At 73.2% G+C, this 43,467-nt stretch carries 30 protein-coding genes, 1 rRNA gene and 1 pseudogene; 16 read left to right on the top strand and 16 right to left on the bottom strand.

Annotated elements, in window-relative coordinates; genetic code table 11:
• The 4 genes and pseudogenes from AB0424_RS13475 to AB0424_RS13460 form a co-directional block, all read right to left on the bottom strand.
• A pseudogene (locus AB0424_RS13475) lies at nt 1-316 on the bottom strand (hypothetical protein); the annotation flags it as partial.
• A 389-nt stretch (nt 317-705) separates the two neighbouring features.
• Entirely contained in the window at nt 706-1,809 is a 1,104-nt protein-coding gene (gene prfB / locus AB0424_RS13470; protein WP_366304852.1) for a peptide chain release factor 2, read from the bottom strand.
• A gap of 36 nt (nt 1,810-1,845) precedes the next feature.
• A complete protein-coding gene (locus AB0424_RS13465) occupies nt 1,846-3,084 on the bottom strand; it encodes a serine/threonine-protein kinase (protein WP_366304850.1) in 1,239 nt (412 codons plus the stop codon).
• A 106-nt stretch (nt 3,085-3,190) separates the two neighbouring features.
• Nucleotides 3,191-4,942 (bottom strand): serine/threonine-protein kinase, encoded by a 1,752-nt coding sequence (locus tag AB0424_RS13460; RefSeq protein WP_366304848.1) that lies wholly within the window; start codon nt 4,940-4,942, stop codon nt 3,191-3,193.
• A gap of 482 nt (nt 4,943-5,424) precedes the next feature.
• On the opposite strand from AB0424_RS13460, the gene AB0424_RS13455 reads away from it, so the two are divergent.
• The 4 genes from AB0424_RS13455 (at nt 5,425) to AB0424_RS13440 (ending at nt 13,003) form a co-directional block, all read left to right on the top strand.
• Nucleotides 5,425-9,270: an FHA domain-containing protein gene (locus AB0424_RS13455; RefSeq protein WP_366304847.1), complete on the top strand. Its 3,846-nt coding sequence runs from the start codon at nt 5,425-5,427 to the stop codon at nt 9,268-9,270.
• A gap of 162 nt (nt 9,271-9,432) precedes the next feature.
• The gene (locus AB0424_RS13450) at nt 9,433-10,749 is read left to right on the top strand and encodes an ABC transporter substrate-binding protein (RefSeq protein ID WP_366304845.1); all 1,317 of its coding nucleotides are present in this window, start codon (nt 9,433-9,435) and stop codon (nt 10,747-10,749) included.
• A gap of 8 nt (nt 10,750-10,757) precedes the next feature.
• Entirely contained in the window at nt 10,758-12,086 is a 1,329-nt protein-coding gene (locus AB0424_RS13445; RefSeq protein WP_366304843.1) for a sugar ABC transporter permease, read from the top strand.
• Nucleotides 12,083-13,003: a carbohydrate ABC transporter permease gene (locus AB0424_RS13440; protein WP_366304841.1), complete on the top strand. Its 921-nt coding sequence runs from the start codon at nt 12,083-12,085 to the stop codon at nt 13,001-13,003. Before AB0424_RS13445 ends, AB0424_RS13440 begins: the two co-directional genes overlap by 4 nt.
• 8 nt (nt 13,004-13,011) lie before the next feature.
• Here the strand turns inward: AB0424_RS13440 and AB0424_RS13435 are convergent, their stop codons facing one another.
• Nucleotides 13,012-13,611: a TetR/AcrR family transcriptional regulator gene (locus AB0424_RS13435; RefSeq protein ID WP_366304839.1), complete on the bottom strand. Its 600-nt coding sequence runs from the start codon at nt 13,609-13,611 to the stop codon at nt 13,012-13,014.
• A gap of 195 nt (nt 13,612-13,806) precedes the next feature.
• Here AB0424_RS13435 and AB0424_RS13430 point away from each other — a divergent pair, with 195 nt between their 5' ends.
• Genes AB0424_RS13430 through AB0424_RS13420 form a run of 3 tightly spaced genes read left to right on the top strand, consistent with a single transcriptional unit; the run spans nt 13,807 to nt 16,869 of the window.
• Nucleotides 13,807-14,715, top strand: a complete 909-nt coding sequence (locus AB0424_RS13430; RefSeq protein ID WP_366304837.1) for an ABC transporter permease — start codon at nt 13,807-13,809, stop codon at nt 14,713-14,715.
• Nucleotides 14,708-15,523, top strand: coding sequence for an ABC transporter ATP-binding protein (locus tag AB0424_RS13425; RefSeq protein WP_366304836.1), 816 nt, complete (start codon nt 14,708-14,710; stop codon nt 15,521-15,523). Before AB0424_RS13430 ends, AB0424_RS13425 begins: the two co-directional genes overlap by 8 nt.
• Before the next feature lie 11 nt (nt 15,524-15,534).
• Nucleotides 15,535-16,869 (top strand): glycosyltransferase family 87 protein, encoded by a 1,335-nt coding sequence (locus AB0424_RS13420; protein WP_366304834.1) that lies wholly within the window; start codon nt 15,535-15,537, stop codon nt 16,867-16,869.
• A gap of 69 nt (nt 16,870-16,938) precedes the next feature.
• Here the strand turns inward: AB0424_RS13420 and AB0424_RS13415 are convergent, their stop codons facing one another.
• On the bottom strand, nt 16,939-21,906 hold the full coding sequence (locus tag AB0424_RS13415) for an NAD-glutamate dehydrogenase (protein ID WP_366304832.1): 4,968 nt from the start codon (nt 21,904-21,906) through the stop codon (nt 16,939-16,941).
• A gap of 430 nt (nt 21,907-22,336) precedes the next feature.
• Between AB0424_RS13415 and AB0424_RS13410 the strand changes: the two genes are divergently transcribed.
• Nucleotides 22,337-22,891: a DJ-1/PfpI family protein gene (locus AB0424_RS13410; protein WP_366304830.1), complete on the top strand. Its 555-nt coding sequence runs from the start codon at nt 22,337-22,339 to the stop codon at nt 22,889-22,891.
• Nucleotides 22,892-22,997: 106 nt separating this feature from the next.
• On the opposite strand, the gene AB0424_RS13405 is transcribed toward AB0424_RS13410, so the two are convergent.
• Together AB0424_RS13405 and AB0424_RS13400 are read right to left on the bottom strand one after the other, a co-directional pair.
• Nucleotides 22,998-23,654: an HAD hydrolase-like protein gene (locus AB0424_RS13405; protein ID WP_366304828.1), complete on the bottom strand. Its 657-nt coding sequence runs from the start codon at nt 23,652-23,654 to the stop codon at nt 22,998-23,000.
• Between the two features lie 60 nt (nt 23,655-23,714).
• Nucleotides 23,715-24,221: a hypothetical protein gene (locus AB0424_RS13400; RefSeq protein ID WP_366304826.1), complete on the bottom strand. Its 507-nt coding sequence runs from the start codon at nt 24,219-24,221 to the stop codon at nt 23,715-23,717.
• A 274-nt stretch (nt 24,222-24,495) separates the two neighbouring features.
• On the opposite strand from AB0424_RS13400, the gene AB0424_RS13395 reads away from it, so the two are divergent.
• Complete coding sequence (locus AB0424_RS13395; RefSeq protein ID WP_366304824.1) at nt 24,496-25,008, top strand: Rv3235 family protein; 513 nt, start codon at nt 24,496-24,498, stop codon at nt 25,006-25,008.
• 71 nt (nt 25,009-25,079) lie between these two features.
• On the opposite strand, the gene secA is transcribed toward AB0424_RS13395, so the two are convergent.
• Nucleotides 25,080-27,890, bottom strand: a complete 2,811-nt coding sequence (gene secA / locus AB0424_RS13390; RefSeq protein WP_366304822.1) for a preprotein translocase subunit SecA — start codon at nt 27,888-27,890, stop codon at nt 25,080-25,082.
• A 239-nt stretch (nt 27,891-28,129) separates the two neighbouring features.
• On the opposite strand from secA, the gene AB0424_RS13385 reads away from it, so the two are divergent.
• Both AB0424_RS13385 and AB0424_RS13380 read left to right on the top strand, forming a co-directional pair.
• Nucleotides 28,130-28,720 (top strand): GNAT family N-acetyltransferase, encoded by a 591-nt coding sequence (locus AB0424_RS13385; RefSeq protein ID WP_366304820.1) that lies wholly within the window; start codon nt 28,130-28,132, stop codon nt 28,718-28,720.
• Nucleotides 28,721-28,815: 95 nt separating this feature from the next.
• The gene (locus tag AB0424_RS13380) at nt 28,816-29,979 is read left to right on the top strand and encodes a crosslink repair DNA glycosylase YcaQ family protein (RefSeq protein WP_366304819.1); all 1,164 of its coding nucleotides are present in this window, start codon (nt 28,816-28,818) and stop codon (nt 29,977-29,979) included.
• A 42-nt stretch (nt 29,980-30,021) separates the two neighbouring features.
• Here AB0424_RS13380 and AB0424_RS13375 read toward each other — a convergent pair whose 3' ends face one another.
• The 6 genes from AB0424_RS13375 to mtrA all read right to left on the bottom strand — a co-directional run bounded on the left by AB0424_RS13375 (nt 30,022) and on the right by mtrA (nt 37,498).
• Entirely contained in the window at nt 30,022-30,774 is a 753-nt protein-coding gene (locus AB0424_RS13375; RefSeq protein WP_366304817.1) for a response regulator transcription factor, read from the bottom strand.
• A 202-nt stretch (nt 30,775-30,976) separates the two neighbouring features.
• Complete coding sequence (gene raiA / locus AB0424_RS13370; protein ID WP_366304815.1) at nt 30,977-31,657, bottom strand: ribosome-associated translation inhibitor RaiA; 681 nt, start codon at nt 31,655-31,657, stop codon at nt 30,977-30,979.
• 297 nt (nt 31,658-31,954) lie between these two features.
• The gene (locus tag AB0424_RS13365) at nt 31,955-32,758 is read right to left on the bottom strand and encodes a ComF family protein (protein WP_366304813.1); all 804 of its coding nucleotides are present in this window, start codon (nt 32,756-32,758) and stop codon (nt 31,955-31,957) included.
• A 187-nt stretch (nt 32,759-32,945) separates the two neighbouring features.
• Complete coding sequence (locus AB0424_RS13360) at nt 32,946-34,727, bottom strand: LpqB family beta-propeller domain-containing protein (protein WP_366305298.1); 1,782 nt, start codon at nt 34,725-34,727, stop codon at nt 32,946-32,948.
• Nucleotides 34,728-34,800: 73 nt separating this feature from the next.
• A complete protein-coding gene (mtrB, locus tag AB0424_RS13355; protein WP_366304811.1) occupies nt 34,801-36,819 on the bottom strand; it encodes an MtrAB system histidine kinase MtrB in 2,019 nt (672 codons plus the stop codon).
• Nucleotide 36,820: 1 nt separating this feature from the next.
• Complete coding sequence (mtrA, locus tag AB0424_RS13350; protein WP_010356958.1) at nt 36,821-37,498, bottom strand: two-component system response regulator MtrA; 678 nt, start codon at nt 37,496-37,498, stop codon at nt 36,821-36,823.
• 331 nt (nt 37,499-37,829) lie between these two features.
• Between mtrA and AB0424_RS13345 the strand changes: the two genes are divergently transcribed.
• From AB0424_RS13345 to AB0424_RS13325, 5 genes are read left to right on the top strand one after another with little or no spacing between them, the layout of a single operon-like run.
• Nucleotides 37,830-39,047 carry a hypothetical protein gene (locus AB0424_RS13345; RefSeq protein ID WP_366304809.1) on the top strand — a complete coding sequence of 406 codons (1,218 nt, stop codon included), beginning with the start codon at nt 37,830-37,832 and terminating at the stop codon, nt 39,045-39,047.
• Between the two features lie 4 nt (nt 39,048-39,051).
• Nucleotides 39,052-39,759, top strand: coding sequence for a DUF4129 domain-containing protein (locus AB0424_RS13340; RefSeq protein WP_366304807.1), 708 nt, complete (start codon nt 39,052-39,054; stop codon nt 39,757-39,759).
• On the top strand, nt 39,756-40,970 hold the full coding sequence (locus AB0424_RS13335) for a DUF4350 domain-containing protein (RefSeq protein WP_366304805.1): 1,215 nt from the start codon (nt 39,756-39,758) through the stop codon (nt 40,968-40,970). The genes AB0424_RS13340 and AB0424_RS13335 overlap by 4 nt, the downstream gene beginning before the upstream one ends.
• Nucleotides 40,967-41,950, top strand: a complete 984-nt coding sequence (locus tag AB0424_RS13330) for a MoxR family ATPase (RefSeq protein WP_366304803.1) — start codon at nt 40,967-40,969, stop codon at nt 41,948-41,950. The genes AB0424_RS13335 and AB0424_RS13330 overlap by 4 nt, the downstream gene beginning before the upstream one ends.
• Nucleotides 41,951-41,962: 12 nt before the next feature.
• Nucleotides 41,963-43,273, top strand: coding sequence for a DUF58 domain-containing protein (locus AB0424_RS13325; RefSeq protein WP_366304801.1), 1,311 nt, complete (start codon nt 41,963-41,965; stop codon nt 43,271-43,273).
• Between the two features lie 103 nt (nt 43,274-43,376).
• On the opposite strand, the gene rrf is transcribed toward AB0424_RS13325, so the two are convergent.
• Nucleotides 43,377-43,467 (bottom strand): 5S ribosomal RNA (rrf, locus tag AB0424_RS13320); the annotation flags it as partial.

The following is a 43,467-nucleotide window of genomic DNA, read 5'->3' as shown; positions in this document are numbered from 1 at the left end:
TGGTCGTGCCACCGTCCGTGGTCGTACCGCCGTCGGTGGTCGTGCCACCGTCGGTCGTGGTGCCACCGTCGGTGGTCGTGCCACCGTCCGTGGTCGCGCCACCGTCGGTCGTGGTGCCGCCGGAGATTCCACCCCCGATGATGCCGTTGGTGTCCTCTTCGCCGGTCTGGATGCCCAGGCCCACGTCCACCTGGGTCGTCTCGGAGCCGAGGCTGCCCACGGCCTGCGCGGCACCGGCCGCCGTCAGGGACGCACCGGCGATGATCACGGCGCCGGCCGCGACCCGCACCAGGCGGATCCGCGTCTTGTTCGTCATCTGGCTGCTACCCCCAGTAGCTCATCTCGTCATGGGGCAGCGCTCGGGGCCCGCGCAGCAGGGGCTCCGTCACGACTGGACCGGCCCCCGTTCGCACGCGTCCCAGAAAAGCGCATGCCAGTACGTCACCCTTCCGAGTTTCCGATGGGGCGTCAAGGTCGTTGCGCGTGCGATGCCCGAAAGATCACCAGGTGACCGACATGCGATGATGCAACTGTGACGTAAACCCTGAACTACGGGGTCTGCGACGGCAGTTCCCTTGTCGACAAAGCGCCCCGACGACCCCGCTTCCGCTTGCGTCAGCGAACGCGCGGGGCGCGCGCACGGGTGCGGAACGGCGCCGGGCCCCGCACCGAAGCGGTGCGGGGCCCGGACGCGCGGAGCGTGGGTTACTTGTCCTGCTGCTTGCGCCAGCGGATGCCGGCCTCCAGGAAGCCGTCGATCTCGCCGTCCAGGACGGCCTGCGGGTTGCCGACCTCGAACTCCGTACGGAGGTCCTTGACCATCTGGTACGGGTGGAGGACGTAGGAGCGCATCTGGTTGCCCCAGGAGCTGCCGCTGTCCTTGAGGGCGTCCATCCTGGCCCGCTCCTCCTGGCGCTGGCGCTCCAGCAGCTTCGCCTGGAGGACGTTCATGGCGCTCGCCTTGTTCTGGATCTGGGAGCGCTCGTTCTGGCAGGAGACGACGATGCCGGTCGGGAGGTGCGTGATGCGCACGGCCGAGTCGGTCGTGTTGACGCCCTGGCCGCCGGGGCCGGAGGCGCGGTAGACGTCCACGCGCAGCTCGGACTCGTCGATCTCGACGTGGTCCGAGGACTCGACGACGGGAAGGATCTCGACGCCCGCGAAGGAGGTCTGGCGACGGCCCTGGTTGTCGAAGGGCGAGATGCGGACCAGCCGGTGGGTGCCCTGCTCGACGGAGAGGGTGCCGTAGGCGTACGGCGCCTTGACCACGAAGGTGGTCGACTTGATGCCGGCCTCTTCCGCGTACGAGGTCTCGTAGATCTCCGTCGCGTAGCCGTGGCGCTCGGCCCAGCGCAGGTACATGCGCTGGAGGCGCTCGGCGAAGTCGGAGGCGTCGACGCCGCCGGCCTCGGCCCGGATGTTGACCAGGGCCTCGCGCTCGTCGTACTCGCCGGAGAGGAGGGTGCGGACCTCCATCTCGTCGAGGGCCTTGCGGACGGAGGTGAGCTCCGTCTCGGCCTCGGCGAGGGTGTCCGGGTCGTCCATCTCCTCCGCGAGCTCGAAGAGCACCGCGAGGTCGTCGATGCGCCCGCGCAGGGTCTCGGCCTTGCGGACCTCGGCCTGGAGGTGCGAAAGCTTGCTCGTGATCTTCTGCGCCGCCTCCGGGTCGTCCCACAGGGACGGGGCCGCGGCCTGCTCTTCGAGCACGGCGATGTCGGCCCTCAGCTTCTCGAGGTCCAGGACGGCCTCGATCGACCCCATGGTCGAGGAGAGGGACTTCAGCTCTTCGGATACATCGACGACTGCCACGCGTCCAGCGTAACGGCTCCGGGCCTGGAGCCGAACCTACGGCTGGGAGGACGGCCGGGAGTCCTGCGGCGCAGCCTCCCCGTCGCCGGTCGCGGCGAGGTAGCCGCCCGCCCCGAGCGCGCCCGCGACCACGACCGCCGCGACGGCCAGCGTGATGCGTCTCTTGCGGACCGCGCCCGCCTTGTGCCGGGCGGAGCCGGGGCGGCGGGCGCCCGCCGAGCGCGGGGCGCGGGCGGTGCCGAGGGGGCCGCCGGAGAGCTCGTCGGGGGCCGGGACCCGCATCGAGGTGTGGGTGTCGCGGTTGGAGTCGGCGGAGGCGCCGGGGACGAGCGGGACGGCGGCCCGGCGCGGCCCGGGTTCGCCGGAGCCGGCGGCGGTGGGGTAGGCGTCCTCCTCGTACTGCTCCGGCGCCGGCTCCGCGTCCGGCTCGTCGACGTCGAGCGGCGGGATGCCCTTGAGCAGCGGCAGGACGTCCTTGAGCCGGGTGGCGAGCTCGGAGGCGCGCAGCCGGGAGGCCGGGGCCTTCGCGAGGCACTGCACGATCAGCTGCCACAGCTCCTCGGGGATGCCGGGCAGCGGGACGACGGTCTCGGTGACGTGGCGGCGCAGCACGGCGCCCGGGTGGCCGCCGCCGAACGGGGTGAAGCCGGCGAGCAGCTCGTACAGGACGGTCGCGAGGGCGTAGATGTCGACGGCGGCGCGGGGCGGGAGGCCCTCGACGATCTCGGGGGCGAGGTAGTCGGGGGTGCCGATGATCCGGGTCGCCTTGGTGCGGCCGGGGGTGTCGATCAGCTTGGCGACGCCGAAGTCGGTGAGGAGGGCGGGGTGGGCGCCGCCGGGCCCGAGGGGGCCCTCCATGTCCAGGAGGATGTTCTCCGGCTTGACGTCCCGGTGGACGACGCCGGCGGCGTGCGCGGCGGCGAGGGCCTCGGCGACGTCGATGGTGATCGCGACGGCCGCCTCGGGGGCGAGGCGCCGCTCGCGGTCGAGGCGGGTGCGCAGGTCGGTGCCGCGCACCAGGTCCATGACGAGGGCGAGGTCGTTGCCGTCGACGACGAGGTCGCGGACCTTGACCACGCGGGGGTGGTCGAGGCCGAGGAGCGCGGTGCGCTCACGGACGAAGCGGCCGACGAGCTCCTGGTCGGAGGCCAGGTCCTCGCGCAGCAGTTTGACGGCGACGGGCCCTTCGGGCCCCTCGCCGAGCCACACCGTTCCGGCGCTGCCCCGCCCGAGGATCTGGTGGGCGGTGTAGCGGCTGCCGATGTTCCGTGCCAAGACTGCTCCCTCAGCGGCTGCGGTTACGCCAAAGCTACGCGTCCGCGGCCGCCGGTCGTCACTTCCGAGGGGAAATCACCCCTCGGAAGTCGATAAATCGGCAGTATTACTGTCCCGTACCGCCGGTAGTACCCCCGCCGGTCCCGCTGTCGCCCAGGCTGGAGACCCAGTCGGTGACCGAGGAGATGCCGTCGCCGATCGCCTCCCAGTACCCCTTGCCCTGCGCGACCCAGTCCTGGAGCGGGGTGAGCTCCCAGACGAGCCAGCCGGCCACGAAGAAGAGGACGATCATGATCAGACAGCCCTTGAGGCAGCCGAGGCCGGGGATCCGCACCGGGTTGGCGCTGCGCTGACGCGGCGGGCGCGGCTCGCGCTGCGCCGGGGCCTGGGGCGGCGGCTGCGGCGGCTGGTACTGCTGCTGGGGCGGTGCGTACTGCTGCGGCGGGGGCGCGTACTGCTGCTGCGGGGGCTGCTGCCGGTACGGCTGGGGCGCGGGCGGCTGCGGCGCGGGCCGCTGCGGCTGCTGCTGCCGGCCGTACGACTGCGGGGGCTGCTGGCCGTAGGCGCCGGGCTGCCGGTCCTGAGGGGGCTGCTGGCCGTAGGCGCCGGGCTGCCGGTCCTGCGGCTGCTGGGGCTGGCGCTGCGGGCGCCGCCGCAGCGGGTCCTGGCTCGGGTCCAGGTACTGCACCTGGGTCTGCTCGTTGCGGTCGCGGGCCGCGCGCAGCTGGCTCTGCCAGGGGTGCGGCTCCTCGGACGGCGCGCCCTGCGGCGGCTGCGGCGGCACGGGCGGCATGACGGCCGTCGGGTCGGCGGCGCCGCCGGTGGGCAGGACGCTGGTCGCCCCGGCGGGGTCGTACTGCGGGGCGCCGGCGCCGGTGGGCAGCACCTGGGTCGGGTCCGCGGCGCCCGGCGCGTGGGCGCCCGGGATCTCCGGGACCGGGGCGGGCGCCGGGTCCGGGGCGAGGAGGGCGCCGACGCCCTCCGCCGTCTCGATCTGGGCGGGCGTGGCGTGCACGCCGATGCCGGCCGCGACCGCGCGCAGGCCGCGGGCGAGGTTCACGGCGCTCGGGCGCCGCTCCGGGTCCTTGCTGAGACAGCGCTCTATCACCGTCCACAGGGGCCCGGGCACGGTCGAGGGGCGGCGCGGCTCCTCGCTGAGGTGCCGGTGGAGGACCTCGAGGGCGGTGCCGCCCGCGAACGGGGGCCGGCCGGTGACGAGCTCGTAGAGCAGGATGCCCGCGCCGTAGATGTCGACGGCGGAGGTCTGCGGACGGCCCTCGGCCGACTCGGGCGCCACGTACGCGGGCGTGCCGACGAACTCGTGGGTGCGGGTCAGGCCCGGGGAGTCCGCGAGGCGCGCGATGCCGAAGTCCGTGAGCATCGGGTGCATCTGGCCGCCCTGCTCGGCGAGCAGGACGTTGGCCGGCTTCAGGTCGCGGTGGACGACGCCGTCCGCGTGGCTGGCGGCGAGCGCGTCGGCGATCTGGGCCGTCAGGAGGGCCGCGGCGACCGGGGTGAGCGGGCCGCTCTCCCGGATGTACCGGTGCAGGTCCGGCCCCTCGACGAGGTCCATGACCAGGGCGAGGACGTCGCCCTCGACGACCAGGTCGCGGGTGCGCACGATGTTCGGGTGGGTGAGCCGGAGCAGGACGGACCGCTCGCGCAGGAAGCGCATCACGATGTCCGCGTCGTTGGCCAGCTCCTCCTTGAGGACCTTGATGGCCACGGTCTCGCCGGGCTGGCCCGCGACGGCCGCCTCGGCGCCCGCCGTCTCCCGCTGGCGGGCTCGCCAGACGGTGCCCGTGGCGCCGCGGCCGAGCGGCTCCTCGAGCAGGTACTTGCTGCCGATAGGCCGCACGTCACGCGCTCCCTGCTGATCGTGGTCCTGGGGTGGTCCTGGTGATGTCCCCGGGGTTCCTGTCCTCTGTTGTGACCCGTCCGGGTGTCCGACCCACTTTAGTGCCGCCGAACGGGTCACAGGCCGGTCGTCCACAGGCGGGTTCCGACGCGGTGTTCGAACCCCCGCCGGTGGCCCGGCGGGAACGGAACTTGTCCGGAAGAAGACGCTCCAGCGGGTGGGACGGTTGCCGCGCATGCCCCGAAGGGATGCCCAAGCGGGCGTTTTCGCGTCCACGGCCGACCATTCAAGATCACTTGTGGCCGACCCGCGGGCGTGTTGTCGGCGGCAGGTGCGAGGATGCCTCCAGCACGTCGCATCGGTGGGGTCGGGAGCCCCCGCGCCGTGCCGACCTGTACCGGACGACGTGTCCGTGCCGGGTGGGGGGATTCACCGGGCGGACCCCCTGCCGGCACCTCGCGCAGAAGGGACCGCTGACGGCGATGCAGATCCGGCTGACCGTCCTCGCGCCGTACGCCGGCCACGGCGCCGGGCGCGCCTGCGACGTGCTCGTCACGGCCCCCGCGGGCACGGCGCTGGCCGCCGTCGCCTCGAACCTGGCCGCCGCCGTCACCGGGCCCGACACCTCGGCCTCGGGCACGACCGTGCTCTACGCGGGCGCGGAGCGGCTCGACACCCGCCGCTGCGTCCTCGGCGAGCCGCCGCTCGTCGACGGCGCCGTCCTCGCCCTCCAGCTCCCCGGCCCGGACGACCGGGTGGGCGAGGCCGCGTCGGCCCGGCTGCACGTGGTCGCGGGCCCGGACGCCGGCGGGGTCCACCTCCTGCACGGCGGAGCGATCAGAATCGGCCGTTCCGTCGACGCGGACGTGCCGCTCGACGACCCGGACGTCTCCCGCGCGCACTGCACCGTGACGGTCGGGGACAACGGCCGGGTCACCGTCGCCGACCTCGGCTCGACCAACGGCACGACCCTCGACGGCGAGCCCGTCGGCGACCGCCCCGTCCGGCTCCGCCCCGGCGCCCTGCTGCGGCTCGGCGAGTCGGCGCTCCGCCTGACCGGACCCGGCGCTCCCGGCGGCGCGGACGCGGTGGCGACGGCCCCGGACGGCGAGGGCCACCTGCGGATCGCCTCCGGCGCGGACGGCCTCGGCGCCTCCGACGGGCCGGACCGCGGCGGGCGCGCCGGACACCCGGCCGGCGCGGCTCCCGGACTCCCCGCGGACGCCACCACCGGCGACGCGACGCACGGCGGGGCGCGCGGCGCCGCCCTGGGCGACGCGGCCGGCGGGACGTACGGCTCGGACGACCGGCACCCCGCTCCGTACGGCTCCGACGACCGCTCTCCCGGCCACGCGCGCGCGGGGGAGCCCGCCGACGGGCCCGGAGACGGCGGCGAGGCGCACAGCAGGACCCGGCATGCCCCCGGCGAGGAGGCGGCTCCGGCCGCCTCCGGCCGGGCGGGCGGCGGCAAGCGGGGGCTCGGCGCCTGGGCCCGGCGCCTGACGGGCGGCCGCGAGGAGCTGCAGTCCCCCGCCGGCACCGGCCCCGTCCCCGACACCCACGCCGGCGCCCGCGCGCACGTGGGCACGGCCGGCACCCTGCCCCGGGCCGACACCTGGCCCGACCCGGCCACCGTGCTGCTCACCGCCCTCGGCCCCGGCCCCCGGCTCTGGGAGCGGCCGGCCGGCCACCCCGAGGCGCTGGTGGTCCGGCTCGGCACGACCGACCGCGCCGAGCTGTCCGGCGTCCCGGTCACCGTCGGGCTGCGCGAGGCCGGTTCGCTCGGCCTGGCGGGCCCCGCCGCCCGGCTCGCGGGACTGGCCCGTTCGGTCGTGGCCCAGCTCGCCGCCCTGCACTCCCCCTCCGACCTGGAGATCGTGCTGATCAGCGCCGACCGGAACCGCTCCCTGGAGGAGCGGCGCCGTGCCTGGGGCTGGCTCGGCTGGCTCCCGCACGTCCGGCCGGCCCACGGCCAGGACTGCCGGCTGCTCCTCGCGTACGACCGCGAGCAGGCCCAGGCCCGTACGGCGGAGCTGACCCGGCGCCTGGACGACGGCCCGCTCGGCCCCGGCTGGCCCAGCGCCGACCGCGCGTCGGTCGCCGAGGCCGCGGCCCGTCACGACGGGCCGACGACGGTCGTGATCGTGGACGGCGACCCCGGTTCGGCGGCGCTGCGCGAGACGGTCGCGCGACTCGCGGGCGTCGGCCCGGCGGCCGGCATCCACCTCCTGTGTCTCGCCGAGGCGCCCTCGGCCACCCCGGAGTCGCCAGTGGCCGCCACCTACGAGGCCGCGTGCGCCGCCTCCCTCGCCTTCCGCGAGTGCGGGGCCGCCGCCCTGCTCAGCGGGGACGTGGCGACGGCTCTGCGGCTGCTGCGCACGGCCGGCGGGCGGGTCGCGGGCCACGGCACGGTCGGCGTGGTCGACGCGGTGTCCGTCGCCTGGGCCGAGCGGTTCGGGCGCGCCCTCGCCCCGCTGCGGACGGAGACGGCGGCCGCGCCGTACGGCCGGGCCGCCGCGCTGCCCCCCTCGGCCCGCCTCCTGGACGAACTCGGACTCGCCCGGGCCACCCCCGCCTCGCTGATGGCCCGCTGGGCCTCGGCCGGCGACGGGACGGCCGTGCTGGGCGCCGGGCCGCGCGGCCCGCTGGCGGTGGACCTCACCCAGGAGGGCCCTCACCTGCTGATCGAGGGCCCCGCGGGCAGCGGGCGCACCGAGCTGCTCCGCTCGATCGCCGCCTCCCTCGCGGCCGGCGGCCGACCCGACCGGCTCGGCCTGCTCCTGGTGGACGGCGCCGGCGGCGAGCGCGGCGAGGGTCTCGCGGCCTGTACGGAGCTGCCGCACGTCACCGAGCACCTGGTCGCCTCGGACCCGGTCCGCATGCGGGAGTTCGCGCAGGCCCTCGGCGCCGAGCTGAAGCGCCGGGCGGAGATCCTGGGCGACGGTTCGTTCGCCGACCGCCGAGGCGGCCGCGCCGCGGCCCCCGGCGACCGGCTGATCGGGCAGCGCTCCCCCAGCCCCGCCGAGTCGCTGCCCCGGTCCGCCCGCGCGACCGTCCGCGTCCCCGACACCGGCGACCTCACGGAGCGCCCGAGCGGCCGCACCCTCCGGACCGGCGACGGTTCGATCGGCTCCCTGCCCAGCGGCCGCAGCGGCCGTGCGCAGGACGCCGGCCGGGCCGAGCACCCCGGGGGCCGCGTCCCGTACCCCGGCGCGGACGACGTCACAGGCCGGAGCAGTGCCAGGACCCCGTACCCGGGGACGGGCGATCTCGTCGGCCGTCCCAGCGGCCGGACCCTCCGCACGGGCGACGGCGACCTCGCCGACCACCCGAGCGGCCGCGTCCCGCGCACCGGCGCCGACGACGTCACCGGCCGGAGCAGTGCCAGGACCCCGTACCCGGGGACGGGCGAGCCCGCGGCCCGTGGCGGCGACGGGTCGTTCGAGGAGCGGACGGGCGGACGCGGCCGCGCGGGCGGGGACGCCTTCCTGTCGGACACGCCCAGCGGGCGGCTGCCCCGGCGGGAGGGCGGGACGCTCGACGACCGCCCGAGCGGCCGGACCCTCCGCACGGGCGACGGCGACCTCGCCGACCACCCGAGCGGCCGCGTCCCGCGCACCGGCGCCGACGACCTCACCGGCCGGAGCAGCGGGCGCGTCCCCCATCCGGCCGCCGAGGACCCGACGGGGCGTGCCGGTGGCCGCTTCCCCCATCCGGCGGCCGAGGACGCGGGCGGGCGGATTCCGCGGCCCGCCTCGGGCGAGCAGGCCCCGGCGCGCGTGGCGGGTGCCGGACAGCTGCCGCGGCTGGTGGTGCTCGTGGACGACTACGACGCGCTGGTCGCCCCGGCGCTCGGCTCGCCCGGCCGCCCGGCGGCGGGCTCGGTCGTGCGGGCCCTGGAGGCCGTCGCGCGGCACGGCGAGCGCCTCGGGGTGCACCTCGTCGCGACCTCGGCGCGCCCGGACCGCACCGCCGACACGGAACTGGCCCACGGGGCGCGGCTGCGGATCGTCCTCGACACGCCACCGCCGACGGCGGGCCCGGACGTGCCGGCGGCCGGGCGGGGCCGCCTCGGGCATCCGGACGGCCGCGTGACCCCGTTCCAGGCGGGGCGCGTCACGGGCCGCATCCCCCGGACGGCGACGCTGCGCCCGACGGTCGTCCCGCTGGAGTGGGAGCGGATGGGCGACCCGCCCACCCGCCGCCCGGTCCGTGAGCTGGGCAACGGCCCGACGGACCTGGCCCTCCTGGCGAGCGCGCTCGACCGGGCGGCCCGCTCCGTGGAGGCGACACCGGTGGCTCCGCTGACCCCCGCGACCCACGGCTGACGACACGTCACGAGGCGGCAACGATCGCCCGCTTGACGCGGGAGGCGGTATTGCGGGGCTCCGTCGCCCGGCGTAGACCTGTCGGCACGGGACAGCGAAGCGCACGGGAGAGACGGGGCAGCGATGCGTACAACTCTTCGTCCACGCACGACCGCGGCGGCCATGACGGCGCTCGCGGCGCTGACCGCACTCGCCCTGGCGGCGTGCGGCGGCGAGTCCACGAAGGACCCGGGGCCGACGGCCGGCGGCGAACTGCCGCTGAAGGGCGAGAAGATCGAGGTCGCCGCCGTCTGGACGGGCCCCGAGCAGGAGAACTTCTCCAAGGTGCTGAAGGAGTTCGAGAAGCGCACCGGGGCGACGGTGACGTTCGTGCCCGCCCAGGACCCGATCGTGAACTTCCTCGGTACGAAGATCGCGGGCGGCGCGCCGCCGGACGTGGCGCTGCTTCCGCAGGTGGGCGCGATCCGGCAGGCCGCGGCCCAGAAGTGGCTCAAGCCGGCCGGCCCCGAGACCCGGGCCGCCTTGGCCGCGAACTACTCGCGCGGCTGGCAGGAGTTGGGGGCGGTGGACGGCACCCAGTACGGGGTGTACTTCAAGGCCGCGAACAAGTCGCTGGTCTGGTACAACGCCGCCGTCCTGGAGAACGCGGGCGCGTCCGAGCCGAAGACCTGGAAGGACTTCCTCGCCACCGCCGAGACGGTCTCGGCGTCCGGTGTCACCCCGGTCTCGGTCGGCGGCGCGGACGGCTGGACGCTCACCGACTGGTTCGAGAACGTCTACCTCTCGCAGGCGGGCCCGGCCAAGTACGACCAGCTGGCGCGCCACACGATCCCGTGGACGGACCCGTCCGTGACCGCGGCCCTGACCACCCTCGCGGAGCTGTTCGGCAAGCCCTCGCTGATCGCGGGCGGGACGAGCGGCGCCCTGCAGACGGAGTACCCGGCGTCGGTCACGCAGACGTTCACGGGCGGCGACCAGCCCAAGGGCGCGATGGTCTTCGAGGGCGACTTCGCCGCCGTCAACATCGCCCAGACCGAGGCGAGGATCGGGACGGACGCGAAGGTCTTCCCGTTCCCCGCGGTCGGCTCCGGCACCGCCCCGGTGGTGACGGCGGGCGACGCGGCCGTGGCCCTCAAGGACACCAAGGGCGCGCAGGCGCTGCTCGCCTTCCTCGCCTCGCCCGACGCGGCGAGGATCTGGGCGGCCGAGGGCGGTTTCCTCTCCCCCAACAAGGGCCTTGACCCGGCCGCCTACCCGAACGACGTCCAGCGCGAGATCGCCAAGGCGCTCATCGGGGCCGGTGACGACTTCCGCTTCGACATGTCGGACCAGATGCCGCAGTCGTTCGGCGGCACCCCCGGCAAGGGCGAGTGGAAGGCGCTCCAGGACTTCCTGAAGAACCCGAAGGACATCGCCGGGACGCAGGCGCGCCTGGAGGCGGACGCGGCGAAGGCGTACCGGGCCGCCGCGAAGAGCTGAGGCCCGGCATGGAGAAGGCGGCACCCGGGCCCCGGCTGCGTTCGCGGACCGGCGCGCGGAACAGGAAGGTGGCGGCGGGGTTCCTGCTCCCCGCACTGATCCTGCTCGGCGCGCTGGTCGTCTACCCGATCGGGTACTCCGTCCAGCGCTCGTTCTTCGACCGCTCGGGCTCCTCGTTCGTCGGCCTCGACAACTACCTCGCGCTGGTCACCGACGACTCGCTCCGCACCGCCGTCCGCAACAACCTGGTCTGGCTGGTCGTCGCCCCCGCCGTCGCCACGGCGCTCGGCCTCGTCTTCGCGGTGCTCACCGAACGGGTCCGCTGGGGCACGGCGTTCAAACTGGTCGTCTTCATGCCGATGGCGATCTCGATGCTGGCCGCCGGGATCATCTTCCGGCTCGTCTACGAACAGGAACCGGACCGCGGGGTCGCGAACGCGGTCTGGGTCGGCGTGCACGACACGTTCGCCGAGGCGTCGGGCTTCCCGCGGGCCCGGCCCCTGCCGGTGCACCCACTGGAGCCGGCGGGCGGCGGCGCGTTCGTCACCAAGGAGCCGGTCCGGGCCGGGGTGCCCGTACGGCTGCCGCTGATCGGGGTGGCCCCGGGGCGGATGCCGGAGGAGGCGCGGCCGGCCCGCGAGCCCGCGCCGCCGCCCGCGGGCACGGTCGCCGGGACGGCGTGGCTGGACTTCACCCGGGGCGGCGGCGGGCGGCCGAACGTCGTCGACCGGGACGAACGGGGTCTGGCGGGGCTGCGGATCGAGGCCGTGCGGGACGGGAAGGTGGTGGCCACGGCCACGGCGGCGGCCGACGGCACCTTCTCGCTGCCCGCCGACCGTGCGGAGGGAGCCGTCCTGAGGCTGCCCGCGAGCAACTTCCGCGAGCAGTACTCCGGCGTGGAGTGGCTGGGTCCCTCGCTCGTCACCCCGGCCGTCATCGGGGCGTACGTGTGGATGTGGGCCGGCTTCGCGATGGTGCTGATCGGGGCCGGGCTGGCGGCCGTGCCGCGTGAGCTCCTGGAGGCGGCGCGGGTGGACGGGGCGAACGAGTGGCAGGTGTTCCGCCGGATCACGGTGCCGCTGCTCGCCCCGGTCCTCGCGGTCGTCCTCGTCACCCTGATGATCAACGTCCTCAAGGTGTTCGACCTGGTCTTCGTCATTGCGCCGGGCTCTGCCCAGGACGACGCCAACGTGCTCGCGCTCCAGCTGTACCGCTCGTCCTTCGGCACGGACGCGGACCTCGGGGTCGGCTCGGCGATCGCGGTCGTGCTGCTCCTCCTCGTCCTGCCGGTGATGGCGGTCAACATCCGCCGCATACGAAGGGAGACCCGCCGATGACCTCGCCCGCCTCCCGGACCGCCGCCCGCACGGCGCCCCCCACCGCACGGACCGCGTCCGGGGCAGCCGGCCGGACGGTCTCGCGGGTCGCGGCGCTGGCCGCATCCGGCGCGGTCCGCGTCTTCCTCGTCCTGGCGGGGCTGTTCTGGCTGCTGCCGACGGTCGGGCTGCTGGTCTCCTCGCTCCGCTCGCCCGCCGACATCGCGGCGGACGGCTGGTGGCAGGTGTTCACCGCCCCGGCCCGGCTGACCACCGAGAACTACGCGCACCTGCTGGCGAACGGGACGATCACCGGCTCGCTGCTGTCCACCGTCCTGATCACCGTGCCGGCGACCCTGCTCGTGCTCGTCCTGGGCTCGTTCGCCGGGTACGCGTTCGCGTGGCTGGAGTTCCCCGGCCGCGACTGGTGGTTCCTCGGCGTGGTGGCGCTGCTCGTGGTCCCGGTGCAGGTCGCGCTGGTCCCGGTGTCGAAGCTGTTCGGCGCGGTCGGGCTGTTCGAGACGACGCTCGGGGTGGTCCTCTTCCACACGGCGTTCGGCCTGCCGTTCGCGATCTTCCTGCTGCGGAACTTCTTCGCGGAGATCCCGCGCGAGCTCCTGGAGGCGGCGCGGCTGGACGGCGCCGGCGAGATACGGCTCTTCGCGCGGGTGGTGCTGCCGCTCGGGGGTCCGGCGATCGCCTCGCTGGGCATCTTCCAGTTCCTGTGGGTGTGGAACGACATGCTGATCGCGCTGATCTTCGCGGACTCGCAGTCGCCGCCGATCACGGTGGCGCTCCAGCAGCAGGTACGGCAGTTCGGCAACAACGTGGACGTGCTCGCGCCGGGCGCGTTCCTGTCGATGGTGGTGCCGCTGGCGGTCTTCTTCGCGTTCCAGCGCCAGTTCGCGTCCGGGGTGATGGCGGGCGCGGTGAAGTAGGGCGGCGCTCAGGCGCGGAGGGCCGCCACGGCGGCGCGCGCGAGGTCGTCCGCGTATCCCGGCGGCGGGGGCGTGCGGACGACGGCGAGCCGCCAGTAGAGCGGTCCGACGATCAGGTCGAGGGCGCGCGCGGGGTCGGTGCCCTCGGGGAGCTCGCCGCGGGCGACGGCCTCGTGGACGATCCGGGTCACCACGCCCCGCTGCCCGTCGAGCAGCGTGGAGGTGACGGTCTCGGCGATCTCGGGGTGCCGGGCGGCCTCGACGAGCAGCTCGGGGATGACCTGTGAGGCGACCGGGTGGCGCAGGGCGTGCGAGGCGACCTCCAGGAGCGCGCGGACGTCGCCGTGGAGGGAGCCGGTGGCGGGCGCGGGCAGGCCCTGGGCGGCGAAGGCGCCGACGAGGTCGAGGACGAGGGAGAGCTTGGACTTCCAGCGCCGGTAGACGGCGGTCTTCCCGACGCCCGCGCGGCGCGCGATGCCCTCGATGGACATCCGGGCGAAGCCGACGGCCGCGAGCTCCTCGAAGACGGCGGCGCGGATGGCCTCGGTCACGTCCTCGCGGAGTACGGCGGCTCCGGCGGGGGCGCGGCGGGGGGTCGGATCGGTCATGACGGCATCCTAACCAGCGCCCACGTCACGACGAAACGGTTGCGTTCCGACGTGAAGGCGATCTACGCTCCCCTCATCGAAACGACGATACGGACCCGTCCCGTCGTCGCCGACGCTCCCGCACGCCCCCCGGGAGCGCCTCCGGAGCACGCCCACCGGGAGCCCGCCGGGCCCCCTCGCCGAAAGCGCCCGCCCGTGACCACGACCCTCGCTCCACCCCCGCAGCAGGCCCCCGAGGAGGATCTGCGCGCGCTCGCCCTCCGCCACGGCCTCACCGTCAGCGGCGCCCGCCCCTCGCTCCCCGCCTACGTCCGCCAGCTCTGGTCCCGGCGCGACTTCATCGCCGCGTTCGCGACGGCCCGCCTGACCGCCCAGTACAGCCAGGCGCGCCTGGGCCAGGTGTGGCAGGTGATGACACCGCTCCTCAACGCGGCGGTGTACTACGCGATCTTCGGCGTGCTCATGAACGCCAAGCACGGCGTCCCCGACTACGTCCCCTTCCTGATCACCGGCATCTTCGTGTGGACCTTCACCTCCGACACCGTGATGTCCGGCACCCGGGCGATCAGCGGCAACCTGGGCCTGGTCCGCGCCCTGCACTTCCCGCGCGCGAGCCTGCCGGTCTCGCTCGCGCTCCAGCAGCTCCAGCAGCTGCTGCTCTCGCTCGCCGCACTGGTCGCGATCCTCTTCGCGTTCGGCGAGTTCCCCACCTGGAGCTGGCTGCTCGCCGTCCCCGCGCTCGCCTGCCAGGCCCTGTTCAACACCGGCGTGGCGCTCGTCCTCGCCCGGATCGCGGCCCGCACCCCGGACATCAGCCAGCTGATGCCGTTCGTGCTCCGCACCTGGATGTACGCGTCGGGGGTCATGTGGTCGATCCAGAGCCTGGCGGGCAGCGGCCGCTTCCCGGACCCCGTGACGATGGCCCTCCGGTGCAACCCGGCGGCGGTCTACATCGACCTCATGCGGTTCGCCCTGATCGAGAGCTACACCTCGGCGCAGCTGCCGCCGCACGTGTGGGCACTGGCCGCCGGCTGGGCCCTGCTGGCCTTCGGCGGCGGTTTCGTCTGGTTCTGGAAGGCAGAGGAGACGTACGGCCGTGGCTGAGGAACGAAGGATCCCGACCGTCGTCGCCGACGGCGTCCACATCACCTACACCGTCCACGGCGGCCGGCCCGGCGGGCGGGGCAGCGCCACGGCGGCCCTCGGCCGGATCCTGAGCCGCGACCGGGCGGATCGGACCGGCCGCCGGGTCCACGCGGTGCGGGGCGTCAGCTTCGTCGCGTACCGGGGCGAGGCGATCGGCCTGATCGGTTCGAACGGATCCGGCAAATCCACCCTCCTCAAGGCCATCGCCGGCCTCCAGCCCGTCAGCGAGGGCCAGGTGTACACCCACGGCCGGCCGTCCCTGCTCGGCGTCAACGCGGCCCTCATGAACGACCTGACGGGCGAGCGGAACGTGCTCCTGGGCGGCCTCGCGATGGGCATGAGCCGCGCCGAGGTGCGCGAGCGGTACGACGACATCGTGGACTTCTCCGGCATCAACGAGAAGGACGACGCGATCTCCCGCCCCATGCGGACGTACTCCTCCGGGATGGGCGCCCGGCTGCGCTTCTCGATCGCCGCCGCCCGGAGCCACGACGTGCTCCTCATCGACGAGGCCCTGTCGACCGGCGACGCGCGCTTCCGCCGCCGCAGCCAGCGGCGGATCGACGAGCTGCGGGCGGAGGCGGGCACGGTCTTCCTGGTCAGCCACTCGAACTCGACGATCACGGAGACCTGCGAGCGGGCGCTGTGGCTGGAGGCGGGCACGCTGCGGATGGACGGGCCGGCGAAGGAGGTGGTGGCGGCGTACGAGGAGTTCACGGCCAAGCCGCAGGCCAAGACGACGAACAAAGAGGACATTGCGGGCTAAAGTGCGGTGGGATGACGCACGATCACCCTCAGTCGCCGCCCCGGGCCGACGGCGAGCCGCCGGTCCCGCCGCGGGCCGGCAGCGAACCCCCCGCCCTGACCGGGTCCCCCTTCGACTCGGACACCTTCACCTCCGCCACCTTCGTCACCGTCGGCCGCGGCCCCTTCCTCGGCCTCGCCGCCGTCTGGCTGCTCACCCGGGCCGGCATGCTCCTGCTGCTCCTCCGCGACAGCCTCGGCATCGGCGGAGTGGGCCGCGAGGTCGCCCTCTACGAGCACTGGTACGGCCAGTTCACCCAGGGCACCTTCCCGCCCGGCGACGTCACCTGGCAGTACCCTCCCGGCGCGGGGCTGGTGATCATGTCGCCGGGCATCCTGCCCTGGCTGACGTACTTCCAGGCGTTCGTCGCCCTCACCCTCCTCGCCGACGCGGTCGTCACCCTCGCCCTCGCCCGCGCGGACAGCGCGCGCCTCACCCACGGCGCCTGGATCTGGGTCTGCGGCCTCCCGCTCCTCCTCCACCTGCCGCTCGCCCGGTACGACGTCCAGACCACCGCACTCGCCGTCCTCGCGCTCCTCGCGATCGGCGCCCGCTCGACCGCGGCCCACCAGCTCGGCGGGGCGCTCGCCGGCATCGGCGCCATGGTCAAGGTCTGGCCGGTGCTCACCCTGATCGGCACCCCCCGGGGCCGTACCACCCGCGAGGCGTGGACCGCCGCCGCCGTCACCGCGCTCGCCCTCCTCGCCACCCTCGCGCTCTTCTTCTCCGAGTCCCTGGGCTTCCTGCGCCAGCAGGGCAGCCGCGGCATCCAGATCGAGTCGCTCGGCGGCACGGCCCTCGCCGTGGCCCATGCCTCCGGCGCCTGGCCCGGCCGGGTGGAGTTCCGCTACGGAGCCTTCGAGTACGTCGGCCCGTACGTCTCCAGCCTCGGCCACCTCGCCCTGCTGCTCACCGTCGTCGCCCTCGGCTGGCTGCTGCTCTGGCGCCTCCGCGCCCACCGCTGGACCGCGGCCACCCCGCTCGACGCCGCCTTCACGGCCGTCCTGCTCTTCACCGCCACCAGCCGGGTGATCAGCCCGCAGTACATGATCTGGCTGATCGGCCTCGCCGCCGTCTGCCTGACCTCCCGCCGGACCGTGATGCGCCCGGTGGCGCTGCTCCTCCTCCCCGCGGCCGGGCTCAGCGCGCTCGCCTACCCCGTCCTGTACGCCGACGTCATCGCCGGCACCCCCACCGGCGTGACCGTCATGCTCCTCCGCAACGGCCTCCTACTCGCCGCGGCCCTCCTCGCCGCCCGCCGCCTGTGGACCTCGACGGTCACCGGACCGCCCGAGCAGACCGCCTGAGAGCAGGTCCTCCGGGACACGCGGAAGGGCCCCGCCGGAACACCGGCGGGGCCCTTCGCGGTCACACGGCTAGCTGTGCGTACGGAGCAGCGTGCGCATGGTCCGCATCGCCACCGACAGGTTCGCCAGGTCGAAGGTGTCCGAGCCCTGGATCTCCTCCAGGGTCGTCCGCGCGCGGCCCAGGATCGCCGCGTTCTTCTCCTCCCACGCCTTGAACCGCTCCTCGGGGCTGGTCGTGCCGTTGCCCACGGTCAGGACGTCCGCGGTCAGCGCCGCGTGCGCCGCGAAGAGGTCCTCGCGGATCGAGGCGCGGGCCATCGACTGCCAGCGGTCGGCGCGCGGCAGCTCGATGATCCGGTCCATGAGGTCGGTGATCCGCAGCCGGTCGGCGAGGTCGAAGTAGACCTCGGCCACGGCGAGCGGCTCCTTGTCCATCCGGTCCGCGATCGCGACGACGTCGAGGATCGGGAAGGCGGAGGAGAAGCCGGCGACCCGCAGCGCGAGCTCCTCCGGCACGCCGAACCCGGTCAGCTCCTCCAGGATCGACTGGTACCACTCCAGGTCCGCGCCGCGCAGCAACTGCGGCAGCTGCGTCCAGACCTCCTCGACGCGCTCGGCGAAGAAGTCGATGGTCTCGCCGATCTGGAGCGGCTGCGGCCGGTTGTTGAGCAGCCAGCGCGTGCCGCGCTCGACGAGCCGGCGGGAGTGCAGGCGCATCTGGGTCTGGACCTCGGCCGGCACCCGGTTGTCGAGGGCCTCGACGGCGTCCCAGACGTGGCCGAGCCGGAAGACGGCACGGGCGGCGGTCTGCGCCCGGACGATCTCCTCGATCGACGCGCCGGTCTCCTCGCGGAGGCGGTGCAGGAAGGTCGAGCCACCGGTGTTGACGGTGTCGTTGACCAGGACCGTCGTGATGATCTCGCGGCGCAGGGCGTGGTTGTCGACGGCCTCGGTGAACTTCTCGCGCAGCAGCGTCGGGAAGTACGCGTGGAGCAGTCCGCGCAGGTACGGGTCGTCCGGCAGCTCGGTGCCGATCAGCTCCTCGGCCACCGTGATCTTGGTGTACGCGAGGAGGACGGCGAGCTCCGGCTGGCTCAGGCCCCGGCCGTTGTTGAGCAGGTCACGGACCTGCCGGTCGCTGGGCAGGAACTCCAGGGAGCGGTCGAGGCTGCCGTCGCGGCCCAGGCGGCGCATGAACCGCTGGTGGGCGTGGAGCAGCGACGGCGACTGGGCGACGGCGTTGGCCAGGGCGGTGTTCTGCGCGTAGTTGTTGCGCAGGACGAGCCGGCCGACCTCGTCGGTCATCTCCGCGAGGATCTTGTTGCGCTGCTTGACGGTCATGTCGCCCTCGGTGACGAGCCCGTTGAGCAGGATCTTGATGTTGACCTCGTGGTCGGAGGTGTCGACGCCGGCGCTGTTGTCGATGGCGTCGGTGTTGACCTTGCCGCCCTCGCCCTCGGGGCCGCCGGTCCGGGCGAACTCGATGCGGCCGAGCTGGGTGGCGCCGAGGTTGCCGCCCTCACCGATGACCTGGGCGCGGACGTCCTGGCCGTCGACGCGGATGGCGTCGTTGGCCTTGTCGCCGACGTCGGCGTTGGACTCGGCCGACGACTTCACGTACGTGCCGATGCCGCCGTTCCACAGCAGGTCGACGGGGGCGTGCAGGACGGCCTTCATCAGCTCGGCCGGGGTCATCTTGGTGACGCCGTCCTCGATGCCGAGGGCGGCCCTGACCTGCGCGTTGACCGGGATCGACTTGGCGGTGCGGGGGTGGATGCCACCGCCGGCGGAGAGCAGCGAGGTGTCGTAGTCGGCCCAGGACGAGCGGGGCAGCTCGAAGAGGCGGCGGCGCTCGGCGTAGGAGGTGGCCGCGTCCGGGTTCGGGTCGATGAAGATGTGCCGGTGGTCGAAGGCCGCCACGAGCCTGATGTGCTCGCTCAGCAGCATGCCGTTGCCGAACACGTCGCCGGACATGTCGCCGACGCCGACGACGGTGAAGTCCTCGGTCTGGGTGTCGTGGCCCAGCTCGCGGAAGTGGCGCTTGACGGACTCCCAGGCACCGCGGGCGGTGATGCCCATGCCCTTGTGGTCGTAGCCGGCCGAGCCGCCGGAGGCGAAGGCGTCGCCCAGCCAGAAGCCGTAGTCCTCGGCGACGCCGTTGGCGATGTCGGAGAAGGTCGCGGTGCCCTTGTCGGCGGCGACGACCAGGTAGGTGTCGTCCTCGTCGTGGCGGACCACGTCGGACGGCGGCACGACCTCGCCCGCGACCAGGTTGTCGGTGATGTCGAGCAGCGCCGAGATGAAGGTCTTGTACGAGGCGATGCCCTCGGCCATCCAGGCGTCCCGGTCCACGGACGGGTCCGGGAGCTGCTTGGCGACGAAGCCGCCCTTGGCGCCGACCGGCACGATGACGGTGTTCTTCACCATCTGCGCCTTGACCAGGCCGAGGATCTCCGTACGGAAGTCCTCGCGGCGGTCGGACCAGCGCAGGCCGCCTCGGGCGACCTTGCCGAAGCGCAGGTGGACGCCCTCGACGCGGGGCGAGTACACCCAGATCTCGAAGGCGGGGCGCGGGGCGGGCAGGTCGGGGATGACCTGCGGGTCGAACTTCATCGACACGTAGGCGTGCGGGGTGCCGTCGACCGACTTCTGGAAGAAGTTGGTCCGCAGCGTGGCCTTGATGACGGTGAGGAAGGAGCGCAGGATGCGGTCCTCGTCCAGGCTCGCGACCTGGTCGAGGGCGCCGTCGAGCTCCTCCAGGATGCCGTCGATCAGCTCGGTGCCGGCGCGCTGGCGCTCCGGGGCCATCCGGGCCTCGAAGAGGGAGACGAGCAGCCGGGTGGTGTGGACGTTGTTGCGGAGGGTGTCCTCCATGTAGTCCTGGCTGAACGTCGCACCGGCCTGGCGCAGGTACTTGGCGTAGGCGCGCAGCACCATCGCCTCGCGCCAGGTGAGCCCGGCGGAGAGGACGAGGGAGTTGAAGTTGTCGTTCTCGGCCTGGCCGGTCCAGGTGGCGGAGAACGCCTCCTGGAAGCGCTCGCGGGCGTCGTCGCCGACGTAGTCGCCGCCGTTGCCGCTGGGCGCGGGCATCCGCAGGCCGAAGTCGTAGATCCAGGCGTGACTGCGGTCGGCGCAGCGCAGCTCGTACGGGCGCTCGTCGGTGACCTCGACGCCGAGCCGGTTGAGGACCGGCAGGACGGCGGAGAGCGAGATCTGGTCGCCCGTCTTGTAGATCTTGAAGCGGCGCTCGCCGGGGCCGGCGGCGACCGGCTCGTAGAGGGAGAGCGCGAAGTCCTTGCCGCTGGCGGCGAGGGCCTCCATGCGGACCAGGTCGGCGACGGCGGCGCGCGGCGAGTGGTCGGCCTTGTAGCCCTCGGAGAAGGCGCTGCCGTAGCGGCGGAGCAGCTCGGCGGCGCGCTCCTCGCCGAACTCGGCGTTCAGCGCCTCGCCGAAGCCGTCGGACCAGGAGCGGGCGGCCTCGACGAGCCGGGCCTCGATCCGGTCGACGTCGGCGTCGGTGAGCTTGGCGAGCTCGGTGCCGGGCTTCACGCGGACGACGAAGTGGAGGCGGGAGAGGATCGACTCGGTGTTCCAGGCGGTGAAGTCGACGCTGGTGCCGTCGAGCTCCTCCTTCAGGATGTCGATGATCCGCAGCCGGACGCGGGTCGTGTAGCGGTCGCGCGGCAGGTAGACGAGGGCCGAGTAGTAGCGGCCGTACTCGTCCTGGCGCAGGTAGAGACGCAGCCGGCGGCGTTCCTGGAGGTACAGGACGCTGGTGACGATGGACTGGAGCTGGTCGACCGGCGTCTGGAACAGCTCGTCGCGCGGGTAGGTCTCCAGGATCTGGAGCAGGTCGCGGCCGTCGTGGCTGTTCGGCGAGAAGCCGGCGCCCGCGAGGACCTCCTGGACCTTGCGCTTGACGACCGGCACCCGGCGGACGGACTCGGTGTAGGCGGCGGACGAGAACAGGCCGAGGAAGCGGCGCTCGCCGACGACGTTGCCGTCGGCGTCGAACTTCTTCACGCCGACGTAGTCGAGGTACGAGGGGCGGTGCACGGTCGCGCGGCTGTTGGCCTTGGTCAGGATCAGCAGCTTGTGCTCGCGCGCCTTGGCGCGGGCGTCGGCGGGCAGCCGGCTGAAGGAGGGCGAGACGGGGTGGGCGTGGTGGCCCTCCTCGTCGCCGGCGTGCTGCGGGTCGGAGCGCAGGATGCCGAGGCCGGTGCCGGGCACGGCGGTCAGGGCGTCGCCGTTGACCAGCTCGTACTCGCGGTAGCCGAGGAAGGTGAAGTGGTCGTCGGCGAGCCAGCGCAGCAGCTCGCGGGCCTCCTCCACCTCGGTCGGACGCAGGTCGGAGGCGGTGGGCTCGGCGGGGAGCCCTTCGGCGATGCGCAGCGCGGCGTCGCGCATCTTCTCCCAGTCCTCGACCGTCTCGCGGACGTCGGACAGGACGCGCAGCAGGTCGGCGGTGATCTGCTTGAGGTCGGCGCGGTCGGTCTCGCGGTCGATCTCGACGTGGATCCACGACTCGGTGAGCGCGTCGTGCGGCAGCTCGCCGTCGATCTGGGCCGCGAGGACCTCGATGAGCCTGCCGGTGACGTCACGGCGGACGAGGACCTGCGGGTGGATCACGACGTGGATGCCGCGGCCCTGGCGGGACAGCTCGTTGGTGACCGAGTCGACGAGGAAGGGCATGTCGTCGGTGACGACCTCGACGACGGAGTGGCTGCTGGTCCAGCCGTTCTCCTCCACCGTCGGGGTGTGGACGCGCACGTTCGCGGTGCCCTGCGGGCGGTTCTCCGCGAGCCGGTAGTGAGAGAGCGCGGCGCCGAACACGTCGACCGGGTCGCGGTCGCCGAGGTCTTCGGGCGCGGTGTGCAGGTAGTAGCGCTGGAGGTAGTCGAGCACGGTGTCCCGGTCGGGGCGCTTCCCCGCACCGTCCGGGCCCGTCGGAAGTCGCCCCCCGACCGGGCTGTGCTCAGCTACCCGGGCGGCCCTTTCGAGCAGCTCGGCCTTTGCTTCGTCCAGCTTGGTCTGCATGTCCTCTGACTCCTGTCGCGCGCCGTTGCGTGACGTCGGTGGAAGAAAGGGCACAACGCCACGACGCGGTGGATCCGGTCGAGGACGACGTTATGCCCGGATGAGAGATGCCCAGGTCGTTATCGGCCACGGAGCGCGGCACGCCCGGACGGGAAGGATCGGCGAACGCACCGTCGGCCCGACCGCCGGAGCGGGTCGGGCGGCAGCCGGGGGCTTCGCTGCCCCCACGGCGTATCGCGCTGATCACGGCAAAAGCCTATCGCCCCCGCACCCCGAACCGTCATGAGCCGTATGCGTACAAAAGAGCGGACGAAGTTTGACGGTATGGACAGCGACACGTGTCCTCTCGGCAAACCGGCCCGCCGGGGGCCGCTCGTGCGCAAGCATGGGCACAGCACGACAGACCGACCATCTGTGACCTGGGAGAGCCATGGCGAAGATCCTGATCGTGACCGGGGACGCGGCGGAGTCCCTGGAGGTGATGTACCCCTACCAGCGGCTGCTGGAGGAGGGCTACGAGGTCGACATCGCCGCCCCGGCCCGCAAGACGCTGAGGTTCGTCGTCCACGACTTCGAGCCGGGGTTCGACACGTACACCGAGAAGCCCGGCTACACCTGGCCCGCCGACCTGGCCTTCTCCGAGGTCGACCCGGGCGCGTACCTCGCGGTGGTGATCCCGGGCGGCCGCGCTCCGGAGTACCTGCGCAACGACCCCGAGCTCCGCAAGATCCTCAAGGCGTTCTTCGACGCCGACAAGCCGGTCGCCCAGATCTGCCACGGCCCGCTCCTGACGGCCGCCGTCGGCAGCCTGGAGGGTCGCCGGGTCACCGCCTACCCGGCCCTCGAACTCGACATGCAGGCCGCCGGCGCCACCTTCCAGGACTCGGCGGCCGTCGTCGACGGTCTTCTGGTCTCGTCCCGCGCCTGGCCCGACCACCCGAGCTGGATGCGGGAGTTCCTCAAGGTGCTCCGCGCCAAGGCGTGACGCGGCGCCCGCCGGGCCGGTGGCGCGGAGGCGTTCCGCCCCGCCCGCCGGCCGGTGGGCCCCCTCCCCGGGGGTGCGCGTGTCCCGGAGGTCCCCCGCGAGCCGCCTAGGCCAGCTCCTCCGCGACGGCCACCGCCTCCTCCAGCGAGTCCACCACCGGGACCCCCACCCGCTCCAGCGACGCCCGGCTGTGCGATCCGCCGGTGTAGAGCACGGCCCTCGCCCCGACGTGCATCGCGGCCACCGCGTCGTCGGCCGCGTCGCCGATGACGACCACCCGCTCGGCCGGGACCCGCAGCTCGGCGAGATGGCGCACCATCTGCCCGGACTTCCCGTCCGTCGAGGTGTCGGGGCGCCCGTCCACGCGGACGAACCGCTCGGCGATCCCGTGCCGCCGGACGAGCGGTATCAGGTCGGCGTGCGGCGCGAGCGACAGCAGCGACTGCGTGAATCCGGACCGCTGCCGGGCGGCGAGCAGCTCGGCGGCGCCGACCGTCAGCCCGCAGTTCTCGGCCCGCTCCCAGTAGTGCCGGTGGAAGGTGCCGTCCATGACGGTCCACTCCTCGTCGGTGGGCAGCCGGCCCATGAGCCGCTCGTAGAACTTCGGGACCGGCACCGTGTAGAGATCCCGGTACCGCTCCAGCGTGATCGACTCGAGTCCGAGCTCCGCGAAGGCCGCGTTCGTCGCGCCGATCACCGCGCCGGTGTCGTCGAGCAGCGTGCCGTTCCAGTCCCAGACCAGGTGTTTCCCGTGCTTCCCCATGCGGAGACGGTACCCGCCGGGTGTGACGGCGAAGAGCGCCCGGGGTGCCCGGGCAGGCGCTCAGCCCAGCAGGCCGGGGATCTCCTGGATCCCGAACCAGAGCAGCTCGTGGTCCTCGGCGCCGTCCACGACGAACTGGGCGTCGTCGTCGCCCTGGTCCGCCGCTCCCAGCGCGCCCGCCGCCGCGGTGACGTCCGCCTCGGCGTCGTCCGCGTCGGCGTGCACGGCCGCGGCCTTGGACAGCGGGACGGGTCCGGAGACCCGGACCTCGCCGACCGAGCCGGCGTCGAGCGCGCCGTCGGGGTCGGCGGCGGCGTCCTTGTCGGCGACGTCGACGGCGACGACGATCCGGCGGCGGGGCGCCCCCGGCTCGCCGGCCAGCAGCCGCAGGGAGGCGGCGGCGGCCCGGTTCAGCGCCGCGTACTCCAGTTCCTCGATGTCGTCGGAGACGTACCACTCGCGCAGCGCGGGGGTGACGGCGTAGGCCGTCAGCGGGCCGGGGCCCAGCTCGCCCGCCTTGTGCGCCTGTGCGAGACCGGGGAGGGTCAGGGGGACGTACACGCGCATGGCTGGCCGCTTTCGTAGACGGAGAGGCCCTCAGGATACGTGCGGAGTCCCCCTTCGGGGTTCCCGGCCGGGGCGGGCCTCCGTCCACCGCGGGAGGCACTCCCCGGAGCCCCGGGAGCCGGATTTCCGGGGCGTCACCCGGATAGGTGATTCGGTTTTCGGGCCGCCGCGGGGCGTCCGGGTCCTTGCGGAGCCGCCGGGCCCGCCCGTACAAGATCCCCAACGGAAAGTTACCGACCGGTACCACCCGGTTACGGAACGACAGGGGCCCGCCATGACCACCACGCTCACCACCCAGCCGCAGGCACCGGCGCCGCAGCCGTACCCCGCCACGGCGACCACCCGGCCCCGCACCCCCCGCCCCCGCACCGCCCCCGGCGGCCCGGCGGGCACCCGGCCCCGCGGCGCCGCGGGCACGCACCCCCGCACCGCCCCCGCTCCCCGGGCCCTGCCCCCGCACACCGTCTTCGCCGAGCGCCTCCTCGCCGTCCTCAGCGGGGAGCGCCCCGTCCACTGGATGCTCGGCCACACGGTCGGCGAGGCGTACGAGCAGCTCGTCCTGCTCGCCCCCCGGACGCCGCTCCGCTCCCTCGGCCCCCGCCCCGTCCTGCGCCGCTGCTCGGCGCAGGTGCACGAGGGCCGCACGACCGTGGAGGAGTTCGCGACGATCGCCACCGGCCCCCGCGTCCGGGCCATGGCCTTCCGCCTGGAGCGCGGCGCCGACCAGCGCTGGCGCTGCGCCGCCGTGGAGCTCGACGACCTCGGCACCGGCGGCCGCCGGCCGTGAGACGGACCGCACGCACGCCGGAGGGGCCGGCCGCCCACCGGGCGACCGACCCCTCCGTCCGTCTCAGCGCGTCACTTCTTGCGGCGGCGGCCGCCGCCCGCGTTCTTCTGCGCCTTGCGCCGCTCGGCGCGGGTCATCCCGTCGCCGCCGTCCGTGTCGTCGGAGGCGAAGTCGCCCTCGACGACACCGCCGTCGCCGTCCACGGTCGGCGCGGAGAAGTGCAGCCGGTCAGGCCGCTGCGGGGCGTCGAGGCCCTTGGCGCGGATCTCCGGACGCCCGGCGGCCGCCGGAACGGCGTCCTCCTTGTCGAGCGAGGGAGCGGACGCCTGCACCGGGACCTCCTCGACCTGCTGCTCGACCTGGACCTCCAGGTTGAACAGGTAGCCGACGGACTCCTCCTTGATGCCCTCCATCATGGCGGTGAACATGTCGAAGCCCTCGCGCTGGTACTCGACCAGCGGGTCCTTCTGCGCCATGGCGCGCAGGCCGATGCCCTCCTGGAGGTAGTCCATCTCGTAGAGGTGCTCGCGCCACTTGCGGTCCAGGACCGAGAGGACGACGCGCCGCTCCAGCTCGCGCATGATCTCCGAGCCGAGCTGCTTCTCGCGGGCCTCGTACTGCTCGCGGCCGTCGTCCTTGATCGACTCGGCGATGAACTCGGCGGTGATGCCCGCCCGGTCCCCGGCCGCGTCCTCCAGCTCCTCCACGGTGACCTTCACCGGGTAGAGCTGCCGGAAGGCGTTCCACAGACGGTCGAGGTCCCACTCCTCCGCGAAGCCCTCGGCGGTCTCCTGGCGGATGTAGTCGTCGATCGTGTCGTCCATGAAGTGCTGGATCTGCTCGTGCAGGTCCTCGCCCTCCAGGACGCGGCGCCGCTCGCCGTAGATGACCTCGCGCTGGCGGTTGAGGACCTCGTCGTACTTCAGGACGTTCTTGCGCGTCTCGAAGTTCTGGGTCTCGACCTGCGACTGGGCGGAGGCGATGGCGCGGGTGACCATCTTGTTCTCGATCGGCACGTCGTCCGGCACGTTGGCCATGGCCATCACGCGCTCGACCATCTGCGCCTTGAACAGGCGCATCAGGTCGTCGCCGAGGGAGAGGTAGAACCGGGACTCGCCGGGGTCGCCCTGACGGCCGGAACGACCGCGGAGCTGGTTGTCGATACGGCGGGACTCGTGGCGCTCGGTACCGAGGACGTAGAGCCCGCCGAGGGACTTGACCTCCTCGAACTCCGCCTTCACGGCCTTCTCGGCCCGCTCCAGGGCGGCCGGGAGGGCCGCGGCCCACTCCTCGACGTGCTCGACCGGGTCCAGGCCCGCCTGGCGCAGCTCGGCCTCGGCGAGGTCGTCCGGGTTGCCGCCGAGCTTGATGTCCGTACCGCGGCCCGCCATGTTCGTGGCGACCACGACGGCGCCGCGGCGACCGGCCTGGGCGACGATGCTGGCCTCGCGCTCGTGGTGCTTGGCGTTGAGCACCTCGTGCTGGATGCCGCGCTTGGAGAGCTGCTGCGAGAGGTACTCGGACTTCTCGACGGAGGTGGTGCCGACCAGGATCGGCTGGCCCTTCTCGTGCTTCTCCGCGATGTCGTCGACGACGGCGGCGAACTTCGCGACCTCGGTCCGGTAGATCAGGTCGGACTGGTCCTTGCGGATCATCGGCCGGTTCGTCGGGATCGGCACGACGCCCAGCTTGTAGATCTGGTGGAACTCGGCGGCCTCGGTCATGGCCGTACCGGTCATGCCGGAGAGCTTCGCGTACAGGCGGAAGAAGTTCTGCAGGGTGATGGTGGCGAGGGTCTGGTTCTCGTCCTTGATCGCCACCCCCTCCTTCGCCTCGATCGCCTGGTGCATGCCCTCGTTGTAGCGGCGACCGGCGAGGATACGGCCGGTGTGCTCGTCGACGATCATGACTTCGCCGTCCATGACGACGTAGTCCTTGTCCTTCTTGAACAGTTCCTTCGCCTTGATGGCGTTGTTCAGGTAACCGACGAGCGGGGTGTTCACCGACTCGTAGAGGTTGTCGATGCCCAGCCAGTCCTCGACCTTGGCGACACCGGCCTCGTGGATGGCGACGGTGCGCTTCTTCTCGTCGACCTCGTAGTCGCCGGTCTCCTCGATGCCCTTGAGCTGGTTGCCGGGCTCGCCCTTGGAGAGGCGGGAGACGAGCTTCGCGAAGTCGCCGTACCACTTGGTCGCCTGGTCGGCCGGGCCGGAGATGATCAGCGGCGTACGGGCCTCGTCGACGAGGATGGAGTCGACCTCGTCGACACAGGCGAAGTTGTGGCCGCGCTGGACGAGCTCGTCCTGGGACCACGCCATGTTGTCGCGCAGGTAGTCGAAGCCGAACTCGTTGTTCGTGCCGTACGTGATGTCGCAGCCGTACTGCTCACGGCGCTGGGCCGGCGTCATGTTGGCGAGGATGCAGCCGACGGACAGGCCGAGGAACTTGTGCACCCGGCCCATGAGCTCGGAGTCGCGCTCGGCCAGGTAGTCGTTGACCGTGATCAGGTGCACGCCCTTGCCGGACAGCGCGTTGAGGTAGGCCGGGAGGGTGCCGACGAGGGTCTTGCCCTCACCGGTCTTCATCTCGGCGACGTAGCCGAGGTGGAGGGCGGCGCCGCCCATCAGCTGGACGTCGTAGTGACGCTGGCCGAGGACACGCTTGGCGGCCTCGCGCACCGTGGCGAACGCCTCGGGCATCAGGTCGTCGAGGCTCTCGCCGTCGGCGTACCGCTGCTTGTACTCCTCGGTGAGCGCCCGCAGGTCGGCGTCGGAGAGGTTGACGAAGTCCTCTTCGATGGAGTTGACCTGGTCCGCGATGCGGTGCAGTTTGCGCAGGATCTTGCCTTCGCCTGCACGCATGAGCTTGTTGAAGACGGACACTGAGGCTGGTCTCCTTGCCGGTCGGGCCTGGCACTGGGTCTTGTGATGGACGCGAGCGCGGGCACGGCAGGTGGTCCCCACCGCAACGGCCATCGTAAGCGAGACCGCCCGCGCAGAGGGAGGCCCGCAGTGCCGGAGCCGTACGTCCGCCCGGAAAGAGAACGCACGAGGTGGGCGGAAGGTGCCGCCCCACCCGAAAAGTGTTCGCTTCCGCTCCCCGGGCTCACCACAATCCCGGCATGGATCCCATCACCCTCACCACCGACCGCCTGCGGCTCCGCAACGTCCTCCCCGAGGACGTCGACACGGTCCACGCCCTCTGCCAGAACCCCGAGATCCAGCGCTGGACGGTCGTCCCCTCCCCGTACCGGCGGGAGGACGCCGAGCTCTTCGTCCACCGGCTGGTCCCGGACGGCTGGCGCGAGGACACCGAGTACACCTTCGCCGTCGAACCGGTCGCCGGCGGCCCGCTGCTCGCCGCCGTCACGCTGAGCAGTCGCGGCACGGGCGTCTGGGAGGTCGGCTACTGGCTCGGCCGGGAGCACCGCGGCTCCGGCTACATGACGGAGACCGTGCGCGCCGTGGCCCACTGGGCCTTCACGGGGCTCGGCTGCGTCCGGCTGGTCTGGCGCGCCGAGGTCGGCAACACCGGGTCGCGGGCCGTGGCCGAGCGCGTCGGCTTCGTCGTCGAGGGCGTGCAGCGCGCGGGGCTGGCGAACAAGGGCACGCTCCGGGACTGCTGGGCCGCCTCCCTGCTCCCCTCCGACTTCGGCCTGCCCAGTCCCCTGCCGTACCTGCCCTCCCCCGACCGTCCGGCCGACGCCGCCTGACCCCGGGGAGCGGGACCGGCGGTGCGGGCGCCCCGACGGGGGCGGGGCGCCCGGACCGGGGCCGGCTGTCGGTGCCGGGGCCTAGGGTGCGGTCCATGACGACTGCGCCGCGACCCGCCGCCGAACTCTCCGCCGACGAAGCCCGCAGGATCGCGCTGCGCGCCCAGGGATTCCTGGGCGCGCCCGACCGCAGGGCAGGGGTGCGCGGGGTCCTGAGGTCGCTCGGCCAGGTCCAGCTGGACACCATCTCCGTCCTGGCCCGCTCCCACGAGCTCATCCCGTACGCCCGCCTGGGCGCCGTGGGCCGCACGACGGTCGAGGACGCGTACTGGACCGGCGCGCACGCCTTCGAGTACTGGTCGCACGCCGCCTGCGTGCTGCCCGTGGAGGAGTGGCCTCACTTCGCCTTCCGCAGGCGCGCCTACCGCGACCGCCCGCACTGGGGCCACGAGCTGTCCGCGGGGGCCTACGACAAGGTGATCGACCAGCTGCGGGACCAGGGACCGCTCACGGCGACCGAGCTGGGCGGCGCGAAGAACAAGGGCGAGTGGTGGGACTGGTCCGACGCCAAGATCGCCGTGGAGCGCGCGCTGATGTACGGCGAGGTGGTCGTCACCGAGCGGCGCAGCTGGAAGCGGGTGTACGACCTGGCCGAGCGGGCGATCCCGGAGGCGCTGCTCCACGACGACCTCGACGACGCCGAGTGCGTGCGGCGGCTGGTGCGGCAGGCGGGCGAGGCGCTGGGCGTGGGCACCCGCGCGGACATCGCCGACTACCACCGGATCAAGGCCGAGCAGTTCGACGCGGCGGTCGAGGCATCGGGGCTGGTGCCGGTGACGGTGGCGGGCTGGGGGAAGCCCGCCTGGGCGGACCCGGCGGCGCTTGCGGCGGAGCCGCGCGGCCGGCACCGCACGACGCTGCTCTCGCCGTTCGACTCGCTGATCTGGGAGCGGCCCCGCACGGAGCGGATCTTCGGCTTCACGCACCGCCTGGAGGCGTACGTGCCGAAGCAGAAGCGCGTCCACGGCTACTTCGCCATGCCGGTGCTGGCCGGCGGCCGCCTCGTCGGCCGGGTCGACCCGGCGCGGGAGGGCCGCACGCTCGTCGCCCGGCAGGTCACGCTCGACGGCCCCAAGGCCGTGCCCGCAGTGGCCCGGGCCCTGCGCGAGGCGGCCGAGTGGGTCGGCTGCGACGCCGTACGGGTGGAGCGCGTCGAGGACCCCGGGCTGGCCGCGCCGCTGGTGGCCGCGCTGGCCTGACGGGCCCGGCCCCCGGCAGGGGGCGGCGGGACCCGGCCGGGGTCAGCGGATCTCGAGGATCTTCTCCCGCATCGCGTAGACCACGGCCTCCATACGGGAGTGCAGCTGGAGCTTCTCCAGGATGTTCCGGACGTGGTTCTTCACGGTGTTCTCCGAGATGAACAGCTCCTTGGCGATGTCCCGGTTGTTCATCCCGGTCGCGACGAGCTTGAGGACCTCCAGCTCGCGGTCGGTCAGCCGGGGCGCGGGCACCAGCCGGCGCTCGTCGGTGCGCTGGATCATCGACTTGAACTCGGTGAGGAGCTTCGACGCCATCGACGGGCTGATCTGGGACTGGCCGTCCGCGACCGCCCGGATCGCGGTGGCGACCTCGTCGGTGGAGATCTCCTTGAGGAGGTAGCCGGTGGCGCCTGCCTTGATCGCGTCGTAGAGGTCGGCCTCCTCGTCACTGATCGTCAGCATGATGATCTTCGCGCTGGGGGCCACCTCCTTGATGGAGGTGCACGCCTCGATGCCGCCGCGGCGGGGCATCCGTACGTCCATCAGGACGATGTCGGGCAGCAGATCGGCCGCCTTGTCGACGGCCTCGGCGCCGTCACCGGCCTCGCCGACGACCTGGATGTCCTCTTCCTGGGCGAGGACGATCTCGAGACCGCGACGGAAGAGGGCGTGGTCGTCCACGACGAGGACCCGGATCGGCTCACCGCGGAATGCGCCGCTGTCCGATTCCGATCCCTCCTGGACCGCACCGCCGTGCTCGCGCCCGCTGAGCACCGGCCCGAAGCTGTCCGCCATCGTTCCTCCCCCTGAAGGCCGTGGCCTGAATTCGTATCCGGTCCTTCAACCGGTGCTCTCCGAGCACAGGTTGGCGTGCACGCCATGATTTCATGCCCCGGCGGTGATGGGGTGCTCCGCGCGCACATGGGGGTGCCCCTGGGGGCGCGCCACGCGCTCCAGGGGCACCTGAGTTGTGGGGTGGTGCGGGAAGGGCGGCCTGTCAGCCGCCGAGTGCACCGCCGGCGCCGCCGCCCTCGGCGAGCGGGTCGCTCTCCAGGTGGATGACGCCGTAGTCGTACGCGTGTCGCCGGTAGACGACGCTCGGCTGCTTGTTGTCGGAGTCGACGAAAAGGTAGAAGTCGTGGCCGACCAGCTCCATCTCGTAGAGCGCCTGGTCGAGCGTCATGGGGGCGGCCCGGTGGGTCTTCTCGCGGACCACCAGCGGGCCCTCGCCCTGCACTTCGATCGAGCCCATCATCGTGGTGGGCACCTTGTCGGGCTCGTCGGCGGCCAGTTGGCCGTCACCGTTGAGCTGGGCGGCGCCGGGCACCACGTCCCCGACCTCCGCCGCCGACAGCCTTCCGTTGCCCCGGCGGGTGTACCGCTTGTCGTGCTGCTTGCGCAGTCGTGCCTCGAGCTTGTCGCTGGCGAGGTCGAGCGCTGCGTACGGGTCGCCTGCCGCAGCTTCGGCCCGGATCACCGGGCCTCGGGAGTGGAGGGTGATCTCCACGCGGTCGGACCTGTCGGCCTGACGCGGGTTGTGCTCCTTGGACACCTCGACGTCGAGGCTGATCACCTTGCCGTCGAGCTTCTGGATCTTCTCCAGCTTCAGCTTCTCGGCCACGTGCTTGCGGAACCGCTCGGGCACCTCGGTCTTGCGGCCCTTGACGACGATGTCCACGCAGAACTCCGTTCCCGGATCGCCCGGACCGGCTCCTTGGCCGCCGGGCATCTCCCTTTGCACCAGACTCCGACTGGATTAGCCGGAGCTCGGACTTGGCGACTTTCACCTCCTCCTCCCCAGTCGACAAGATCCCCACCCCATCGACAAGAGGTTAATTCGCCCTGAACTCCTGTCCTGTAGGCGCAACCATGTATTCGGCGAGGCCACGGCTTTCGCCATCCCTCACAACCGAACATAGCCCCTTCGGACGGGTGTCGGCACCCGCTCGTGCGACATACCTCCGTTCGGGTGCTTTCACCGCTCACCACCTGCAACGACCCAACTTCCCAGCGAGTTCCTGTTTATTCCGAACGAGAGGGGAGAGGATGCGATCACAGCCGCGACCCGCTGTTCGAAACCGTGCTGCGCGAAACCGGCCGGTAAACCGTTCGGTATTCCAGTAATGAACGGAAGATGTACGGCTCCGAGAGCGCGCGCCCCTTCCGCGAGCGACGCGCCCGTCGTCATCAGGTCGTCCACGAGCACCACCCTTCCGGCCGTCAGAAGCCGCGCCCCGCCCGGCACGACCTCCAGGGCCCCCGCGAGATTGGCGAGCCGTCCGGCCGCTCCGAGACCCGCCTGGTCGGCCACGTGCCTCCGCTGCCGGAGCACGGGGACGACCCGTGCCGCCCGCCCCGAGCGCCGCAGCCGTGCGGCGGCGGCCAGGGCGATGCGTCGCGTCGGATCGTGCCCACGCGCCCGTACGGACCGCCGGGAGGACGGCATCGGCACCAGGAGCAGGGGTGTGGCCGCCGGCGCCCTGAGACCCCCTGCGGCGGCCTCGACGGCGGCGGCCAGGGCCGCGCCCAGGGGGCGGGCGAGCGCGAGTGCGCCCCGTTCCTTGTGGGCGAGCAGCAGGGCGCGGACGGCATCGGCGTACGGCGCGGCGGCGTGGACTACGGGCAGGCCCTCGGGCTCGGGCGTGGGCCGCACGCGGCTCGGCCCCTGCGCGGTCAGCTCGGCCGCGCACGACGGGCACAGCTCCGTACGCGGTCTGCCGCAGCCTCCGCAGGCGACCGGCAGCACCAGCCCGGAGATCTCCCGCCACCACCCCCGCATGGCTCCACTGTGCGCCTTCCCGGCGCGCTCGGCCACCCCTGTGGAAAACCACCCGGGAGAGCGGCGGAGTACGTCAGGTGCGGCCTCGGGGAGGCCGGGAGAAACCCCCGAGGCGCCCCTGGGGAGGCCCGGGGACGGGGCGGCGCCGGCCCGTCCCCGGGCGCGGGACGGGCCCCTGCGGTGCGCGCTACCCCGGATAGACCGGCGAGGCCCCCACCTTGACGACCGGCTGCCAGTTCGACCCCGGGACCAGCCGGACGATGCCGTCGTTGCCGGAGTCGGCGACGACGAACGCCCCGTCGGTGTGGGGCGCGGCGACCGAGGTCACCCCGTTCAGCCCGGGCAGCACCGAGGTGGCCGAGGTGGAGCCGTCGGTCTGGAGGTAGCGGATCTGCTGGACGCCGCCCGCCTCCTTGCCGACCACGACGAGCCGGCTGGGACCCGCCCAGGAGACCGCCGTGACGGACTCCATGCGCGGCGCGGCCGGCTGGAGGTCCAGGACCGAGACGACGGGTGCGTCGCCGGACGCATCGCGCTGGACCCGGCCGATCTGCAGGGTCGTGCGCTCGCCCCGGGTGACGACCAGCGCGATCCGGACGCCGTCCGCGGAGACCCTCAGGGAGTCGATCCGGGCGCCGTCGTCCAGCCAGGGCGTGTTGACCGCGACGGGCTCCCCGGTGCCGTCCGGCACCATCCACAGCTTCGGGCCCGCGGGGTCGCGGTCGGCGACCCACAGGTCGCCCCGGCCGTCCCAGCTGGGCGCGGAGAGCCGGTCCTCGGGCTTGGCGGCCTTGCTGTGCAGGATCGCGGGGGCCGCCTCCTGCTCGGTGGTGATCGAGGAGACGAACAGGTCGCGGCCGGACGACCCGACCCCGGCGGCCCGGGTCTCGCCCCGGTCGACGGCGACGGAACGGAGCGGCAGGGTGCCCTTGCCGAGCGGACCGGGCACCTCGACCGGTGCGACGGCCTCCTTGGCCCCGGCCATCAGCGCCACCAGCTTGCCGTGCTCGTCGACGAAGTACGGGTTCTCCTCGCGGCCGGTGTCCCGGACCGCGGCGAACTCGGCGGCCTGCCCCTTGCCGAGCCGGCACAGCGACTGGCCGCCGGAGCCGAGGAGTTCCACCTGCTCGACCCGGACGGACGTCAGGTCGCCCAGCGTGAACAGCAGCTGGGCCGCCATCCGCCGGCACGCGTCACCGCCCGCCCGGTCCGCCTTCGCGTTGAGCGGCACCCGCAGGGTCGACTGATCGTCCGGCGTCAGGGTGGTGACGCCCTCCTTCAGCTCCGTGCCGGAGAGGAAGGAGGAGTCCACGGCCGGCTTCAGCCAGTTCGTCGGGCCTTCGAGCAGCGCCTTCACGGTCTGCGTCACCGGGTCCATCCGGGTGACCGGGTCCTGGCGCTGCCGGATGTAGACCGGATCGGCGACGACCCAGTCCTCCCCGGAGGCGAAGTAGTACTTGTTGACCGAGCGGTAGTTGCGCAGGAAGTCGGCCTCGCCGAGCACCAGGCCGGGCGGCAGGCTGTCGATGCGCCACTCCTTGCCCTTGCCGTTCGCCGCGGGCTGCTGCACCACGTGGATCGCCTGCACGTACTCGGCGGGGCTGATCGGCTGGTACGCGTGCCGCGCGTCCACGGTCGCGATCTTGCGGCCGGAGAGCGGATAGGCGCGGCCCTGGTTCTCGGGGTCGGCGTTGCGGTCGGCCTGCTCGCGGTCGGGCGCCGTGGTGAGCACGGTGATGCTCTGCTCCGGCTTCCAGCTCCGCGCGGCCTCGTTCGTCAGGTACTTGCGGGCGGTGGCGAACCCCGGGTCGTCACTGGTCATGGCCTCCAGGAAGCCGTCGACGATCTCGTCCGGCTCGGCATTGTCACGGGGCGCGACGGCGTAGACCCGCACCTGCGAGTCACCCGGGTTCGCGCCCTTCACCGCCTGAACGTCGCCGCTGTCGGGCATCGTCGCGCATGCGGTCATCAGCAGACCGCCGCACGCGGCCAGCACCACCGTCCGCGTACCGCGTCCCCACCCCGCGTGCTCCACTCGGGAGTCAGCGCCCACGTGTCCCGTCCTCCCGCTCCGCGTTCCCGTTGCCACCGGCCCCCGCCGGTCCCGCCCCGACACCGTCGGTCTCCGTCGCCGTCCGGGCCACCACCCGGGCGCCGCTGCCGGGAAGGGCCGTCGGGTCGACGGTCGCCCGCGACGGCCCGGGCAGCCTCGGCTGCCCGGGAAGCGAGGGCCGCTCCCCGGCGGGCTGCGCCGGCACGGCGACCCGGCGCGCGGCCTCCTGGGCGCGTCCGGCGGCCGCCTGCTCGCGGTTGCGCCGCGAGTCCTCGGGCTCCAGCGGGATCGGCGAACCCCGCAGCGGCTCGTCCGCGGTCCGCGGCAGGGTGAGCCGGAACTGCGAACCGCCGCCGGGCTCGCCCCACGCCTGGAGCCAGCCGCCGTGCAGCCGGGCGTCCTCGACGGCGATCGACAGGCCGAGCCCCGTGCCGCCGGTCGTCCGCGCACGGGCCGGGTCGGCACGCCAGAACCGGTTGAAGACCCGGGTCGCCTCGCCCGGCTTGAGCCCGACGCCGTAGTCGCGGACCGCGACGGCGACGGCGCCGCCCGCGGCGGCCAGCTTCACCACCACCTCCCGGCCCTCGCCGTGCTCGACGGCGTTGACCACGAGGTTGCGCAGCACGCGCTCGACCCGGCGGGCGTCCACCTCGGCCACCACGGGCTGCCGGTCGCCGACGACCACGATCCGGGTGCCCTTGCGCTCGGCGAGGGGTTCGGCACCGCCGATGACCCGGCGCACGACCTGGCGCAGGTCGATCGGCTCGGCCTCCAAGGCCGCCGCTCCCGCGTCGAAGCGGCTGATCTCCAAGAGGTCGGCGAGCAGCGACTCGAACCGGTCGAGCTGGTCGCCGAGCAGCTCCGCGGAGCGCGCGGTGACGGGGTCGAAGTCGACCCGGGCCTCGTGGATGACGTCGGCGGCCATCCGGACCGTGGTCAGCGGGGTGCGCAGCTCGTGCGAGACGTCCGAGACGAACCGCCGCTGCATCCGCGAGAGCTCCTCCAGCTGCTGGATCTTCAGCTGGAGGCTCTGCGCCATCTTGTTGAACGCCTCGCCGAGCCGGGCGATGTCGTCCTCGCCGGTGACCTTCATCCGCTCCTGGAGCCGGCCGGCGGAGAGCCGCTCGGCGATCCCGGCGGCCATCCGCACCGGGGTGACGACCTGGCGGACCATGAACCAGGCGATGGCCCCGAGCAGGACGACGACGAACAGTCCCGCGGTCGCCAGCGTGCCCTTGACCAGAGTGAGGGAGTCCTCCTCCTGGGTCAGCGGGAAGAGGTAGTACAGCTCGTACGGATCGCCCTCGGCGTCGTTGAGCCGCTTGCCGATCACCAGCCCCCGCTCGGACGCCTTGCCGCTGGTGTAGTGGATGCGGGTGGACTGCTGGAAGGTGTCCGTGCCCAGGGCCACCGAGCGCCGCAGTTCGGCGGGGATGCTCGTGGTCGGGTCGACCTCCCCGGAGGCACGGGCGCCGCGGCTGGCCGCGTCACCGGTGTCCAGGGACAGCGCGACCACGTTGAAGGCGCTCTGTCCGCCACTGGCGAGCTGCTCGACCAGCGTGGAGCGCCAGTTCACGGAGGCGCCCGCCCGTCCGCCGTCCTGCTGGCCGGGTGCCGAGGGGGTGGTCGCCGCCCGGTCCTGGGCAGCGGAGAACCCGCCGGCGGCCTGGCTCTGGGCGGCCTTCTCCTTGGCTTCGAACAGACCGTTGCGGACCTGGCCGATGACGACGATGCCGAGCAGCAGCACGACACCGAGCGACATCAGCAGGGTGCCGGCGACGACCCGCAGCTGGATGTTCCGCCGCCACAGGCGCACGGCGGGCAGCAGCGGGCGACGCACCCAGCGGGCGAAGAGCCGGAAGACGGTGCCACCCGGCGTTCCCTCCTGGAGGAGCCGTCCGCCTCGCGGCAGACGGCCGGAACGCGAGCCCCCCCGCCCCGGTCCGGCAGTCCGCCCCGTACGGACTCCCGGATCCCCGGGCTTCGGAGCAGTACTGCCTGCACTCATGTCAGCTCGGTCCCGCCTTGTAACCGACGCCACGGACGGTCACCACGATCTCCGGGCGCTCGGGGTCCTTCTCGACCTTCGAGCGCAGCCGCTGGACGTGCACGTTCACCAGCCGGGTGTCGGCCGCGTGCCGGTAGCCCCAGACCTGCTCCAGCAGGACCTCACGGGTGAACACCTGCCACGGCTTGCGCGCCAGCGCGACGAGCAGGTCGAACTCGAGCGGGGTCAGGGCGATGGACTGCCCGTCCCGCTTCACGGAGTGCCCTGCCACGTCGATGACCAGGTCACCGATGGTCAGCTGCTCCGGAGCCGGCTCCTCGGACCTCCGCAGCCGCGCCCGGATACGGGCGACGAGCTCCTTCGGCTTGAACGGCTTCACGATGTAGTCGTCGGCGCCGGACTCCAGGCCCACCACCACGTCCACCGTGTCGCTCTTCGCGGTGAGCATGACGATCGGCACACCCGACTCGGCCCTGATCAGGCGGCACACCTCGATGCCGTCCCTGCCGGGCAGCATCAGGTCGAGCAGCACCAGGTCAGGCTTGGCCTCCCGGAATGCGGCAAGCGCCTTGTCACCGTCCGCGACGAACGACGGCTCGAACCCTTCACCCCGCAGCACGATGCCGAGCATCTCGGCCAGTGCGGTGTCGTCGTCGACGACAAGAACGCGTCCCTTCATATCGACATCATCCCATTAGCCAATCGTTACCTGCCGTGACCTGCCCCACAGCGCCTCCCCCAGCCCGGACCGCGATCTTGCCGACCACACCCCGCTCGGCCCGCCACCGCACGGTTCGCGCGGCCTGATCGGGCATCCGCACAGTGTGCCGCCTGCCGCTCCCACAATGAAGGTCCGGAGGAAGGTACGAACGAGACGGCGGCCCCGGCCCACGGGCGGGCCCCGCGTGGCACGATGGCACCCGGCCCGCCGCCGTGTCCGGTGTCGGCCGCCGTGACCGAGCCGGTTTCGCCGATCCGGCACCGCGACCAATCCTCCGAGGTGGACGACCGTGAACGACACTCCGGGCTGGACCTCGCCCGGATCCGCCCCCTCCGACGGCCAGGACGGCTCCGGGGTGCCCCGGCCCTCCGCTCCGGCCGACGCGAACGGCTCCGCCCCCCAGTGGTCGAAGGACCAGCCGCCCGCCGGCCAGTGGTCGCCGCCCACCGATCGGACACCTCAGCCCGCCGGCCCCGGCCCGAACTGGGGAGCCCCTCGTCCCGACGTCCACTGGGGCAAGCCGCCGGCCGCGAAGCCCGGCGTGATCCCGCTGCGCCCGCTCGGCATGGGCGAGATCCTCGACGGCGCGGCGAAGACGCTCCGGATCTACTGGCGCACGGTGCTGGCCATCACGGTCACCGTCGCGGTGATCTCCCAGACCGTCGACATCCTGGCCCAGCGGTATCTCGTGCCGGCTCCCCCGGAGATCAGCGCGGACGCCACCCCCGCCGAGGAGCTGCAGCAGTCCCTCGACGCGGCCCAGTCGTCCCTGATCGGTCTGGCTCCTTCCCTGCTCGTCACGCTGATGGCGTCCACGGTCAGCGCGGCCCTGCTGACCGTCGTGATCAGCCGCGCCATCCTCGGCCGCCCGGTCGCGCTGGGCTCCGCGTGGCAGGAGGCCCGCCCGCGCCTGCTCCAGCTGGTCGGGCTGACCCTGCTGCTGGCCGTGATGGGCGCGGCCGTCGTCACCGTCGGCATCCTGCCGGGCCTGCTGATCGGCGGCGCCCCCGGCGTGGCACTGGTGCTTCTCGGCGGCCTGGGGTCCCTGGCGGCGGCCGTGTGGCTGATGGTCCGCTTCAGCCTCGCCTCGCCGGCGCTGATGCTCGAACGCCAGGGTGTGACCCAGTCCCTGAAGCGCTCGGCGAAGCTGGTGCAGGGGTCGTGGTGGCGGATCTTCGGGATCATCCTCCTCACCCAGCTGCTGATCTTCCTCTTCGCGATGATCATCGCGATCCCGTTCACCATCGTCGGCATCGCCGTGGACGGCGAGGGCTTCTCCGGCCTCCTCTCCGGCTCCGCCACCCGGTTCGGCTGGCCGTTCCTGATCGTCACGGGCATCGGCGGAGTGATCACCAGCGCGGTGACCTACCCGATCTCCGCCGGCGTCACCGTCCTCCTCTACGTCGACCAGCGCATCCGTCGTGAGGCGCTCGACCTCGAACTGGCCCGTGCCGCGGGACTCCCCGGCTACGGCCCCACCGCCGCGGACCGGACCGTCGGAGGCTGATGCCGTGACGGTCACGGGGGGAACGACCGCAGCACTGCCGACACACCTGCTCGCCGACGGCGACGTCCCGGTGGACATCTCCCGCATCCCCGCCCGCGAGGCGGCGGAGCGGGAGCTGTCCGATCCGATGTACCACCAGAACGACCCCAGCCTCCTCCAGCGCGGCCTCGACCGCTTCTGGGAGTGGCTCGACGGCCTCTTCGCCACCGCGTCGCAGGCCACCCCGGGCGGCGTCCTCGGGCTCGTCGCCGTCGTCGTGGTCGTGGTCGCCCTGGTCGCCGCCCTCTGGTGGCGCCTGGGCACCCCCCACCGGGCCCCGGGGAGCTCCGGGGACTCCCTCTTCGCCGACGGCCCCCGCACGGCCGGGGAGCACCGCGAGGCCGCTGCACGCCACGCCGCCGCAGGCCGCTGGAACGAGGCCGTCCAGGAACGGATGCGGGCCATCGTCCGCTCCCTGGAGGAGCGCACCCTGCTGGACCCCCGCCCTGGCCGCACCGCCGACGAGGCGGCCGCCGAGGCCGGCCGCTCCCTGCCCTCACACGCCGACGACCTGCGCCTGACGGCCCGCGTCTTCGACGACGTCACATACGGCGGCCGCACCGCCGACGAAGCTGCGTACCGCCGCGTCGAAGAGCTGGACAGCGCCCTGGAGCGCACCCGCCCCACCTTCGACGCCTCCGCTGACGCCTCCGCCGCGGGAGCCCCCGCATGACCCGTCCGGCCACCGCCACCACGTCGACCGCCCCCTCCGCCCGCCGGGTCTGGACCCGGGTCCGCGGCACGCTCCTGGTCCTCGCCCTCGTCCTCGCCGGCGGCCTCGCCCTCGCCACCATGCGCTCCGGCGACACCCACGGCGCCCTCGACCCCGACTCCGCCGACCCCACGGGCAGCCGGGCCGTCGCGCGTCTCCTCGCCGCCCACGGCGTCACGGTCACCCGCGCCACGACCCTCGACGAGGTGCGCTCGCGGACCGACGCGGGAGCGACCCTCCTGGTCACCACCCCCGACCTGCTGACGGAGAGCCAGCAGACCGCGCTCCGCACGACGATGACCGGCGCCACCGGACGCACCGTCCTCCTCGGCGCGGGCACGGCGTCCCTCGACATCCTGGTCCCCGGCGTCACCGCCGCCCCCAGCGTCCCCGTGGGGAATCTCGCCCCCTCCTGCGCCCTGCCCGCCGCCACCCGCGCCGGCAGCGCCGACCTCGGCGGCGAGCGCTACCTCACCGACCCCGGCGTCACCGCCGACGCCTGCTACCTCTCCGACGGCCTGCCGACCCTGCTCCGCCTCCCCGGCACCGGCACCGGCACCGGCACCGGCGACACGGTCCTCCTCGGCTCGCCCGACATCCTCCACAACAAGCGTCTCGACCAGCAGGGCAACGCCTCGCTCGCCCTGCAACTCCTCGGCTCCCGGCCCCATCTCGTCTGGTACCTCCCCTCGCTCACCGATCCCTCGGCCACCGCCGACGACCCCGCCGACGGCACCCCGGGCAGCTTCCTGTCGCTGATCCCCTCCGGCTGGCTGTGGGGCACCCTCCAGCTCGCCGTCGCGGCCGTGCTCGCCGCCCTCTGGCGCGCCCGCCGCCTCGGCCCCCTGGTGACGGAACGCCTCCCGGTCGCCGTCCGCGCCTCCGAGGCCACCGAGGGCCGCGCCCGCCTCTACCGCAAGGCCGACGCCCGCGACCGCGCCGCCTCCGTCCTGCGCACCGCGACCCGCAACCGCCTCGCCCCTCTCCTGGGCGTCGCCCGCCAGGACGCCCACTCCCCCGAGCGCCTCCTCCCCGCACTCTCCGCCCGTCTGCCGGAGACCACCGCGGACCCCAACAGTCTTCTCTTCGGCACGGCTCCCGCCGACGACGCCGCCCTCATCCGCCTGGCGGACCAACTCGACGCCCTCGAAAGAGAGGTACGCACCTCATGAGCGCCCCGACCCCCGAGACCGCTACGACCTCGGACAGCGCCCGCGCCTCCCTGGAGGCCCTGCGCACCGAGATCGCGAAGGCCGTGGTCGGCCAGGACCCCGCCGTCACCGGTCTCGTCGTCGCCCTGCTCTGCCGGGGACACGTCCTCCTGGAAGGCGTCCCCGGAGTCGCCAAGACCCTGCTGGTCCGCTCGCTCGCCGGAGCCCTCGAACTCGACACCAAGCGGGTCCAGTTCACCCCCGACCTGATGCCCAGCGACGTCACCGGATCCCTGGTCTACGACACCAGGACCGCGGAGTTCTCCTTCCAGCCGGGCCCGGTGTTCACCAACCTCCTGCTCGCCGACGAGATCAACCGAACGCCCCCGAAGACCCAGTCCGCGCTCCTGGAGGCGATGGAGGAGCACCAGGTCACCGTCGACGGCACCCCTCGCGCCCTCCCCGAACCGTTCCTGGTCGCCGCGACCCAGAACCCCGTCGAGTACGAGGGCACCTATCCGCTGCCCGAGGCCCAACTGGACCGGTTCCTGCTGAAACTGACGGTCCCCCTGCCGTCACGCGCGGACGAGATCCAGGTCCTCACCCGGCACACCGAAGGCTTCGACCCCCGCGACCTGAAGGCCGCCGGCGTCCGCCCCGTCGCGGGCCCCGCCGAGCTCGAAGCGGCCCGCGCCGCGGTCGCCAAGGTCTCGGTCTCCCCCGAGATCGCCGGCTATGTCGTCGATATCTGTCGCGCCACTCGTGATTCCCCCTCGCTCACCCTCGGTGTCTCCCCCCGAGGAGCCACCGCCCTGCTCTCCACCGCCCGCGCCTGGGCCTGGCTGACCGGCCGGGACTACGTCACCCCGGACGATGTGAAGGCCCTCGCTCTCCCCACTCTGCGTCATCGCATCCACCTGCGGCCCGAGGCCGAGATGGAGGGGGTCACCCCCGACTCCGTCATCAACTCGATCCTCGCCCACGTCCCCGTCCCCCGCTGAGAACGGCGCCCCATGGCCCTCACCGGACGAACCGCGCTGATCGCGGCCCTCGGATCGCTCCCCGTCGGCATCCTCGCCCCCAGCTGGACGGGAATGCTCGCGGTGAACGCGCCTCTCTCGCTAGCAATTCTGTGCGACCTGGCGCTGGCAGCGCCAGTACGAAAGCTCCAATTCACCCGAAGTGGTGATACATCCGTTCGACTCGGTGACGCGGCGGACGTCCGACTCACCGTCACCAACCCGTCGGGCCGCCCCCTCCGCGCCCAGCTCCGCGACGCCTGGCCGCCCAGCAGCTGGCTCCCCGGCACCGAGCACGCGGCGTCCCGCCAGAAGCTCACGGTCCCTCCCGGCGAGCGTCGGCGCCTCACCACGAGCCTGCGCCCCACCCGCCGAGGCGACCGCCACGCCGAGCGGATCACCGTCCGCTCCTACGGCCCCCTGGGCCTCGCTGCCCGCCAAGGCCACCACGAGGTGCCCTGGACGGTCCGCGTCCTGCCCCCGTTCACCAGCCGCAAGCACCTGCCCTCCCGGCTGGCCCGCCTCCGCGAACTCGACGGCCGCACCAGCGTGCTGACGCGCGGTGAGGGAACGGAGTTCGACAGCCTCCGCGAGTACGTCCCGGGCGACGACACCCGCTCGATCGACTGGCGGGCCACGGCCCGCCAGTCCACGGTCGCGATCCGCACCTGGCGCCCCGAACGGGACCGCCACATCCTCATCGTCCTCGACACCGGCCGCACCTCGGCCGGTCGCGTCGGCGACGTCCCCCGCCTCGACGCCTCCATGGACGCGGCTCTCCTCCTCACCGCGCTCGCGTCCCGCGCCGGCGACCGCGTGGACCTCCTCGCCTACGACCACCGCGTCCGCGCCCAGGTCCAGGGCCGCTCGGCCGGCGATGTCCTGCCGGCCATGGTCGACGCCCTCGCTCCTCTCGAACCCGAACTGGTCGAGACGGACGCCCGCGGCCTCGCCGCGACCGCTCTGGCCAGAGCTCCGCGGCGCTCCCTGATCGTTCTCCTGACGAGCCTCGACGCCGCCCCGATCGAGGAGGGGCTCCTCCCGGTCCTCCCGCAGCTCACCCAGCGCCACACCGTCCTGGTGGCCTCCGTCGCCGACCCCCACATCGCCCGGATGGCCACGGCTCGCGGCACGATCGAGGGTGTCTACGAGGCCGCCGCGGCGACGCAGACACAGTCCCAGCGCTCACGCACCGAGGACCAGCTCCAGCGCCATGGCGTCACGGTCGTCGACGCCTCCCCCGAGAACCTCGCCCCCGCGCTCGCGGACGCCTACCTCGCCCTGAAAGCCGCCGGCCGCCTCTGACCGGATGGGCCATAACCACATCAATGAACCCCCGGAGGGGAGTCCGGGTCCGGAACGCAGAAAAGCCCCGCACCATGAGGTGCGGGGCTTTCCCACAATGATTGTTCGGCGGCGTCCTACTCTCCCACAGGGTCCCCCCTGCAGTACCATCGGCGCTGAAAGGCTTAGCTTCCGGGTTCGGAATGTAACCGGGC

This window comes from Streptomyces sp. NPDC051180, assembly GCF_040689545.1.
Taxonomy (GTDB): Bacteria; Actinomycetota; Actinomycetes; order Streptomycetales; family Streptomycetaceae; genus Streptomyces.
This window is presented reverse-complemented; position numbering and strand designations above follow the sequence as displayed.

Coding starts and splice junctions, on each gene's coding strand:
- AB0424_RS13380 (WP_366304819.1), top strand. CDS start 28,816: ATGACGACTGCGCCGCGACCCGCCGCCGAACTCTCCGCCGACGAAGCC.
- AB0424_RS13335 (WP_366304805.1), top strand. CDS start 39,756: ATGACCCGTCCGGCCACCGCCACCACGTCGACCGCCCCCTCCGCCCGC.
- AB0424_RS13405 (WP_366304828.1), bottom strand. CDS start 23,654: ATGGGGAAGCACGGGAAACACCTGGTCTGGGACTGGAACGGCACGCTG.
- AB0424_RS13365 (WP_366304813.1), bottom strand. CDS start 32,758: ATGCGGGGGTGGTGGCGGGAGATCTCCGGGCTGGTGCTGCCGGTCGCC.
- AB0424_RS13455 (WP_366304847.1), top strand. CDS start 5,425: ATGCAGATCCGGCTGACCGTCCTCGCGCCGTACGCCGGCCACGGCGCC.
- AB0424_RS13410 (WP_366304830.1), top strand. CDS start 22,337: ATGGCGAAGATCCTGATCGTGACCGGGGACGCGGCGGAGTCCCTGGAG.
- AB0424_RS13395 (WP_366304824.1), top strand. CDS start 24,496: ATGACCACCACGCTCACCACCCAGCCGCAGGCACCGGCGCCGCAGCCG.
- AB0424_RS13400 (WP_366304826.1), bottom strand. CDS start 24,221: ATGCGCGTGTACGTCCCCCTGACCCTCCCCGGTCTCGCACAGGCGCAC.
- AB0424_RS13360 (WP_366305298.1), bottom strand. CDS start 34,727: ATGACCGCATGCGCGACGATGCCCGACAGCGGCGACGTTCAGGCGGTG.
- AB0424_RS13375 (WP_366304817.1), bottom strand. CDS start 30,774: ATGGCGGACAGCTTCGGGCCGGTGCTCAGCGGGCGCGAGCACGGCGGT.
- AB0424_RS13420 (WP_366304834.1), top strand. CDS start 15,535: ATGACGCACGATCACCCTCAGTCGCCGCCCCGGGCCGACGGCGAGCCG.
- mtrA (WP_010356958.1), bottom strand. CDS start 37,498: ATGAAGGGACGCGTTCTTGTCGTCGACGACGACACCGCACTGGCCGAG.
- AB0424_RS13330 (WP_366304803.1), top strand. CDS start 40,967: ATGAGCGCCCCGACCCCCGAGACCGCTACGACCTCGGACAGCGCCCGC.
- AB0424_RS13445 (WP_366304843.1), top strand. CDS start 10,758: ATGGAGAAGGCGGCACCCGGGCCCCGGCTGCGTTCGCGGACCGGCGCG.
- AB0424_RS13440 (WP_366304841.1), top strand. CDS start 12,083: ATGACCTCGCCCGCCTCCCGGACCGCCGCCCGCACGGCGCCCCCCACC.
- AB0424_RS13435 (WP_366304839.1), bottom strand. CDS start 13,611: ATGACCGATCCGACCCCCCGCCGCGCCCCCGCCGGAGCCGCCGTACTC.
- AB0424_RS13415 (WP_366304832.1), bottom strand. CDS start 21,906: ATGCAGACCAAGCTGGACGAAGCAAAGGCCGAGCTGCTCGAAAGGGCC.
- AB0424_RS13385 (WP_366304820.1), top strand. CDS start 28,130: ATGGATCCCATCACCCTCACCACCGACCGCCTGCGGCTCCGCAACGTC.
- AB0424_RS13450 (WP_366304845.1), top strand. CDS start 9,433: ATGACGGCGCTCGCGGCGCTGACCGCACTCGCCCTGGCGGCGTGCGGC.
- AB0424_RS13325 (WP_366304801.1), top strand. CDS start 41,963: ATGGCCCTCACCGGACGAACCGCGCTGATCGCGGCCCTCGGATCGCTC.
- mtrB (WP_366304811.1), bottom strand. CDS start 36,819: ATGAGTGCAGGCAGTACTGCTCCGAAGCCCGGGGATCCGGGAGTCCGT.